Consider the following 55,179-nt stretch of genomic DNA (forward strand, 5'->3'; position numbering starts at 1 on the left):
CGCGCAAAGGTCGCTGTAGTATAGGCCGCCTCGGGCGGCCTTTTTCATGCTTGTCGATCGGCCCCGACCTGCTTAAAAACGCTCCGCGTTGCCGGACGCGTCACACACCTACCGCCGGCGAATTCCCGGGAGAATGAGGAATGCCTCTTTCCATTGCCACATGGAACATCAACTCCGTCCGCTTGCGCATGCCGCTGGTCGAACATTTATTGCAGACGTGGCAGCCGGACATCCTCTGCCTGCAGGAGACCAAGTGCCCGGACGACCAGTTTCCGTCGGCACCGCTGAGGAAGCTCGGCTACCAATACATCGAGATGCACGGGCAGAAGGGCTATCACGGCGTGGCGACCATCTCGCGCCTGCCGCTCCACGAGTTGACGGACCGCCGCGATTATTGCGGTGTCGGCGATGCACGCCACCTCTCCGTCGTCTTCGAAGCCGCCGGCAAGACGATCCGCCTGCACAATTTCTATGTGCCGGCCGGCGGCGACGAGCCGGACCGGACGATCAATCCTAAGTTCGGCCACAAGCTCGACTTCGTCGACGAGATGAAGCTCCTGCATGCCGAGGCCGAAGCGGGCATCTCGTCGATCCTCGTCGGCGATCTCAACATCGCACCGCTCGAGGACGACGTCTGGTCGCACAAGCAGCTCCTGAAGATCGTCAGCCATACGCCGATCGAAACCGAGGGCCTGATCTCGGTGATGACGGGGGGCGCCTGGGTCGACCTGATGCGACAGCACACGCCGCCGCCGGAAAAGCTCTATACCTGGTGGAGCTATCGGGCGAAGGACTGGACGGCTGCCGACCGCGGCCGCCGGCTCGACCATATCTGGTCCTCGGCCGATCTCGCGTCGAAGCTCCTTCACGTCGAGATCCTCAAGGAAGCGCGCGGCTGGGACCGGCCATCCGACCACGTGCCGGTGATCGCGCATTTCGAGCTTTGAGGTCTGCATAAATTGCCCCTCACCCTAAAGTAGCTCTCTCCGTTTGGTGGGGACCAGTTTTGCCGATCGCTCCTGTTTCCAGAAGCATTGATGAGGCGAGATGGTGTCGCGAGTCCCCTTCGCCCCGCTTGCGGGGAGAAGGTCGCGGCAGCGGGATAAGGGGCAAATACCTGCGCTTACGCAAACCGCCCGGCAAGCGCCTCGACACGGCGGATCATCGCCTGCAGGTTCTCGCGGATGCGGGCTTCGACCATCGCCGTCACTTCCGGATACTCTTCCAGCATCCGGCGAAAGAGCGGACGGTTGATGCGGATCACCTCGCTGTCCTCCTCGGCTGTCGCGGTGAACTTTCGCTCGACCATCGATATCAAGGCGAGTTCGGACAAAAGCGCGCCGCGACCGACGGTCTGGATCTGTCGTTGCAGGCCCTCCGCATCCGCCTTGGAGAGCGCGAAGCTGCCGGCTGCGACCGCATAGGCGCAATCGGCCGGCGCCCCCTCGCGGAAGAGCTCGTGTCCCTTGGCGACGCGGCGCCGTTCGGCCCCGAAGGCGATCAATCTCAGCTTGTCCTCGCCGATATCGGCAAAGAGCGAAACGTTGGACAGGAGCGCGATGTCGTCATTGAGCGCCAAGCGGCCAATCTCCGGTTAGTGCATGTGGCCCAAAACGTGCAGCGGTTTTGGGGCAGGAGCATGCACAAAAGCAAATACCTGCTGCATGTTTCCTTAAATCGGAGCCGATTTAAGGAAACATGCAGCAATTCAAAAGTGCTACAGCGACCTTTGTGCGTCTGAAAAGACGCACGGCGCTGTAGAGCGCATCGCATGAATCCGCTTTGATGCGGCTCAGGGAACGATCTTGTAGCCGCCGTTCTCTGTCACCAAAATCTCCGCATTGGAAGGGTCGCGTTCGATTTTCTGGCGCAGCCGGTAGACATGCGTCTCGAGCGTGTGCGTTGTGACTCCGGAATTGTAGCCCCAGACTTCCTCCAGCAGCACGTCACGGGTGACGACCTTCTGGTCGGCGCGGTAAAGATAGCGGATGATCGCCGCTTCCTTCTCGGTCAGGCGAATCTTTTGGCCGTTCTCCATGGTAAGCAGCTTCTGGCTCGGCTTGAAAGTATAGGGGCCGACGCTGAAGGTCGCATCCTCGCTCTGCTCGTGCTGGCGAAGCTGGGCGCGGATGCGAGCAAGCAGCACCGCGAAGCGGAAGGGCTTGGTCACATAGTCGTTGGCACCGGCCTCGAGGCCGAGGATCGTGTCGGAATCGGTGTCGTGGCCGGTCAGCATGATGATCGGCGCCTTGAATCCGCCCTTGCGCAGGAGCTTCACCGCCTCGCGACCGTCCATGTCCGGCAGGCCGACATCCATGATGAGAAGATCCACCTGGCGGGCGCGTGCGGTATGGATACCTTTGCCGGCAGTCGCCTCCTGCAGGAGATCGAACTCCTCATAGAGGGAAAGCTGCTCTATCAACGTCTCACGCAGATCATTGTCGTCGTCGACAAGGAGAATGGTGCGCGTCGCCATGGGATAGTTCCTGTTTGCTTCCTGATTCAAAACTAGCTCAAATGCCGCTGTTGGCAAGCGCGGCTACGGTTTCAAGGCCGTGATCTGCGCAACCGTGCTTATGATCGCCGCGAGTACACGGCAAAGCAAAAATTTGTGAGAATAATGCGCAAGAAAACGTCGGGAGTAAGATCGAAAAAATCCCTGATCATCGTCAGGACCGCCCCGCGCAACCGAACACGCGCGCTTGTCCGATACGACCACAGAACGGAGCAGGCGGCAATCGGACGAGGCGGCGTCACGGCCTTCAAGCGGGAAGGCGACGGCGCCACACCACGCGCTGCGATGAGACTGATCGGCGGCTACGTGCGCCGCGACCGCGTCTCACTGCCGCCGACGCGCCTGCCCTTGCGGACGACGCGCCCGAACATGCTCTGGTGTGATGCGCCGCGGCACGCCTCATACAACCGTCCCGTCAGAGCGCCTTTTGTCGCCGGCCATGAGAGGATGATGCGGGAGGACGGTCTCTACGACGTGTGCCTCGTCATGGACTGGAACATCTCCACCCGGCGGCGCAACGGCGGCTCTGCGATCTTCTTCCACGTCGTTCGCCCGGGCTATCAGCCGACGGAGGGCTGCATTGCCGTCAGCCTGCCGGCGATGCGGCGACTGATCCGGCAGATGCGTCGCGGAACGATCGTCAAGGTGGTGTAATGCATGCCCGTCGACAGCCCGCCCGCCTTCAGTCCGATTCATCCTCATCGAGCATGCGCGGCGTCACGAACTGAACGAGCCGGCCCGTGCCGGGCGCGATCTCCGACCATTTCTCGACGGTGAAATCCATGACGGCGAGCGCGGCCGTCGGGAACTTCTCCCTGAGACGCGCAAGCGCTTCCGCGTCGCCACCTCCGGCAAGGAGAAGCGCGAGCTCCGCCATACCCGGATTGTGCCCGACGAGCAGGAGCTTCTCCACCGACGGCTCCACCTTGCGGATCACGTCGATCATGGCCCTGGCCGAGACCTCGTAGATAGCGACGGCGTCGCGGACGGGAACGCTGTGCGGCAGCGCTTCGGCGACGAGTTCCCACGTCTCCTGCGCACGCCGGGCGGTCGAGACGAGGGCAAGATCGGGGATCAGCTCCTGCCGCGCCATGAAGGCGCCGATTGCCGGAGCCGCCTTCCGGCCGCGGCCGGCAAGCGGGCGGCGATGATCGGCAACGCCGTCCGGCCAAGCGGATTTGGCGTGGCGGAGCAGCAGGAGTCGGCGCGTCGGAGGGCTTGCGTCGTCAGGCATGGGGCGTTCCTCATCTGTCTGCCGGTCGTTCATTCTCGCACCCTCGCGCGCATAAAAAAAGGCCGCCTCAAAGGGCGGCCTCAGATGCCGGAAAGCTCAAAGCCGGCTTATTTCCACTCGCGGATGTCGACGAAGTGCCCGGCGATCGCCGCAGCACCGGCCATCGCCGGCGAGACGAGATGCGTGCGCCCCTTGAAGCCCTGGCGACCTTCGAAGTTGCGGTTCGAGGTGGAGGCGCAGCGCTCGCCCGGCTTCAGCCGGTCGTCGTTCATCGCCAGGCACATCGAGCAGCCGGGCTCGCGCCAATCGAAGCCCGCTTCCTTGAAGATCTTGTCGAGACCTTCGGCCTCCGCCTGTTCCTTCACGAGGCCGGAGCCCGGCACGATCATCGCCGAGACGGTCGGGGCGACCTTGCGGCCCTCGACGACCTTGGCGACGGCGCGCAGATCCTCGATGCGGCCATTGGTGCAGGAGCCAATGAAGACGCGGTCGATGGCGATATCGGTGATCTTCGTACCGGGCTTCAGGCCCATATAGTCGAGCGCACGCCACTTCGAAGTCCGCTTCGTCTCATCCTGAATGTCGTCCGGATTCGGAACGACGCCCTGAACGGAAACGACGTCTTCCGGCGAGGAGCCCCAGGAGACGATCGGCGGCAGGTTGGCAGCGTCGAGCACGACGACGCGGTCGTAATGCGCTCCTTCGTCAGTGTGCAGCGTCTTCCAGTATTCGAGCGCCATGTCCCAGGCCTTGCCCTTCGGCGCCCGCGGCCGGTCCTTGATATAGGCGAAGGTCGTCTCGTCCGGCGCGATCAGGCCGGCGCGCGCGCCGCCTTCGATCGTCATGTTGCAGACGGTCATGCGGCCTTCCATCGAGAGCGAACGGATCGCCTCGCCGGCGAACTCGATGACGTGGCCGGTGCCGCCGGCGGTGCCGATCTCGCCGATGATGGCAAGGATGATGTCCTTGGCGGTGACGCCCGGCGGCAACTGCCCGTCGACGCGCACCAGCATGTTCTTGGCCTTCTTCTGGATCAGCGTCTGCGTCGCCAGAACATGCTCGACCTCGGAGGTGCCGATGCCGTGAGCGAGCGCGCCGAAGGCGCCGTGCGTTGAAGTATGGCTATCGCCGCAGACGATCGTCATACCCGGCAGAGTGAAGCCCTGCTCCGGGCCCACGATGTGGACGATGCCCTGGCGCTTATCGTTTTCGGAATAGTATTCAACGCCAAAATCGGCGGCATTCCTGGCAAGCGCCTCGACCTGGATACGGCTTTCCTCGTTCTTGATACCGAGGTGGCGATCGGGAGAGGTTGGGACGTTGTGATCGACGACGGCGAGCGTCTTTTCCGGCGCGCGGACCTTGCGGCCGGCCATGCGCAGGCCTTCGAAGGCCTGGGGACTCGTCACCTCGTGCACGAGGTGACGGTCGATGTAGAGAAGACAGGTGCCGTCGTCCTGGCTGTGAACCAGATGATCGTCCCAGATCTTGTCGTAAAGGGTACGGGGTGCGCTCATGGCGATATATCCATCGAATAGTCAGAATAGTGGAAAGAGCCGGCGGCAGCGGCCGGCGAACTGATCGAACGATCAGGATGGGCGGCTGGTGAGCGCCCCTGAGACGCGCGCGAAGAAGCGCGCCGGCAGACGCTTGTGGTCCTGCAGCACGACGATCCTCTGTTCGCGACATCCGAATTTGGATTCCATGGCCGGTGCTCATATCAATTTTTTGACAGCTCGGCAATCAGCGAGATGGCGGCGCCGCGTTGCGCGGCCATGGTGAACATGATAAGAAAACCTTATTATCTTCCCCGTGAACGATCCAATGCCGAGAAAACTCGAATCCGATACCATCGGGATGCTGCTCACCGATGTCTCCCGGCTGCTGCGCGGCGCCTTCGATCGCAAGGTCAACGCGATGGAGCTCGGGATCACGCCCGGCGAGGCGCGCGCGCTGATCCAGGTGGCCGTGACCGAAGGGATCAAGCAGGCTGAGATCGCCACCCGGATGGGCATCGAACCGATGACGCTCTCGGCCTATCTCGATCGTCTCGAAGCGCTGGGGCTCGTCGCGCGCGTCCCGGATCCGGCCGACCGCCGCGCCAAGAATGTCATCGTCACCGACAAGGCCGACCCGCTGCTCGCCGAGTTGATGACGGGCCTGCGCGAAATGATGACGGCCTATACCGACGGTCTGGGGGACGAGGGACGGGAACTGTTGCGCAGCAGCCTCCGCATCCTGCGCGACAATCTTCGCCGGCTCGACCCATGCCTTGCCGGCAAGGAGAAGGGGACGGCGGAATGACCCGGCGCATGAGCGAGCGGCGCACGAGCATCATCGGTGCCTTCCTGGTTGCGCTCGGCCCAGTTTCGATGGCGCTCTACACGCCGGCGATGCCGGAACTCGTCCACGCCTTCGCTTCCAGCGAAGCAGCGATCAAGATGACGCTTTCGCTCTATTTCGGCGGCTTTGCCTTCGCCCAGCTCGTCTCGGGCACGCTCTCGGACGTGATCGGCCGGCGACGGGCGACACTCATCTTCATGGCGATCTATCTCGCCGGCAGCCTGATGGCGGCCTTCGCACCTTCCATCGCGATGCTGCTCGCGGGTCGGCTCGTACAGGGAATCGGCGCCTCCGTCGGCATGACGGTGGCGCGCGCCATCGTGCGCGACCAGTTCACCGGCACCACGGCGGCGCGCATCATGAACATGATCGGCATGATGCTGGCGCTCGGGCCGGCGGTCTCGCCGACGCTCGGCGGCATCGCGCTCGGCCTCTTCGGCTGGCAGTCGATCTTCCTGCTGATGGTCGGCTTCGCGCTGATGGCCTGCTTCATCGTTCAGTTCTTCATGATGGAAACGGTGACGCCGGACCGCAGCAAAGGGCGTGTCGGGCCCATCCTCGCGGCCTATGGCGAGCTGCTGGCGGATGGCCGCTTCCTCTCCTCTACCTTGGTGATCGCCGGAGCCGTCGGCGCGCTCTACGCATGGGCGACAATGCTGCCCTTCGTGCTGATCGGGCAAGTCGGCCTGACGCCGACGGACTTCGGCGTCGGCATGCTCATGCAATCGGGTCTGTTCTTCTCCGGCACGGTAACCGTGCGGCTCCTCATGCGCCGCTTCACGCCGCAGGCGCTCGTGCCTGCCGGCCTCGCGTTCATCGGTGCGGCGAGCCTCGCCCTCGCCTTCACCATGCACACGCTCGAGCCGACCTTCCTCCTGGTGATGGCGCCGATCGGCATCTATGCCTTCGGCATCGCCTTCGTCATGCCCTATATGATGACCGCGGCGATGGCACCCTTCCCGCATATAGCCGGCACTGCATCGGCGGTCATGGGTTTCATCCAGATGAGTGCCGGGCTTCTCGGCGGCGCGCTCGCAGCACTCGTCGGCGCACCGGCGCTGGCGCTCGGAACGATTATCCCGGGCTTCGGCCTTGTCTCCATAGCAAGCTATGTCTGGTATCGAAGGACTGTCCGCCGCAATCCGCTGGCGGTGCCGGCCTCATCGGAGGAGCCGCTTCGCGACGCAGCCGAATAGGTCAGAAGGAAGAGAGCCGCGGCGGATCGCGCCGCCGCGGCTCTCTCAGATCCCCCGTAATGTCTCAGCGGTTGCGCGCCGCAAGCGTGCGAAGGCGCAGCGCGTTGAGCTTGATGAAGCCGGCGGCATCCTTCTGGTCGTAGGCGCCCTGGTCGTCCTCGAATGTGACCAGCTTGTCCGAATAGAGCGACTTCGGGCTTTCGCGGCCGATGGCCATGACATTGCCCTTGTAGAGCTTCAGCGTCACTTCGCCTTCGACATGCTCCTGGCTTTTGTCGATCGCCGCCTGCAGCATCTCGCGTTCCGGCGAGAACCAGAAGCCGTAATAAATGAGCTCCGCATAGCGCGGCATCAGCTCGTCCTTGAGGTGAGCGGCGCCGCGGTCGAGCGTGATGCTCTCGATCGCCCGGTGGGCGGCAAGCAGGATCGTGCCGCCGGGGGTCTCGTAGACGCCGCGCGACTTCATGCCGACGAATCGGTTTTCGACGAGGTCGATGCGGCCAATGCCGTTGTCGCGGCCGTATTCGTTGAGCTTGGCGAGCAGCGTTGCCGGCGACATGCGCACGCCGTTGATCGAGACCGCATCGCCGCGCTCGAAGCCGATCTTGACGACGGTCGCCTGGTCGGGAGCGGCTTCCGGCGAAATCGTGCGCATGTGCACATATTCCGGCGCTTCCTGTGCCGGGTCTTCCAGCACCTTGCCTTCGGACGAGGAGTGCAGGAGGTTGGCGTCAACGGAGAAGGGCGCCTCGCCCTTTTTATCCTTGGCGACGGGGATCTGGTGCTTCTCGGCGAATTCGAGCAGTTCCGTGCGGCTCTTGAACGACCAGTCGCGCCAAGGGGCGATGATCTTGATGTCCGGGTTCAGCGCGTAGGCCGAGAGCTCGAAGCGGACCTGGTCGTTGCCCTTGCCGGTCGCACCATGGGCGATCGCGTCGGCGCCCGTCTTCCTGGCGATGTCGATCAGGTGCTTGGAGATCAGCGGACGGGCGATCGAGGTGCCGAGCAAGTAGACGCCTTCATAGACGGCATTGGCGCGAAACATCGGGAAGACGAAGTCACGCACGAATTCCTCGCGGACGTCCTCGATATAGATCTCCTTGATCCCGAGCATCTCGGCCTTCTTGCGGGCCGGCTCCAGCTCTTCGCCCTGGCCGAGGTCGGCGGTGAAGGTCACGACTTCGGCGCCCAGCTCCGTCTGCAGCCATTTGAGGATGATCGAGGTGTCGAGACCGCCGGAATAGGCGAGAACGACCTTTTTCACGTCTTTGTGCGATGTCATGAGTCTGTCCGTCTGCTCTTCAAGGGCGGGCGAGGCCGCCGTGCAAAATCTGCGGCACTTTAGCCAGAACTTGAAGGGATACAAGCGGAACCAGCGGCATTCAGACGAATCTGCTGGCAAAAGCGGGTAAGCTTCGGTATCAGCAAGGATCAGCCGTCTGAGGAATAGCCATGGATTTCGTCCCGAGCTTGCCGACCCTGCTTGCTTTTGCCGCCGCGAGCCTGCTTCTGGCCGCGACGCCCGGACCCGACATGACGCTTTCGATCAGCCGGGCACTGGCACAGGGCAAGAGAGCGGCGCTGTTCGTCGTGCTCGGCACGTCGCTTGGCATCGTCGTCCATACGCTGCTCGTCGCCTTCGGCATCTCGGCCCTTATCACCGCGTCACCGACCGCCTTCACGGTCTTGAAGACCGGTGGCGCCGCCTATCTCTTCTGGCTGGCGGTCCAGGCGATCCGCCATGGATCCAGTCTGTCCGTGGACAGGGTGGAAGAAGCGAAAGGAACGCCGCTTGCCAACGTCTCGACCGGCTTCTGGGTCAACCTCCTGAACCCGAAGGTCGTGATCTTCTTCATGACCTTCCTGCCGCAATTCGTGACCGCGAACGATCCGGCGGTCACCGGCAAGCTCCTGTTCCTCGGCTTCTTCTTCATCGTCATCGGCATGCCGGTGAACACGATGGTGGTGCTGGCCGCCGATTGGCTGGCGGGATGGCTGCAGCGCAACAAGCGTGTGATGCGGGCGATGGACTACAGCTTCGCCGGCGTCTTCTCCGTCTTCGCGGTGAAGATCTTCTTCACGCAGGCGCGGTGAATTCGGCCACCCAAGCTGGTTAGGGCGGCGCGGGATACCGACCCGTACGACGAAGGATCCTTTTTCGTTGACCGCGCGGCATGCGGCGCGCTATCAAGCATTCTCGTGGTGATTTGGCCGGCCGGCTTGCAGCCACGTTAAAGAAATCGCTAAAGGGCCGAGGAGAACGGATTTCCGAGGACCGGTCGCGATGATCTCGCCGCCGGTTTTTTTGTATTTGATCGAGTGGACCCATGCCCATCAAGATTCCCGATACGCTGCCCGCCTTCGAAACGCTCGTCGACGAGGGTGTGCGGGTGATGACCGAGACCGTGGCGATCCGTCAGGATATCCGCCCGCTTCAGATCGGGCTCTTGAACCTCATGCCGAACAAGATCAAGACCGAGATACAGATGGCGCGGCTGATCGGCGCCACGCCACTGCAGGTCGATCTGACGCTGGTCCGCATCAACGGTCACCGGCCGAAGAACACGCCCGAGGAGCATCTGCTCGCCTTCTACGAGACCTGGGAAGAGGTGAAGGGCCGCAAGTTCGACGGCTTCATCATCACCGGCGCCCCGGTCGAGACTCTCGGCTACGAAGAGGTCACCTATTGGGAGGAGTTGAAGCGCGTCTTCGACTGGACGGCGACGAACGTGCATTCGACGATGAACGTCTGCTGGGGGGCGATGGCGGCGATCTATCATTTCCACGGCGTTCCGAAATATCCGCTGAAGGAGAAGGCCTTCGGCGTCTACCGCCACCAGAACCTAAAGCCCTCTTCAGTCTATCTGAACGGCTTTTCCGACGATTTCGCCGTTCCCGTCTCGCGCTGGACCGAGGTGCGCCGCGCCGATATCGATCGGGTGCCGGCGCTCGAGATCTTGATGGAGTCGAAGGAGATGGGCGTCTGTCTGGTGCACGAGAAGAAGGGCAACCGGCTCTACATGTTCAACCACGTGGAATATGATTCGACCTCGTTGTCAGACGAATATTTCCGCGACGTGGATGCCGGCGTGCCGATCAAGCTGCCGCATGACTATTTCCCGCACAACGATGCCACGCTCCCGCCGCAGAACCGCTGGCGCAGCCATGCGCACCTCTTCTTCGGCAACTGGATCAACGAGATTTACCAGACCACTCCTTACGAGCTGGAGAAAATCGGCACGGGGGAGCGCTGAGCCTTTCGCCCCGCTTGCGGGAAGAGGCTGCGGCAACCGGATGGGGCGCTCTGGGTCGTCCTGACCCAAGGCAACGCGCGGCAGAAAAGCATGACTTTCGGATTGCCGCGCGGTGGGAAATGACGCAGGTTGTCCGCCGATTCCACGACGTTCTGACGCGGGACGCGCTGCGGCCCCGCGAGAGGGGAGACGAATGAGCACCGACACGGAAATCTTCGGCCACCTGCCTTCGGGCGAGCCGGTTCATCGCGTGACGCTCAGGGGCGGCGGCCTGACGGCCAAGGTGATCACCTGGGGCTCGGTCATTCAGGAGCTGCGGCTTGAAGGCCATGTGGCCCCGCTGGTGCTTGGCTTCGAGAATTTCGAGAACTATCCCGCCTATTCCTCCTATTTCGGCGCGACACCCGGCCGCAACGCCAATCGCATCGGCGGCGGGCGCTTCATGCTCGACGGCAAGGCCTATCAGCTCGAACTCAACGAGAACGGCGTCACGCATCTGCACGGCGGCAGCGACAACATCGCCAAGCGCAACTGGACGATCATCGGCCGGACCGACGACAGCATCTGGCTCCGGATCACGGATCCCGACGGCCGCGCCGGCTATCCCGGCAATTGCACGGTCACCTGCACCTATGCGCTGAAGCCCGGCGGCATATTGAACGTCGTCTACGAATCGGTGACCGACGCGCCGACGCTCGCCAATGTCTGCCAGCACAGCTACTTCAATCTCGACGGCGACGCCGATGCCTTCGGCCACGATATCATGATCGCCGCCGACTATTATCTGCCGACGGACGAGCGGCTGATTCCGACCGGCGAAATCCGCCCCGTCGAAGGTACCGCCTTCGACCTGACGGAAATGACGCCCATGCGGCGGCAGCTCGAAGGCGACAAGATCGCCTATGACCACAATTTCTGTCTGTCGCCGGATCGTGTGCCGAAGCGTTCCGTGGCGCTGGTGCGCAGCATCAATTCCGGGGTCTCGCTCGAAGTGCTGACGACCGAGCCCGGCGTGCAGCTCTATACCGGCAGCAAGCTCGACGTGCCGGTCCCCGGCCTCGAAGGCCGCCGCTATGGCCCCTTCGCCGGCTTCTGCCTCGAGACCCAGATCTGGCCCGATGCGGTGAACCACGAAGGTTTCCCAAAGGCAGTGCTGAGGCCGGGGGAAACGCTCCGGCAGGAGACGGACTACGTTTTCATGAAGAGTTGACGGGTCGGCGTAGCCGACGGGCCACGTATGCGCGGGATGCCGGCGGACCGGAGAGGTCCAAGCTGCGCCCGCGCAGAAACGGCCTTTATCTCCAGGAAGACCAGAAGCACGAAACTGCGCTGTCGTTAAGGCTTTGATTTTTTAGAAAACTGGAGCGGGCGAAGGGATTCGAACCCTCGACCCCAACCTTGGCAAGGTTGTGCTCTACCCCTGAGCTACACCCGCTCATCAGCCCCAGGCCCGGGGTAGTCGGTGGACCGTGGGTGGCGCCCCGTGTCGCGGCGACGGGCGCTATATGGCCTAGGCATTTTTCAAATGCAACAGGGAAATGACGCGAATGCGAAGAATTTTTTCGGCTGCGCGTCGAAAGCCTGCAAATGCCGGGCCTGCCCATTGGCATGAGGACAAAGGGTGAGCGCCCCGCCCCAATGCCGCTCCGACGCATGGGAATCGCCGCCCTTGAGATTGCGGAACCGGCCGCTTGCCCGTAAAGCAAGCGAAAGTCTTGGATGGCAGAAAGGATGCGCATGAGCAAGGCACAGCCGAAGACCGCGGAGGACCTGTTCCGCTTTCTCGACGAGCTCGGGATCGAACATAAGACAAAGCGGCATGCGCCGGTCTTTACCGTCGCCGAATCGGTGGCGCTGCGCGACGAGATCCCCGGCGGACACACAAAAAACCTGTTCGTGAAAGACAAAAAGGACAATTATTTCCTTCTGACCGTCGAGGAGAATGCGACGGTGGACCTGAAGACGGTCCATCAGACCATCGGCGCCGCGGGGAAGGTCTCCTTCGGCAAGCCCGAAAAGCTGATGGAATATCTGGGGGTGATCCCCGGTGCCGTCACCGCCTTCGGCGCGATCAACGACACCGAGGGCAAGGTGAAGATCATTCTCGACGAGGCGCTGATGCAGTTCGACACGATCAACTGCCATCCGCTATCGAACGACCAGACGACTTCGATCGCGTCGAAGGACATGCTGCGCTTCATGGAGGCGACCGGGCACGCGCCGCTTGTCTTGAAAGTGACGGCCTGACATACGATCTTTGGCGTGAATGCATGCAGTCGGACGGCAGTCCGCAAGGAGAGAAGAATGAGCGGTAGCGACAATCCCTATCAAGGTTCCTTCGGCAGTCAGATGACGGCATCGGCCTCCTTCGGAGGCGAGCCGGCGGCGAAGACCGCGACGCCGGGCGACTTGATCAAGGAGACGACCACCGCCACCTTCGCCCGCGACGTGCTCGAGGCATCGCGTCAGCAGCCGGTGCTGGTCGATTTCTGGGCACCCTGGTGCGGACCCTGCAAGCAATTGACCCCGGTGATCGAGAAGGTCGTCCGGGAGGCCGCCGGCCGCGTGAAGCTCGTCAAAATGAACATCGACGACCACCCGTCGATTGCGGGCCAGCTCGGCATCCAGTCGATCCCGGCCGTCATCGCCTTCGTAGGCGGACGCCCGGTAGACGGCTTCATGGGCGCAGTGCCCGAAAGCCAGATCAAGCAATTCATCGACCGCGTTGCCGGCCCGGCCGTCGACGGCGGCAAGGCGGAGATCGAGGCCGTGCTTGCCGATGCGAAGGCGCTGCTCGACGCAGGCGATGCGCAGAATGCCGCCGGCCTTTACGGCGCCGTTCTGCAGGCCGAACCGGAAAACGCGGCTGCGATTGCGGGCATGGTCGAATGCATGATCGCACTCGGTGAACTTGCCGAGGCGCGCCAGGCGCTTTCGGGCTTGCCCGAGGCACTCGCCAAGGAGGCGAACATCGGCGCCGTTTCGAAAAAGCTCGACCAGATCGAGGAGGCCCGCAAGCTCGGCGATCCTGCCGCTCTCGAGCGCCAGCTCGCGGTCGATCCGGACGATCATGCAGCAAGGCTGAAGCTCGCCAAGATCCGCAATGTCGAAGGTGACAGGGCGGCGGCCGCCGACCATCTCCTGACGATCATGAAGCGCGACCGCAGCTTCGAAGACGACATCGCCCGGCGCGAGCTCTTGTCGTTCTTCGAGGTGTGGGGTCCGAAGGACCCCGCGACGGTTGCCGCCCGCCGCAAGCTTTCGTCGATCCTTTTCTCGTAACTTGCGAGGCCGCGCCCGCATCAATCGCGACGCGCGTTAGCGCGTTGCTTAACCGTCGCTTAACCGCTGCGAACGTCCAGACGGCACGGGCCGAGCGCGATTAACCGTAAATCACCGTTGTTTTATCGCTCCGCCCCGGGCTTTCGCCGATTCCGAGGGCGTCGGGTCTTGTGCATGGCAGCGTTCGACATCATATTTGTCCACAGGCATGCTGGAGCCCCGCAGCGGCGCCTGGGCAGGAAGGACGGAGGTTCGCCGCCCGACACCGTCACTTCAACCGGGGCTTATATGAGGAAACAATGGCTGATCTGAGAAACTACCAAACCCGAATGTCGCCCGCCGGCGCTCAGGCGGGTGCCGTGATCGACGAAGGCCTTCGCGCATACATGCTGAAGGTCTACAACCTGATGGCTCTCGGCCTCGCGATCACCGGCGTGGCAGCTTACGGAACCTATGCGCTTGCCGCCTCTAATCCGGCATTCGCCCAGCTTATCTACGCTTCGCCCCTGAAATGGGTCGTGATGCTGGCGCCGCTGGCGTTGGTGTTCTTCATGAGCTTCCGCATCAATTCCATGAGCGTTTCCGCCGCCCAGACGACCTTCTGGGTCTACGCGGCGCTGATGGGTCTGTCGCTCTCCTCGATCTTCCTGGTCTTCACCGGCCAGAGCATCGTGCAGACGTTCTTCGTGACGGCCGCCTCGTTCGGCGCCCTTTCGCTCTACGGCTACACGACGAAGAAGGACCTGTCGGGCTTCGGCTCGTTCCTGATCATGGGCCTCTTCGGCCTGATCATCGCGTCGATCGTCAACATCTTCCTGGCCTCCTCGGCGCTTGGCTTCGCGATCTCGGCGATCGGTGTTCTCATCTTCGCCGGCCTGACCGCCTACGACACGCAGAAGCTCAAGGAAATGTATTATGAAGGCGATGACGCGCTAGTCGCCGGGCGCAAGGCCATCATGGGCGCACTGACGCTCTACCTCGACTTCATCAACCTGTTCATGTTCCTGCTGCAGTTCCTTGGCAACAAGAACGAGTAGTGCGGACGGATGACGAAAAAAGGCGGCTTCGGCCGCCTTTTTTTTGCCTCGATTCGATCTTGATCGATCCGGCTCGGCATGTAACGAGATGACGAGAAAGAGGACCTTGCCGAGTCGAAGCAAAAAAAGACGAACTCCATGACTTTCACGCTCCGCGACGCCGTCGCCGCCGATCTTCCCGCCATCACCGAGATCTACCGCGAGTCCGTCCTGAACGGTGTCGCGACCTACGAGGTGACGCCGCCTTCCGAGGCCGAGATGGCACTTCGCTTCTCCACCATCACCGGTAACGGCTATCCCTATGTCGTGGCCGTGGACGAGAGGGGTGGGGTCCTCGGCTATGCCTATGCTTCCGCATTCCGCACCCGGACCGCCTACCGGTTCCTCGTGGAGGATTCCATTTATCTCGCGCCGGACGCACGCGGCAAAGGCATCGGCAGGGCGCTCCTCGAAGAGCTGATCCGGCGCTGCACCGCGCTCGGCTTCCGCCAGATGGTGGCGGTGATCGGTGGTGCGCATCCCTCTTCGATCGCGCTCCACCGGGCGCTCGGGTTCGAGCATCAGGGGCTGATGAAGGCAACCGGTTTCAAGCATGGCCGCTGGCTGGACACGGCCATCATGCAGCGGCCGCTCGGCGAGGGAATGGAGACGGATCCCGTTGAGGGCGTCTATCCGGATACGCTTTATAGGGGCTGATTCGGGCCGGTCCATTGGCCACTCAAGCGTACAGGGGCAATTTTCGAAACAGATCGTTGGTTGGTCAGGTATCGACGAGCTTCAGTACCTTGTCGAAGACCTTGAGCACCTGGGCGAGCTCGTGGCCCCGCTTCAATATGGTGCCATGCGCGTTCAGCACGCTATAGGCCCCTTGCTTGGCGGCAAGTTTCGGATTCTTCTCTATCCGGTAGAGAGGGACTTCCCCGGAGCGCTTGAATACCGAGAAGACCGCCCGGTCCTTCAGGTGGTCGATCGCGTAGTCGCGCCATTCGCCCTCGCCGACCATGCGGCCGTAAAGCCTTAGAATTTGGTCGAGCTCACGGCGATGAAACGTGACTGGAGGGGGATTTTTCGCTCTTTTGTATTCATGAAGATCGACGACCACTTCCGAAGTGGTCTGGCCGTGGTGACGCGCTTCGCCTCCCGGCAAATCCGGTTGATCAGTCATCGGCAGTTCGGCCTTCTGATGTGACAGGACTACGACAGTGTGCCTCACGCGGACCGAAAAGCAAGTCGGAAGCTGTTGACGAATGCCAGCAATTTTTGCCGCTGCCGCAATTCAGTCAAATCGCCGCCCCAATTCGCCGCAACACTCCGTCCGCTGCCGGACAGAGTCGTTGCCACCGTATGTCCGGACAGGCGTCATGCTGCGGGAGATTACGAACGCAAGCATGGCCGGTTCGGTCCGGTAACTTCGAACCCTCAGCCCCAGCCCCTCGATGCTGCCGGGCCGAACCACCCCCCACTTCCAATTCCGCGCAGGCGCTGGTGGAAAGCATAGGGCGAAAAGCCGCGGGCTTTCCTCGTCCGCTTAAAGCTTGCCCTGCGGCCCCGCGAGAAGCGTTGCGGCTCCGATGATGGCTCCAGGCGTTTCCTTGTCCTTCATCGATTGCAGCAATACTGCGCAACCACTATTGCCCTGCCCCTCGATCAGCACCGAGGCCGGCAGTGTGAATTGGGCGGGCTTTCCCTCCCACATGCCGATCGTCTGTATGTCGCGCACCGCGTGCCAATAGGCGAGCTCTTTGCCGCTGTTCTCGCCTTTCTCGACCTTCACCACCCTGGCGCGGTCGAAATAGACGACGACGACATTCGCCCGGCCTTCCCCGGCGCCGATCTTGATCGAGATTTCATCGCCGCCGATCGAGGCGTCGACCGGCACCGAGAGACCCTTGCCTTTGGCGCTCATGCCCGCGAGCCGGTTCCTGATCGCCTGCAGGTCGGAGCCATTCGCATGATCGCGCCCGTTAAGGATCACCTGTGGCGTGTAGACGCCATAGCGGCCGAGCATGCGGGCATAGGCATATTGCCGCTCCGTGTTCTCTTTGGATGCAAGCGTGTCGGCCCAGCCGAGATAGTTCCAGTAGTCGACATGGTAGGCGAGCGCGACGACGTCGTCTTCGTCGATGAGTTTCTTCAGCGCCGCATCCGCCGGCGGGCAGGAGGAACAGCCCTGGCTGGTGAAGAGTTCGACGACACCCTTGACCGTCTTGCCGTCGCCCGCTGCGGCCGCACCACAGATCGCACCAAAAAGCCCGACCGTCAGGACGAGACGTCGGATCGTTGGTTTGCAGGCGGATTTCATGGCGTCACTGTTCTTGTTCGTTATGCGGGCGACCTGTCGGAGCGAGAGCTCCTACATACGACGGCCGGCCTTCAACGCAAAGTCACGTTGGAGTGACCATCCGAAGGCTGGGAAAGGCGGTCGCCATGCAGGTGAGAGGCGGCGCGAGCGTGCCTAGAGTCTTCGTTTCCCACATCCGCATCGCAACGGACATGAAGAAGCCGGGGCATCGTGGATGCCCCGGCTTCTTTGTTCAGCAATCGGTAATCAGGCGGCGAGATCGCGCAGAACCGTCTGCAGGATGCCGCCATTGTTGACGTAGGTGACTTCGTCCAGCGTATCGATGCGGCAGATGAGCGGAACCTCCTTCACCGAGCCGTCGCCATAGGTGATCTTGGCCACGCGCTTCTCGCGCGGCTGGACATTGGTGAGGTTCTCGATGGTCACCACCTCGTCACCCTTGAGACCCAGTGACTCCCAGGTCATGCCTTGCTCGAAGACGAAGGGGATGACGCCCATGCCGACGAGGTTCGAGCGATGAATGCGCTCGAAGGACTGGGCGATCACGGCCTTCACGCCGAGCAGGTTGGTGCCCTTGGCGGCCCAGTCGCGCGAGGACCCGTTGCCGTATTCGACGCCGGCGAAGATGACGAGCGGAACGCCCTCTTCCTTGTACATCATGGCCGCGTCGTAGATCGACATCTCTTCCTTGGAAGGATAGTGGATCGTGTAGCCGCCTTCCTTGCCGTTCGGGCCGAGCATGTGGTTGCGGATGCGGATATTGGCAAAGGTGCCGCGCATCATCACCTCATGGTTGCCGCGACGCGTGCCGTACTGGTTGAAGTCGGCGACGGTGACGCCGTGTTCGAGCAGGTAGCTGCCCGCTGGCGAGGCCGCCTTGATCGAGCCGGCCGGGGAAATATGGTCGGTGGTGATCTTGTCGCCGAAGAGGCCGAGGACGCGGGCGTTCTTGATGTCGGAAATGCCGGTGCCCTTCTTGCCCATGCCGACGAAATAGGGCGGGTTCTGGACATAGGTGGAGGCCTCGTCCCAGGCGTAGGTCTGGCCGGCCGGCACCTGAACCGCCTGCCAGTTGGCGTCGCCCTTGAAGACGTCCGCATACTTCGTCGCGTAGAGCTCACGGGTAACGTATTTGAAGATGAAGTCCTGGATCTCCTGCGAGGTCGGCCAAATGTCCTTCAAATAGACCGGCTGGCCGTTCTGATCTTCGCCGATCGGCTCCTTGGTAAGGTCCTTCTGGACGGAACCGGCGAGCGCATAGGCGACGACGAGCGGCGGCGAGGCGAGGTAGTTCGCCTGGACGTCCGGCGAGATGCGGCCTTCGAAGTTGCGGTTGCCGGAGAGAACGCCGGCGACGATCAGGCCCTTGTCGTTGATCGTCTTGGAGATCTCCGTCGGCAGCGGGCCGGAGTTGCCGATGCAGGTCGTGCAGCCGAAGCCGACCAGGTTGAAGCCGAGCTTGTCGAGATCGGTCTGCAGGCCGGACTTTGCCAGGTATTCGGCAACGACCTGCGATCCGGGCGCCAGCGAGGTCTTGACCCAAGGCTTCGTCTTCAGCCCCTTGGCGACGGCGTTGCGGGCGAGAAGGCCAGCCGCGATCAGCACCGACGGGTTCGAGGTGTTGGTGCAGGAGGTGATCGCCGCGATCGCGACATCACCGTGGCCGACATCGAAATCCGTGCCTTCGACGGCATAACGGTTCTGGAGCTGGCCGGGCTTCTTGTAGTCGTTATCGAGTGCGGTCGCGAAGCCGGAAGCGATGTTCTCGAGCGCGATGCGGCCCTCGGGGCGCTTCGGGCCGGCCATCGACGGCACGACGTCGCCGAGGTCGAGTTCCAGCGTGTCGGTGAAGACGAGCTCGGAGCCGTCGCCTTCGCGCCACATCCCTTGAGCCTTGGAATAGGCCTCGACCAGCGCAATGCGGCTCTCTTCCCGGCCGGACATGGTGAGATAGTTGATCGTTTCGGCATCGACCGGGAAGAAGCCGCAGGTGGCGCCGTATTCCGGACCCATATTGCCGATCGTCGCGCGGTCGGCGAGCGTCATATTGTCGAGGCCGGGGCCGAAAAATTCGACGAACTTCGAGACCACGCCCTTCTTGCGCAGCATCTGCACGACGGTGAGCACGAGGTCGGTCGCGGTCACGCCTTCCTTGAGCTTGCCGGTGAGCTTGAAGCCGATGACTTCCGGCAGGAGCATCGAGACCGGCTGGCCGAGCATCGCCGCTTCCGCTTCGATGCCGCCCACGCCCCAACCGAGAACGCCGAGACCGTTGATCATCGTGGTGTGGCTGTCGGTGCCGACGCAGGTGTCCGGATAGGCGGTGATCTCGCCGTCTTCTTCACGGGTCCAGACGGCCTGGCCGAGATATTCGAGGTTGACCTGATGACAGATACCGGTGCCCGGCGGCACGACGCGGAAGTTCTTGAAGGCCTGCTGGCCCCATTTCAGAAAGCGGTAGCGCTCGCCGTTGCGCTGGTATTCGAGCTCGACGTTGCGGGCAAAGGCGGTCGGCGTGCCGAATTCGTCGACGATCACCGAATGGTCGATGACGAGGTCGACCGGAACGAGCGGGTTGATCTTTTCCGGATCGCCGCCGAGCGAAACCATGGCGTCGCGCATCGCCGCGAGGTCGACGACGGCCGGAACGCCGGTGAAGTCCTGCATCAACACGCGCGCCGGACGGTAGGCGATTTCGTTTTCGGCCGTGCCCTTGTCGCTGAGCCAGGCGGCGACGTTTTCGATGTCCTTCTTGGTGACCGAGCGTCCATCCTCATTGCGCAGCAGGTTCTCCAGCAGAACCTTCATCGAATAGGGAAGCTTCGAGATGCCGGCGAGGCCGTTCGCTTCCGCCTTCGGCAGGCTGTAATAGACATAGTCCACGCCGTTGACTGTGAGCGTGGAGCGACAATTGAAGCTGTCTAGGGATTTGGACACTGGATAATACCCCGTTCCGTCTGATCGCCAAAAGCTGACGTACGAACGCCCGAGCGCCTGTGAGGCGCGAAATGGGATGCGGGTGCGGCCATTTCCGCTGTCCGTACGTGGAATGTCATTCCATGTTCGGCGCTTGGATGAAATTCACGCCGACCGCTGGCGTGTTGGGCGCGTTATAGATAATTTCTCCAAATCGTGCCAGACCAACCAAGGTCCAATCGGAACTTTTTTTGCTCTGCGAAAAGACACCTGAAGGGAAGCTGAAAATTCATGCGCCTGCTGGCTGAAGGTTTGAGTGCGCGGCGCGGCGAGGACCTGATTTTCAACGATATTTCCTTTTCGCTTGCGGCCGGCGAGGCCCTCGTGGTGACGGGTCCGAACGGCTCGGGAAAGTCGACCCTTCTGCGCGTTCTGGCGGGTCTTCTCAGAGCCGAATCGGGCAGGCTCTCGATCGAGAACGGACCTTCGGGTTTTGCCCATCCGCACGAGCTCAGCCACTACCTCGGTCATCGCAATGCGATGAAGCGGGAGCTGACGGTCGAAGAAAATCTTTCCTTCTGGCAGCGCTTTTTGGGCGATTCGCCGGGCGGCTCCGGCATCGACCTCTCAGCCGCCGCAGAGGCCGTCGGTCTAGCCGGTATCGCCCAACTGCCCTTCGGCTATCTTTCGGCCGGCCAGCAGCGGCGCATGGCAATGGCGAAGCTGCTTGTCGCCTACCGGCCGATCTGGCTCCTCGATGAGCCGACGGCGGCGCTCGATGTCAGCGCCGACCGGCTCTTTGCCGGGCTGGTCGCCGCCCATCTCGATCACGGCGGCATCGTCATTGCCGCCACCCACCAGCCGCTGGGGATCGCGCAGCCGAAGACATTGCAGATGAAGGGGTTCACGCATTGATCGCCCTCTTCTTCCGGGACCTGAAGCTTTCGGTGCGCGCCGGCGGCGGCGCGATGATCGGCGTGCTGTTTTTCATGACGGTCGTCGCCGTTATTCCGTTCGGCGTTGGGCCGGATCTGAACCTGCTCGCGCGCATCGGCCCGGCCATCCTCTGGATCGGCGCGCTGCTTGCCTCGCTCCTGGGACTCGACCGGCTCTTCCAGGCGGAGCGCGAGGACGGCTCGCTCGATCTCCTGCTAATGCAGGAGACGCCGCTCGTTCTGACGGTCTTCGTCAAATGCGCCGCCCATTGGGCCGCCACCGGCCTGCCGCTGGTGGTAGCCTCCCCCTTTCTCGGTCTCTTCATGAACATGAACGAGCTCGCCATCGGCGCGACCATGCTCACCCTTCTTGCTGGAGCGCCGGCGATCACCTTCATCGGCGCCGTCGGCGCAGCGGTCGCCGTGGCGCTGCCGCGCGGCGGCCTGCTCGTCTCGATCCTCGTGCTGCCGCTCGCGATACCGGTGCTGATCTTCGGCGTCAGCGCGACTTACGCTGCGGTCGAAGATCCCGCCCCCTTTTTGCCGCCTTTCATGATCTTATTGGCGATAACCCTGTTCTTCGCGGTGATCGGACCGGTTGCGGCGGCTGCGGCGCTCAAGCATTCGGCCGATTGACGGCAGGAGGCAAACCGGCCGAACCAACGCAAACTTGATTGGCCACTGCATAATTCCTTAGATCGGCTTCGATCTGAGGATAAGATTATGCAGAAGTCCAAGTGCTGCAGCGACTTTGCGCGTCTAAAGGACGCGCGGCGCTGTAGGTCGATTGCGGAAGGGGTCCTTCCGCGTTAAAGAGCCGTCATGAGCGAAAACAGCCTCGCCATTCGCAAATTCAGCGATCTCGCCAATCCGACCCGGTTTCTGGCGCTCGCTGACCGCATCCTGCCTTGGCTTGCGGCTCTCGCGGCGCTGTTCTTCGCTGCCGGACTGTGGCTCTCCTTCACGACCGAGGGCGATTACCAGCAGGGCGAGACGGTGCGTATCATGTATGTGCATGTGCCTTCCGCCTGGCTGTCGATGATGTGTTATACGGTGATGGCGATTTCGGCGCTCGGGACACTCGTCTGGCGCCATCCGCTCGCCGATGTGTCGGCCAAGTCGGCGGCACCGATCGGCGCCTCCTTCACCTTCCTGGCGCTCGTCACCGGCTCGTTCTGGGGTAAGCCGATGTGGGGCACCTGGTGGGTATGGGACGCGCGGCTGACCTCCGTCTTCGTGCTTTTCCTCATGTATCTGGGGCTGATCGCGCTCAACCGCGCGATGGAGGATCCTGCCCGCTCGGCCCGCGTCTCGGCGGTGCTGATTCTCGTCGGCTTCGTCAACATCCCGATCATCAAATTCTCGGTCGAATGGTGGAACACGCTGCATCAGCCGGCAAGCGTGATGCGCCTCGATGGGCCGACGATCGATCCGGAATTCCTGCGGCCGCTTCTGGTCATGGCGGTTGCCTTCACCCTCCTGTTCTTCACCCTCCATATCGCCGCCATGCGCAACGAGATCTGGCGCCGCCGGGTAACGTCGCTCCGGCGCCAGGCGGCCCGCCATGCCGGCCGGGAGACCTTGGCGCCATGATGAGCCATGCAGCCTATGTCATCGCGAGCTATGCAGTCGCCGCGGTAACCGTTGCGGCGCTCGTCGCCTGGGTTGTCGGTGACGGCCGAGCCCGTCAGCGGGAGCTAAGGGCACTCGAAGCCGCCGGCATTCGCCGCCGTTCGGCGGAGGCGCCGAGCGGAGAAGGCAAATGACGAGCACGCAGGCGCCGCAACCGGACGAGCGCAAGCCCGGCGCTTTGCGCTATCTGCTGGCGGCCCTGCCGCTTTTGATCTTCGCGGCTCTAGCGCTCATCTTCTGGAGCCAGTTGAATTCCGGCAGGGACGTCAGCGAAATCCCCTCGGCGCTGATCGGCACCAAGGCGCCGAAGCTCGATCTGCCACCGCTCGAGGGCGCCGTGACACCGGCCGGTCAGCCTATGCCGGCACTCACCGATGCGGCCGTCAAGGGCAAGCTCACCCTCGTCAACGTCTGGGCCTCCTGGTGCGTGCCCTGCCGTCAGGAGCATCCGATCATCCTTGAATTGTCGAAGGACCCGCGTCTCACCGTCGTCGGCATCAACTACAAGGACCGCAACGACAATGCGCTGAGATTCCTCGGCGAACTCGGCAACCCGTTCTCGGCGATCGGCGTCGATCCGAACGGCAAGGCGGCGATCGACTGGGGCGTCTACGGCATTCCCGAATCCTATCTCGTCGGCGCCGACGGCACGATCCTCTACAAGCGCGTGGGTCCCTTCGACGAGAAGAGCCTCAAAGAAGCACTGATGCCGGCAATCGAGAAGGCGCTTGCGGCGTCGTAGAAGGTTTGCCCCTCATCCGGCCTGCCGGCCACCTTCTCCCGCACGCGGGGCGAAGGTCGCGGCAGCGGATAAAGGGGGCATATTCTCGAGCTATTAGACTCCCGCCTGCCACGCCTTCACCACATCGAGCGGCCAGACGAGCATCAGCACGTTGAGCGTCAAGTTGTCCCGGATGATCCAGCCGGTGAAGAGTTCGAGGACGATCGCGATCGCGACCGTCAGTGCCACGGGCAGACGCGAGGCGATGAGGAAACCTGCCGCCATGGCGAGCGTGTCCATGGTCGAATTCAGGATGCTGTCGCCGAAATAGTCGAGCGAGATCGTCGCGGAACGGTAGCGGTTGATCACCATCGGCGTGTTCTCGGCGATCTCCCAGGCGGATTCGACGACGGTCGCGAGCAGCAGCCGCGCGCTTAAGGGTCTGCCGCGCATGAGAAGATGGCCGAGACCGTAGAAGAGAAAGCCGTGAATGATGTGGGACGGCGTGTACCAGTCGGCGATGTGCTGAGAGTTGCCGCTGGAATTCACCACGCCTTCCCAGAATTTGACGTAGCCGCATTCGCAGATCCACAGCCTTCCCATGAGATGCTGCCCCAGAATCTGAGCGGCAAGCACGGCGAGGCAGGCGATGAGCCAGCTCCAGGCGCGCTGTCTTTGATCGTCGGTTCCGGCGGCGATCGTCACTCGGCGCTATCCTGCTCGAGCGAGTGCTTCATGATCAGCGGCATCTGGGCGAGGGTGAAGAGGATGGTGATCGGCATCGTGCCCCAGACCTTGAAGGCGACCCAGAAGTCGGTGGAGAACGAGCGCCAGACGATTTCATTCAGGACGGCAAGAAACAGGAAGAACACGCCCCAGCGGATCGTGAGCTTTCGCCAGCCGTCGTCGTCGAGCCTGAAGGCGGCGTGAAAGACATAGCCGAGCAGCGATTTGCCGAAGACGAGCCCACCGAGCAGGATCGCTCCGAAGAGCGTGTTGACGATGGTCGGCTTCATTTTGATGAAGGTGTCGTTCTGCAGCCAGAGCGTCAACGCGCCGAAGACGAAGACGACGATGCCGGAGACGAGCGGCATCATCGGTAGCGTGCGCGTCATGATCCAGGAGGCAATGAGCGCCGCCGCCGTCGCCGCCATGAAGAGGCCGGTGGCGATGAAGATTGGCCCGCCGAGCTCGGCAAGCGCGGGAAAGCGGCTTGCAAGCCAATCGCCGCGGGAATTCGCGAAGAAGAAAACCATGAGCGGCCCGAGCTCCAGCAGAAGCTTCAGGAGCGGGCTTACCTCTGTCCGCGGTTTCGTGGCCTCGATTGTCGACATCTGCCGATCCTGTTCCGTCATCTCTTCTGTCGCGCCTCGTGCGGGGCGCGGGCGGAAACCTGCCTCGCCCCTCTTTGCCCGCTCCGTCCGCTCATAACACCAGCATTGCGGCAAAACCATATCAACGCCGCAGCTTCAGTAAAGCTCATGCGTGCGTCACGACGCCCCAAGGCCGGCGATCGCTTCGGCGAAATCCTTCGCCTCAAACGGCTCGAGATCGTCTATGCCCTCGCCGACGCCGATGAAATAGACCGGCAGCTTGTGCTTGGCGGAGATCGCGACGAGGATGCCCCCGCGCGCCGTACCGTCGAGCTTGGTCATAATTAGGCCGCTGACGCCGGCGACATTGCGGAAGATCTCGACCTGCTGCAGCGCATTCTGCCCGGTCGTCGCGTCAAGCGTCTGCAGCACCGTATGCGGCGCGTCCGGATCGAGCTTGCCGAGAACGCGCACGATCTTTTCGAGCTCCGCCATCAGTTTGGCCTTGTTTTGCAGCCGCCCGGCGGTATCGATGATCAGCACGTCGGATTTCTTCTCGCGGGCGAGCTGGAACGCCTCATAGGCGAGGCCGGCCGCATCGGCGCCGAGCTTCGACGCCACGATGTCGGATTTCGTCCGTTCAGCCCAGATCTTCAATTGCTCGATCGCCGCGGCGCGGAAGGTATCGCCCGCCGCCAGCATCACCTTCAGGCCGGCTCCGGAGAGCTTGGCGGCGAGCTTGCCGATCGTCGTGGTCTTGCCCGTGCCGTTGACGCCAACGACGAGGATAACGTGCGGTTTATGGCTGAGATCAAGCTCAAGCGGTTTGGCGACCGGTGCCAACACCTTGGTGATCTCGCCGGCCATGATGCGCGAGACGTCCTCGCCCGTGACGTCCTTGCCGTAGCGCTCGGAGGAGAGCGTATCGGTGATGCGCATTGCCGTTTCGACGCCGAGGTCAGCCTGGATCAACAGGTCCTCGAGATCCTGCAGCGTCGCCTCGTCGAGCTTCTTCTTGGTGAACAGGCTGGCGATCTGGCCGGTGAGTTGCGAGGAGGTGCGCGAAAGGCCGCGGCGAAGCCGCTGGTACCAGTTGAGCTTCGCCTGCGGGCCGGATGCCTCTTCCTTCGGGCGCCGGTCGGCGGCCGCGAAGCCCTTGGGGAGGTTGGCTGCGGGAGTGGCTGCGAGGTCACCCGGCGTCTCTGCTCCATCTGCCCTGCCGGGCATCTCCCCCACAAGGGGGGAGAGAATTGGGGCGCTCTCTTTGCCCGTTTCGACGCTTTCGGCCGCGCCGACATCGGCGCGTGCTTCAGGGCCTTCGTGTGTGGCCTCGGTCTCCGGTGCGGCTAGCTTGGGAGCGTCTTGCGTGATTGCATCTGGCGAGGCGGCGCGCTCCTCCGCGCCCGCCTTTGCGTCTCCGGCAGCGGTCCAGTTCTCCTCTGCGATTGCCTCGGTGTCCCCCTGTTCTCCCCCCCTGTGGGGGAGATGTCCCGAAGGGACAGAAGGGGGTGGCGGCGCCTCACCGACAAGCGCGGAGTGCTCGGAAGCGGCCTCCCCCCCCTCTGCCCTGCCCGGCATCTCCCCCACAGGGGGGGAGATCGGAAGCGGCGCGCTCTCGTCCTCAACCGCAGCGTTTTCACCTGCGGCGGGACCGGTGCTTTCCGCGGCCTCGTCGCTCTTGGCTTCGACCTCTAGTGCGCTGGGTTCGGGCGAGACAGCACGATCGTCGTCGCTGACCTTTGCCTCCTCGATGGCTGTCCGGTTGTCCTCAGCGGCCGCCGCGGTCTCCCCCTGCTCTCCCCCCTCGTGGGGGAGATGTCCCGCAGGGACAGAGGGGGGTATTGCTACATCCGCCGCCGCACCCGAAGTCTCCTGCGGCGGCACGGGCTTCTCCTCGACGGCGTCCTTGCCGAAGGAGAAGATCTTCTTGATGAAACCAATCGCCATGGGAATGTCCGGTGTCAGGCCGCAGCCATGTGTTTTCTTTGCATCGTCAGATGCTTGCCATTGTGGCCGGTGATTTCGACCGCAATAAGCGATCGCGGCTCGAGACCGGCCGCATCGACGAGCGTGAAGTTTTCGGTGTGCGCCAGCCCGTTCATCTCGACGAGAACCGTCTGCTCGCTTCCGACCATGTGGTCGAGATGGGCCGCGTAGAGCGTCGCTCCCTTGGCGCGCAGGCGCGCGGCACGTTCCTTGACGAGCGCGCGATCGAGCTGCGGCATGCGCGCCGCCGGCGTGCCGGGGCGCGGGCTATAGGGGAAAACGTGCAGATGGGCGATGCCGCAATCCTCGGCAAGGCGCACGGCGTTGTCGAACATCGCCTCCGTCTCCGTCGGAAAGCCGGCGATCATGTCGGCGCCGAGGCTGATCTCGGGCCTCAGACGCCGAACCTCGTCGCAGAAGGCGCGGGCCTCAGTGCTCGAATGCCGCCGCTTCATCCGCTTCAGAATCAGGTCGTCGCCATGCTGCAGAGACAAGTGCAGATGCGGCATGAACCGCGGCTCGTCGGCGATCAGGTCGAGGAGATGCCTGTCCGCCTCGATGCTGTCGATCGACGAGAGCCTCAGACGCAGGATTTCCGGTACATGCTTCAGAAGCGTTTTCGCGAGGAGACCGAGGGTCGGCGTTCCGGGCAGGTCGGCGCCGTAGCTCGTCGCATCGACGCCGGTCAGCACGATCTCGCGATAGCCGCTTTCCACCAGCCGGCGCGCCTGCTCGACGACGGCCCCCATCGGCACCGAGCGGGAATTACCGCGGCCATAGGGGATGATGCAGAAGGTGCAGCGGTGGTCGCAGCCGTTCTGCACCTGGATAAAGGCGCGCACATGTCCGTCGATGTGCTTCACCATCTGCGGCGCGGTGGCGCGCACGCTGATGATGTCGTTGACGCGGAGCTTCTCCTCCGCCGAGACGCCGAAATCCGGCAGCGAGCGATAGGAAGCGCTTTTCAGCTTCTCCTCGTTGCCGAGCACGGCATCAACCTCCGCCATCTCGGCGAAGATCTCCTTCTCGGTCTGGGCGGCGCAGCCGGTGACGATGATGCGGGCATGCGGATTGTCGCGGCGCGCGCGACGGATCGCCTGGCGCGCCTGCCGCACGGCCTCGGCGGTGACGGCGCAGGTATTGACGAGGATGGCATTGTTCAGCCCCGCCTTCTCGGCTTCCGCCCGCATCACTTCCGATTCATAGGTGTTGAGGCGACAGCCGAAGGTTATGACCTCGACGCCGCTCAAAGCGCCCGCGCCCCGTTTTGGCTGTTTGTCGCATCGTCGCGCTCGAAGGCGCCGGTGGCCGGATCGAGTCTGCCCGACCATTCCCACTCGGCCGGCCCCGTCATGATCACGTGATCGTCGCTCTCGCGCCATTCGATCGTAAGCGGCCCGCCGGGAACGTTCACCGTTACCGTCCGCTTCGTGCGGCCGGTACGGGCGCCGCTGACGGCGGCGGCACAGGCGGCCGAGCCACAGGCAAGCGTCAGGCCGGCGCCGCGTTCCCAGGTCCTCAAGTCCATCTCCTCGCGCGAGCGGACGCGCGCGATCGAGATATTGGCGCGCTCGGGGAAAATCGGATGGTTTTCGAGCAGCGGGCCGAAACGGTCGAGCTCGTAGCTCCAGACGTCGTTTTCCACCCAGAAGATCGCATGCGGATTGCCCATCGAGGCGACCGATGGCGAGTGCAGCACCGGATCGTCGATCGGACCGATCTGCAGCTCGATGCGGCTCGTATCGTGAAATTCCTCCGCGAGCGGAATTTCCTTCCAGCCGAAACGAGGGGTGCCCATGTCGACCGAAATCGTGCCGTCGTCGTGCTCCTTGGCTTCGAGCAGACCCGCGACGGTGTGGAAGAGGAAGGCTTTCTTGCCGGTCTCGGCGGCGAGCGCCTGGACGACGCAACGGGTGCCGTTGCCGCAGGCCTGGGCCATCGATCCGTCGGAATTGATGATGTCGATCCAGGCGTCGGTGCCGGCCGCCTTCGGATCGTGGATCGCCATGATCTGGTCGAACTCGGTCGCCGGATCGGTGTTGAGCGCGATCGCGGCCGCGGGCGTGACGCGGTCCTTGCGGCCGCGCATGTCGACCACCAGGATCTTGTTCCCAAGCCCGTTCATCCTGGCAAATTGCACCTGGTCGGCCATGTTGCGATTGTCCAAATCCGGCCTCCAACCCGGGAGGCGCCTCTCATTCGGGCTGTATATGGCGGAAAAGCCCGGAAATTACCAGTGCCGGCGTCATTCCTCCGACGAGACGGGAACGTCGAAGACCTCCCCCGGGCGCAGCGCCCTGAAGCGGGTTCGTTCGATGCCAGCCTTGTCGAGTGCGGCTTCGAGCGCCCGGAGCGGCTCATCGATCCCCTCATTGGTCAGCCGGAACGTGCCCCAATGGTGTCCGGCGACGTATTCGGCGCCGCAGGCGACCATGCCCATCACCGCCTCTTCCGGGTTCTGGTGCTGTGATGCCATGAACCAGCGCGGCTCGTAGCAGCCGAATGGCAGGTTGGCGAGACGGAAGCACCCATGCTTTTCGCGCGCCGCGCGATAGTTGATGCCCTCGTGAAAGCCCGTATCCCCGACATGGTAGATCTTGCCGGCCGGCGTCTCGATGACAAAGGCGGCCCAGAGCGCCATGCGCCGGTCTCGCGAACGGCGAGCCGACCAGTGATGGCAGGGCTCCGCATGGATGACGACGCCATCTCCGAGATCGATCCGGTCGCCCCAGTCGACGGAGGATATCTCCCCATCCGGCGCGGCGCGGCGGATGATCGTATCGTTGCCGAGCGGGGTTACGACATGCGGCGCATGCTCGCCGTTCAAAGCGGCCAGTGTTTCGAGGTCGAGATGGTCGTAGTGGTTGTGGGTGACGAGCACGATGTCGATCGGCGGCAGGTCGTCCATCCGGATGCCGGGCGCGTTGCGGCGATGGGGACCGGCGAAGGCGAAGGGGCTCGCGCGATGCGACCAAACGGGATCGGTGAGGATGTTCAGGCCGGCGACCTGGATCAGAAGCGTCGCGTGACCGACCATGGTGACACGCAGGCGATCGCCGTCGACATTCAGATCGGGCCGCGCCGGCGGGAATGTGCTGTCGTAACGGCTCGGCCATCGCGCCTGGCCGCCGCCGAACTGCCAACGCAAGAGGTCGACGAAGCCGCGCGGAGCGGCGCCACCCGGATTGAAAAAGCGAACACCGTCGAAATGGTCCGAAACGGGACCGCTGTAATAGGGATTGCCACCTTTCCTCATCGCTGCCTCGGCTGCAGGGATTCTAAAAGTTGAGCCGCGGGATGCGGGCGGAAACCGCGCACACTTTTCCTCATCCCGCGCTAGCGCAAGAGATAAGCGTTTTACCGCCCGATCACAGAGCCCAGGCAAGGCTTGTTAAGAATTTCTTGAAGATGACAACTCGATTGCTACGATGCGCCGATGCTCGTGCGATTCGATAAACAGGAACGCCTCTACAAGGCCATCAAGCTCGTCCGTCCCGTTCATCTCAACGTCAACAGGACGCTGGAGAAGATGCTCGACGGCGTTGGAATCACGGTCGCCGAACGGGCCGTACTGGAACTTATCTGCGACGAGCCGCTGACGGTGCCGGAAGCCGCCAGACGGCTGTCGATGAAGCGGCAGTTCGTGCAGCGCGTCGCCGCGGGCTTGATGGCGAAGGGCTTGGTCGAGAAACAGCCCAATCCCGAACACCGCCGCGCCTATTTCTGCAACCCTACCACCACCGGCAGAGATTTGTTCAATGCCGTCCATCAGCGCGAGCTCGATGTGCTGCACGCTGTTCTCGGCGACATCAACCAGACCGAGGTGGTCGTGGCGCTCAGAGTGATGACGCGGATCGATGCCGCTTTCGAAACGCTCGCCCGTCAGGCGGAGGCGGAGCATGATCGGAGCGGTTCCGCGCTCCATCCTTGACTTTTGGTCCGCTTTCCTGTTTATCGCGGCGAAATTCCTTCGCAAGTGATAACTTCGAAGCCGCCGACCGGGCCCCGCAAAGGTATAAAGAGAGCCCGGAGGTCACCATCCGACAGCGCGTTGCGCCCTCGGGTGGTTTTTGGCTTTGCGCCTTGTTTTCCGCGCGAGGGAACCCACGTTTCCGGGTGATCATGGTCAACCGGAAACCAGAAGGAAGAGAGAATGTTCGAGAGCCTCCAGGACCGTCTTGGTTCCATATTGAATGGACTGACCGGCCGCGGCGCCCTGTCGGAAGCTGACGTTTCCGCGGCGCTTCGCGAGGTTCGCCGTGCGCTGCTCGAAGCGGACGTCGCGCTCGACGTGGTGCGTTCCTTCACGGAAAAGGTCCGCGAGAAGGCTGTCGGCGCCGAAATCCTGAAATCGATCAAGCCCGGCCAAATGGTGGTCAAGATCGTCCATGACGAGCTTGTCGCCATGCTCGGCTCCGAAGGCGTGACGATCGACCTCAATGCGCCGGCTCCCGTCGTTATCATGATGGTCGGCCTGCAGGGCTCGGGCAAGACGACGACGACCGGCAAGATCGCCAAGCGGCTGACGGGGAGGGACAAGAAGAAGGTCCTGATGGCCTCGCTCGACACCCGTCGTCCGGCCGCGCAGGAGCAGTTGCGGCAGTTGGGCGTCCAAACCGGCGTCGATACGCTGCCGATCATCGCCGGCCAGTCGCCGACCGATATTGCCGCGCGCGCCGTCCAGGCGGCGAAGCTCGGCGGCCACGACGTCGTCATCCTCGACACCGCCGGCCGCACCCACATCGACGAGCCGCTGATGATCGAGATGGCGGAGATCAAGCGGAAGTCCAATCCGCATGAGATCCTGCTCGTCGCCGACGCGCTGACCGGCCAGGACGCCGTCAATCTCGCTCGCAACTTCGATGAACGCGTCGGCATCACCGGCCTGGTCTTGACCCGCATGGACGGCGACGGCCGTGGCGGTGCGGCGCTCTCCATGCGCGCAGTCACCGGCAAGCCCATCAAGCTCATCGGCGTCGGCGAGAAGATGGACGAGCTCGAGGAGTTCCATCCCCGCCGTGTTGCCGACCGCATCCTCGGCATGGGCGACATCGTCTCGCTCGTCGAGAAGGCGGCGGAGAATATCGACGCCGAGAAGGCTGCCGCCATGGCCGCCAAGATGGCCAAGGGCAAGTTCGACCTGAACGACCTCGCCGATCAGCTTCGGCAGATGCAGAAGATGGGCGGTATGGGCGGCATCATGGGGCTGATGCCCGGTATGGCCGGCATGAAGGACAAGATGAGCGCCGCCGGCCTCGACGATTCGCTCTTCAAACGCCAGCTCGCGATCATTTCGTCGATGACCAAGGCCGAGCGTGCCAATCCGGATATTCTCAAGCATTCGCGCAAGAAGCGCATCGCCGCTGGTTCCGGCACCGATGCCTCCGACATCAACAAGCTTCTGAAAATGCACCGCCAGATGGCGGACATGATGAAGATGATGGGCGGCAAGGGCAAAGGCGGCATGATGAAGCAGATGATGGGCGGCCTTGCCAACAAGATGGGCCTCGGGGGCCTTGGCGGCGGCATGCCGGATCTCTCTAAGATGGACCCGAAGCAGCTCGAGGCCTTGCAGAAGCAGGCGGAAGCCGCCGGCCTCGGCAAGCCGGGCGCCGGCCTTCCCGGCCTCGGTGGAGGCGGTGGTTTGCCAGGTTTGGGCGGTGCCAAGCTGCCGGGCCTCGGCGGGTTCCCGGGTCTTCCGGGTCTCCCGAAGAAGAAGTGAGGATCGCCACGAATGCTTGATCCCGAGATCAAAGAGGAATTGGCGAGCTATCGGCAGTCGATCGACAATATCGATGCCGCGCTCGTCCACATGCTGGCCGAACGCTTCCGCTGCACCAAGGCGGTCGGCGTTCTCAAAGCCAAGCACCAGTTGCCGCCGGCCGACCCGGCGCGCGAAGAATACCAGATCGAACGCCTTCGCCGTTTGGCAAAGGATGCCAATCTGGATCCGGATTTCGCCGAGAAGTTCCTGAACTTCATCATCAAGGAAGTCATCCGGCATCATGAAGCCATTGCCGCCGATCGCTCGCAGCCCGCGGGCGGCGTCGGCACCACCCGTTCCGCTTGAACGAAGCGGTCAAGAAAGCCTGCAAGGAGTAAATTGAAATGGCACTGAAAATTCGTCTCGCCCGCGGCGGTTCCAAGAAGCGCCCCTATTACCAGATCGTCGTTGCCGATGCGCGCTCTCCGCGTGACGGCCGCTTCCTCGAAAAGCTCGGCTCCTGGAACCCGATGCTCGCCAAGGACGATGCAAAGCGCGTCGAGCTCGACGCCGAACGCGTCCAGCATTGGATCGCCCAGGGCGCGCAGCCGACCGACCGTGTCCTGCGCTTCCTCGACCAGGCCGGCCTTGCCAAGCGCCCGGCCCGCAACAACCCGAGCAAGGCGCAGCCGGGCAAGAAGGCACAGGAGCGTGCCGCCGAAGCCAAGCAGCGCGCCGAAGAGGCAGCCGCTGCGGAAGCTGCCGCGGAATAATATCGCCGTCTGGAGCGGGATGAGGAAAAGTCTGCGCGGTTTTCCGCCCGCATCCCGCTCTAATTCTTGGTCTTGTGGCAAACGGGTGGCATTTCCATGCCGCCCGTTTTGCTTTATGTGCAGCTTCAAAGAATTGGAGCGGGATCGGAGCGGCAAGACACGTCCGCTCGCACCCGGATGTCTGAAATGACGAAACTCGAGAACCCTGTCCTGATGGCGACGATCGGCGCGGCGCAAGGGCTGCGCGGTGAGGTCCGGGTGAAGTCCTATACAGACGACCCGACGGCGCTCGGCGACTATGGCAACCTGCACAGCGAGGATGGCCGCGTCTTCGAAGTTCTGGAGATCCGCGAGGCCAAGAACGTCGTCATCGTGCGTTTCCGCGGCATCAATGACCGCACGGCGGCCGAGGCGCTCAATGGCCTCGAACTCTTCATCGAGCGTGACAACCTGCCCGACGAGGACCTCGACGAGGACGAGTTCTTCTATGCCGACCTTGAAGGGCTGGAGGCCATCGACGGCACGGGCAAAAGCTACGGCTCCGTAACCGGCGTTTTCGACTTCGGTGCCGGCGATCTCCTGGAACTCAAAGGACCGGGCCGACGGCCGGTCCTAATCCCGTTCACCGAATGGTCCGTGCTCGAAATCGATCTCGAGGCCGGCAAGCTCGTCGTCGATCCCATCGCCGCCGGACTCGTTGACGACAAGGACGACGGCGCCGGCAAGCCGTTTCCGACGAAGCGCAAGTGAGCTTTGCCAAATGTCCTTTCGCGCAACGGTCCTGACGCTTTATCCGGAGATGTTTCCGGGGCACCTCGGTGTCTCGCTCGCCGGCAAGGCACTGGAGCGTGGGCAATGGTCGATCGAAGCCGTCCAGATTCGCGATTTCGCCGAGGACAAGCACCGCACGGTCGACGACACGCCGGCGGGCGGCGGCGCCGGAATGGTCTTGAAGCCGGACGTTCTCGCCCGCGCCATCGATCATGCTTCGGCGAATGACGACCGGCCGCGTCTCTTGATGAGCCCCCGCGGTCGGCCCCTGACGCAGGCCCGCGTGCGCGAGCTTGCGGCCGGACCTGGCGTCGTCGTCGTTTGCGGTCGCTTCGAGGGCGTGGACCAGCGGGTCATCGACACGCGCAATCTCGAGGAAGTCTCGATCGGAGACTACATTCTCTCCGGCGGCGAGCCGGCAGCGCTGGTCCTGCTCGACGCGGTGGTGCGGGTCCTTCCGGGTGTGATGGGCAATGAACTTTCCGGCGTCCACGAGAGCTTCGAAGATGGTTTGCTCGAGCACCCGCACTACACACGGCCGCAGGTCTTCGAGGGCCTTGAAATTCCGGCAGTCCTCACCTCCGGCAATCACGGCGCCATCGCCAAATGGCGCGAGGCGGAGGCCCGCCGACTTACGGCCGAGCGCCGGCCGGATCTTCTGGAGCGTGATGCGAAAAACCGGTCTTCGGAAAAATCACGCGCAGATCAAAACCTGGAGCGCAATCCCGCTCAGCCGGTGAAGAAGTAGTAGGCGGCAAGCAACAGGCCGACCGCGACCACCAGCGCGCGCACGACCGCTTGCGAAACCCGCCGCGCCGTCCACACCCCCATATAGCCGCCGAGTGCCGCGCCCGGCACCATGATGGCGGCGTGCAGCCAGGAGACGACGCCGCCTGCGGCGAAGACGAGGATGGCGATCGCGGCGATGACGATCGAGATGAAGTTCTTGAGCGCATTCAGGCGGTGATAGCCGCCACCGGTAGCAAGGCCGAGCACGGCCAGCATCATGATGCCCATGCCGGCGCCGAAGAAGCCGCCATAGACGGAGGTCGCCATCTGGCTTGCGACGCCGAGCGGGCCGATCCGGTGCTCGTCGCTACGCGCCTTCGGCTTCAACAGGGGACCGGCCGCGAAGATCGCGGTGGCCGCGATCAGGAGCCATGGCACCATCTGACGGAAGGACGGATTGGAGAGCGACAGCAGAATGAGCGCGCCGGCAAGGCCCCCGACCGCGGAAATCGCACCGAGCACGATGGCGTTCCGCCGGTCGGCGCGGATCTCCTTGGCATAGGCGAGCGTCGAGGTGATGTAGCCGGGCAGCTGGATGATCGACGAGGTGGCGTTGGCGACGATCGGCGGCAGGCCGCCAAGGGTCATGGCGCCGAAGGTCAAGAAGGTGCCCCCGCCGGCAATGGCGTTGACGACGCCGGAGAGGAATCCGGAAACAAAAAGCAAAAGGGCCTGGACGATCGTCATGGCTTCCCCCGAACCGTGTCGCTCGGGGATAGCGGCTGGAGCAATCGACCGCAAGCGTCGTTCTCGCTTCAAGAAATTTCAGCCAATTCTGATAGAATGTTCTCCGGCAGCGAGCGATCGGGCGAGAAAAACCGCTTTCGGGGATGACAAGGCCGGCCGTTTGGTGTAAGTGCCGCCCCGGTTCGGGTTCTTTTTCCCGTCGACCGTCAACAAAGAATGGCGAATCCGCTCCTGCCGTCAACCGGCAAAGCCTCAAGGCAAAGTCCCACGGGCCGATCGAGAGCGCTCTGGCTGTTTCAGAAGAATGCAAAGGTTAGACCTATGAACATCATTCAGCAGCTTGAGGCCGAACAGGCCGCCAAGATCGCCGCCAAGCGCACCCTTCCCGATTTCTCCCCGGGCGACACGGTCCGCGTCAACGTCCGCGTTGTTGAAGGCAACCGTACCCGCGTCCAGGCCTATGAAGGCGTCTGCATCGCCCGCTCCGGCGGCGGCCTCAACGAGAGCTTCACCGTTCGCAAGATCTCCTACGGCGAAGGCGTCGAGCGCGTATTCCCGGTCTACTCTCCGCTTGTCGAGAGCGTCGAAGTGGTTCGCCGCGGTAAGGTTCGCCGTGCCAAGCTCTACTACCTGCGCGATCGCCGCGGCAAGTCGGCTCGTATCGTCGAGAACACCGGCACCCGCGCTCGCAAGCTGAACGAAGCCGAGCGTCAGGCGGTTGCCGACGAGAAGGCACGCATCGAGGCTGAGAAGGTCGCAGCCGCCCAGGCTCTGGCGGCCGAAAAGGCAGCAGCCGAAGCCGCCGAGGCAAAGGCAGCGGAAGAGGCAAAGGCAGCGGAAGCGGCCGCAGAATAAGATTTCAATTCCTCGGAATTGCAGAGAGGCGGCCCTTCGGGTCGCCTTTCTTTTTTTAGACTATCTGCTTGTCTTCTCGCGAGAATTCGTGACATTTTCTGTCGCCACAAATTTCGGGAGTTCCTCCAATGACAATCCGTCGCCACGTGCTCGCGGGCATCGTCGCAGCCCTCGCCGTTCCATTCGCATTCTCTGCGCCCGTTCTCGCGAGCGACCTTCCGGACCTCGGCGGCAAGACGGTCGTCGTCGTGACCGAGAACGCCTATCCGCCGCTGCAATTCGTCGACCCCAAGACCGGCCAGGCCGTCGGCTGGGAGTATGACGCGATGAACGAGATCGCCAAGCGGCTGAACTTCAAGGTCGAATACCAGAACACCAGTTGGGACGCGATGATCCAGGCGGTCTCCGACGGCCAGTACCAGATCGGCATGACCGGCATCACCATCAAGGAAGACCGCAAGGAGAAGGTCGACTTCTCCGATCCCTATATGCGCTCGCAGCAGTTCATGCTGGTGCGCGGGGACGAAACGCGCTTCAAGGACGCCAAGAGCTTTGCCGCTATCGAGGATGCCCTGATCGGCGCCCAACCCGGTACCTCGCCCTTCTATACGGCCGTCTACGAGATTCTCGACGGCAACGAGCAGAACCCGCGCATCAAGCTGTTCGAAACCTTCGGCGCGACGGTGCAGGCGCTCAAAGCCGGCGACGTCGACCTCGTGCTTACCGACAGCGTCGCCGCAAAGGGCTATGTCGATTCCTCCGGCGGCGCGCTCAAGGTCGTCGGCGAGCCGCTCGGCACCGAGGATTTCGGTTTCATCTTCCCGAAGGGCTCCGACCTCGTCGCTCCGATCAATACCGCGATCAAGGCGCTGAAGGAGGACGGCACCTTCGACGCGCTGAACAAGAAGTGGTTCCTCGACTACAAGATGGGCGGCTGATCGCCTATCATGGCACCCGTTCAATCATCCGGAACATCCGAGAAGGGCGACTATCCCTGGTGGCTGGTCGCCCTTCTCTTGATCGCCGTGGCACTCGCCGCGGTGATCGTCACCAACAACATCTTCGCACAGGTCTTCACTGTCGTCTTGAAGGGCCTCGGCGTCACCGTCTTCGTGACGCTGGTGGGCTTCGCGCTCGCAACCGTGCTCGGCCTCGCCGTCGCATTGATGGCGCTCTCCGAACACGTGGCGCTGCGCCAGATCGCCCGCTTCTATACCGAAGTCATCCGCGGCGTGCCGATCCTCGTGCTCCTCTTCTATATCGCCTTCGTCGGCGCGCCGGCGCTGGTGGTTGTCGCCAATTTCGCCGCGGCGCCCTTGATCTCGGCCGGCTGGATGGAGCCGTTCATCGTCCGCGACGTGTCGCTCATGTGGCGGGCGATCATGGCGCTGATGATCGGTTATTCGGCCTTCATCGCCGAAGTCTTCCGCGCCGGCATCCAGTCCGTCGACAAGGGACAGGTGGAGGCGGCGAAAGCGCTCGGGCTTTCGCGCTACCAGCGCTTTCGCCTCGTCGTCTTTCCGCAGGCGATCCGCGTCATCCTGCCGCCGCTCGGCAACGACTTCGTCGCCATGGTCAAGGATTCTTCGCTCGTGTCGGTTCTCGGCGTCGCGGACATCACCCAGATGGGCAAGATCTATGCCTCCGGTTCCTTCCGCTTCTTCGAAACCTATTCCATCGTCGCCTATGTCTATCTCATCTTGACGATCGGCCTGTCGCTTGCGATCCGGGCGCTCGAGCGGCGGCTGAGACGAACGGAAGCGCGATAGCTCAGCATCCTTCGAGAAGCCCTTCCTACAGGGGAAATGGGCCTCGATGCCGCGTCGGCACCGTTCTCGTCCCGAACGCCGAAAGGACCGACCTCAGCCCTCGAGCTCCTCGCGCAGCATCTCGAGCTCCAGCCATTCCTCTTCCATCCGCGCGAGCGCTTCTCTCAGCTTCTCGAGCTCGGCAGCGAGCTTGGCGAAGCCGTCCGGATCGCGGGAAAAAAGATTGGGATCGTGCATCCTCTCTTCGCGGCTGGCGATCTCGGCTTCGGTCTTGGCGATCTCCTTCGGCAGGTTCTCGAGCGCGAATTTCTGCTTGTAGGAAAGCTTGCCCTTCGCCTTCTGAGGCTCGGCGGCTTCAACGGGCGTGCCGCTCGGCTTAGCCTTCTCTGCCCTTTCGACCCGTCGCTTTTCCTCGATTGCGCCCCGGCGCTGCGCCATCATGTCGGAATAGCCGCCGGCATATTCGATCCAGCGGCCGTCCGGCGCCTCTGGATTGGCCGGCGCGATGGTCGAGGTCACCGTGCGGTCGAGGAAGTCGCGGTCGTGGCTGACGAGGATCACCGTCCCGGCGAAGCCGGCGACGATCTCCTGCAAGAGATCGAGCGTCTCGATATCGAGGTCGTTGGTCGGCTCGTCGAGAATGAGGAGATTGGTCGGGCGCGCGAGGATGCGGGCAAGCATCAGCCGGGCGCGCTCGCCGCCGGAAAGTTCGCTGATCGGCGTGCGGGCCTGTTCCGGCTGAAAGAGGAACTCCTTCATGTAGCCGGTGACGTGACGCTGCTCCCCATTGACGAGGAGCGTCTCACCACGCCCGTCGGTCAGGTAATGGGCGAGCGTCTCGTCCAGGTTAAGCTCGTCCCGCCTCTGGTCGAGGGTGGCGATCTCGAGATTGGTGCCCAGTTTGATGGTGCCCGCGTCCGGTTCGATCTGCCCGGTCAAAAGCTTGAGCAGTGTCGTCTTGCCGGCGCCGTTCGGCCCGACGAGACCGATCCGATCGCCGCGATGGACGCGGATCGAGAAGGGCGCGACGATCGTCCGTTCGCCATAGGACTTGGTGATTTTCTCCGCTTCGATGACAAGCTTGCCCGACTCCTTGGCGTCCGACACCGTCGCCTGAATGGTGCCTTGGGGGCCTCTGTGACCACGGTAGCGCGCCCGCATGTCGTTGAGCTCGCCGAGCCGGCGCATGTTGCGCTTGCGCCGTGCGGTGACCCCATAGCGCAGCCAGTGCTCCTCGCGTTCGATCGCCTTGCCGAGCTTGTGCTGCTCCAGTTCCTCCGCCTCGAGCACCTCGTCGCGCCAGGCTTCGAAATGACCAAAGCCACGGTCGAGCCGGCGCGACTGCCCTCGGTCGAGCCAGACGGTCGCAGTCGAGACTTTCTCGAGGAAGCGCCGGTCGTGGGAAATCAGCACGAGCGCCGAGCGGCTGCGCACGAGTTCGTCTTCTAGCCATTCGATCGTCGGCAGGTCGAGATGGTTGGTCGGCTCGTCGAGAAGCAGGATGTCCGGCTCCGGCGCCAGCACGCGGGCAAGGGCCGCGCGCCGCGCCTCGCCGCCGGAGAGACGCTTCGGATCCTCCTCGCCTGTCAGTCCCAGGTGCTGCAGGAGGTAGGCGACACGGTAGGGATCGTCACCCGGGCCGAGCCCCGCCTCGGCATAGGCCTGGACCGTATTGAAACCGTCGAAATCCGGAGCCTGGTGCAGGTAGCGGATCGTCGCCGACGGGTGGCGGAAAACCTCGCCCGATTGCGCCTCGGCGAGCCCGGCGGCGATCTTCATCAGCGTCGATTTGCCCGAGCCGTTGCGGCCGACGAGGCAGATGCGGTCGCCGGGCTCGACCTGAAGGCTCGCGCCGGCGAGAAGCGGCGTGCCGCCGAAGGTCAGGAAAATATCGTCAAGCTTCAGGATGGGGGGCGCCAAGGCGTCAGGCTCCGGAAAGATCATAGGGACGGGCAAGCACGACCGCCCGGCCGAATTTCAAGGAAAGGCGGACCGGACCTTCCGCGACATTGGAAATCGTCCGGGAGGACCCAAATGGCAACTTAAAATCGTCGAGAAGATAGCGGGCGCCCTCGATCGACAGGCCCTCGAGTTCGGTGAAGCCGAGGATCGAGAACAGGCTGCCCTGCGGCAGGTCGATCTCTTGCGTGCCCGGTGTAAGCGGATAGGCCTCCTCCTCGCCGGAGGTCATGAACGCCGCGTGTCCTTCCTCCGCAAGCGCCGCGAGCCGCAGGAGGTGCAGGAAAGCATGGTCGCTGCGCGTACCGCCGAGCGCACCTGCGAAGATCAGCGAGGTTGCGCCGCGCGAAAGCGCCGCCTCGACTGCCATCTCGCCGTCGGTGGCGTTCTTGGCGGCCGGGTACTTCTCGCGCGGAACCTCGGCGAAATCCGAAAAGAGCGCCTCCTCGGTCGAGTCGAAATCGCCCACCCAGAGCTCGGGCACGACGCCGAGCATCTTCGCGTGGCGCATGCCGCCGTCGGCCGCGATGAAGCGGCTGCCGGAAAGTTGCGCCGCCAGGCGCTCTGTGAGCGTCAGGGCGCCGCCGAGAAGGATGGTAAAGTTCGAACGGGTCATGGCAGAAGCCCATAGCGCAAAGCGGCTCCCAAGGGAAAGGGCCGTGCGGTCCTTTCCGGCACGGTTACGGCATCTCGCCAACGCGACCGCTTAGGATCAGGTTCCCGACGCGCTATCGGGCAAGAGCATGCCGGCATAGATGCCGGGCGTCGAATCCGCAATCTCCACCGCACCGACGGCGCGCGCATAGAAATCGACCGGGCCGGCGCCGCCAATGATCGCATAGGCGTAGCCGGCGGCGCGCATGGAGCGCAGGCTTTCGATGAGCAGCGCTTCGCCGATGCCTCGCCCGCGCATTGCCTCGTCCACGCCCGTTGGTCCGAAGAAGCCGAGGGCCGTCACGTCTTGGCAGGCAAAGCCCGCGAGCTGTCCCTGATATAGCGCAATGTGGATACTGGTCGGCGTCGACGAAAATGCCGCTTCCGCCTCGCCTGCCCAGCCGGCACCGAACCGCTCCTCGATCCACGAAACGACGATCCGGCGCTCGGGCGCCATGGCACGACGAATGCTGATGTCGGAGCCGAGCCGCGACGCGCCGATTTCGGGCAGGGCATAGAGGCGAACGAGCATATCCGGCATGAAATGACCTCGATTGGCGAACAAAACGCCGCCGCCGTTGTTTGAATCTCGGAAACTCAGATAGCGCAGGCGGCTCGCAGCGCCAATGCTCCACCGAAACTCCGCTTGCCTTGGCTGCCGCTGAAAGCTAAATCTTTGCTGCTCTAACGGGGTGCCTGCGGTCCGAATACGACTAATGGCTGAGAGGCTTCGAGCCAACCCGCGGAACCTGATCCGGTTCATACCGGCGGAGGGATTAGAAGCGATCGGACCGATACGCCCTTTTCCCGTGCAGCATCAACAATAGGGGGAGAGGTGCCCTTCATGTCCAGTTCACTCTACAGCAAAGCCCTTAGCCGGCTTGCAATCGCCGCAGCGGCTCTCGCCGCGTTTTCCGCGCACGCGCTCGCCGCGGAAAAGACGCTGACGATCTACACCTATGAGAGCTTCATCACGGAATGGGGACCGGGCGCCAAGGTCGCCGAGGCCTTCGAGAAGGAGTGCGACTGCAAGGTCGACTATGTCGGCGTCGCCGACGGCGTAGAACTCCTGACGCGGCTGAAGCTCGAAGGCGAAGGATCGAAGGCCGACATCGTGCTCGGCCTCGACACCAACCTCGTCGCCGAGGCCAAGGCAACCGGCCTCTTCGCCCCGCACGGCGTCGACACCGCCGCTCTGAAAGTACCCGGCGGCTTTTCCGACGACACCTTCGTCCCCTATGACTACGGCCATTTCGCCGTGATCTACGACACCGAGACGATGAAGAACCCGCCCAAAAGTCTGAAGGAGTTGGTCGAGGGCGATCCTTCGCAGAAGATCGTCATCGAGGATCCGCGCACCTCGACGCCCGGCCTCGGCCTGCTGCTCTGGGTGAAATCAGTTTACGGTGACAAGGCCGGCGAGGCCTGGGAAAAGCTCAAGGAGCGCGTTCTGACTGTCACCCCCGGCTGGTCGGAAGCCTACGGCCTCTTCACCAAAGGCGAGGCACCGATGGTGCTTTCCTACACGACCTCGCCTGCCTACCACATGGTGGCTGAGAACACCGACCGCTACCAGGCCGCCTCCTTCGCCGAGGGCCATTACATCCAGATCGAAGTGGCCGGCATGACGCAGAAAACGAAAGACCCGGAGCTTGCGCGGAAGTTTCTCGCTTTCATGACGGGCCCCGAATTCCAGTCGATCATCCCGACGACCAACTGGATGCTGCCGGTGGGAGCGACCAAGGAGCCGCTGCCGGACGCTTTCGGCAAGCTCGTCAATCCGGAAAAGACTTTCCTGCTGCCCTCGGAAGAGGTCGCCGCCAGCCGCAAGGCGTGGATCGACGAATGGCTGGCGGCGATGAGCAAGAACTGAGGCCCGCTTGTTCGGCGCCACCGAGAACAGGATGACGACCGCCGCCGGGGCCTTGAGCCTCGGCGGCATTCTGCTTTTCGTCGGCCTCGCCGCTATCGCGCTGCTTGCTCAGTCCCGCGGCGGCGATGCCGGTCCGCTGTTCGACGCCTATCTCTGGCGGGTGACGCGCTTCACCCTGCTGCAGGCAAGCCTCTCGACGCTCATCTCCATCCTCTTCGCAATCCCCGTCGCCCGCGCACTCGCCCGGCAGGCCTCTTTCCCCGGGCGTATCTGGGTGCTGCGGCTGATGGCCTTGCCGCTCGGCCTGCCCGCCCTCGTTGCCGCACTTGGCCTGATCGAAGTATGGGGCCGTCAGGGGCTTCTGAACACGGCGCTCGCGGCAGCCGGGCTGGCGCAGCCGATCAGCGTCTATGGGCTCTTCGGCATTCTCACTGCCCACGTCTTCTTCAACATGCCGCTCGCCGCACGGCTGATGCTCACAGGCATCGAGCGCATCCCTGCCGAATACTGGCGAACCTCACCCAATCTCGGCATGGGCCCGCTCGCCACCTTCCGCTTCATCGAATGGCCGGCGATCCGTGGCCTGCTTCCCGGTATCGCCGGCCTCATCTTCATGCTCTGCGCCACCAGCTTCACGCTCGTGCTGACGCTCGGCGGCGGGCCGGCCGCAAGCACGATCGAGGTGGCGATCTACCAGGCGCTCCGCTTCGATTTCGACCCGCCGCGGGCGATCGCCCTTTCCGGGCTCCAGGTCGCGCTCACCGGCGCTTTGCTTATCCTGCTGAAATTCGTTGCGCCGCCGCCCGAGGAGGGAGAGACGACCGGCAGGGCAATCCGGCGCTTCGACGGCGCAAGCGGGCTGTCGCGACTTTTCGACCGGATCTGGCTTGCGCTTGCCATAGCCTTCGTCGGCGTGCCCCTTGCGGCGATCGCCTATTCCGGCGCGAAGGCGGATTTGCTCCGTCTCGTTCGCGAGCCGGCATTCCACCATGCGCTTGCCATGAGCACGATGATCGCCCTCCTTTCCGCAACGGTCTCGGTCGTGATGACGGCACTGATGATCCGCGCGGAGCGCCTCGCGCTCGCGCCGCGGCGCCCGCGAACGGCAGCGCGCCTCTTTGCCGGCGCAATCGACGCCAGCACCTCCTTCATCCTGCTGGTCCCGCCCGTCGTGCTCGGCGCCGGATGGTTCCTGCTGCTCACGCCCCTCGGCGATGTCGCCCGTTTCGCACCAGCGGTCGTCATCGCCATCAACGCGCTGATGGCGCTCCCCTTCGTCTACCGCGTGCTTGCCCCCGCCATGGCGACGCATGCCGTACGCACCGAGCGTCTGGCCGCAAGCCTCGGCATCGGCGGTTTTCATCGCCTGCGATGGATCGATTGGCCGGCGCTCAGAAGGCCTCTTCTCATGGCCTTCTCCTTTGCCATGGCGCTCTCACTCGGCGATCTCGGCGCTGTCGCCCTGTTCGGCTCCGAGGAGATGGTGACACTGCCGTTCCTGCTCTACAGCCGTATGGCAAGCTACCGCACCGCTGACGCCGCCGGACTTGCCTTGATGCTCGGGCTCGTCTGCCTGATCTTGACCGTGCTCGGCACCGCCGGCGAGGAGAAACCGTCCGAAGGACGAAGCGCATGAGTTCTACGGCCCTCTCCCTGAAAGGCGTGGAGGTGCGCTTCGAAACGGCGACACTCCTCTTCGACTGCGAGGTTCCAGCGGGACGAATAGTCGCGGTCGCCGGCGCCTCCGGTTCGGGCAAGTCGACGCTCTTCAACGTCATCGCCGGTTTCGAGCAACCGGAGCGCGGCGACGTCCGCATCCTCGGTGAAGACATGGCCGGCCGCCTGCCGGGGGAGCGGCCCGTATCCGTCATCTTCCAGGAGCACAATCTCTTCGCCCATCTCGACGTCGCCGCCAATGTCGGCCTCGGAATCAGCCCGGCGCTGCGGCTTGGTCCCGCCGAGCGCGCGCAGGTTGAAGCTGCGCTGGCGCGAGTGGGCCTCGCCGGCTTCGGCGGACGCCTGCCGCCGACGCTGTCGGGCGGCGAACGCCAGAGGGTGGCGCTCGCACGAGCGATGGTTCGGCACCGCCCGCTTTTGCTGCTCGACGAACCCTTCGCGGCCCTCGATCCCGGCATGCGCAGCGAAATGCGCAACCTCATCGGCGATCTTCACGAGGAGGAAGGCAACACCATTTTGATGATCACGCATCATCCTGACGACGTGAAGATGCTCGCCGACAGCGTGCTTTTTCTCGACCAGGGTCGTATCGTCGCCCATGACGACATCGCTCATTTCCTCGAGCGGCGCGACTTGGCGGCCATCAACCGGTTTCTCGGTAACGAGTAGGCGATCCGAAAAGCTTCATGTTCGTTGCGGCTTTGCACTCGCTCGCCGCCCCCTCATGCTGCTGCGCCGGCCTTCCGTTTTGACCGAGAGAAGGAACAAGTGGCGGACTCTGCAGTCCGCTGGCGGAAAGAGTCGGGGTGAGAGGCAAAGAGCCGCATTCGACGGTGTAATTAAATTGCCGTTCGCCACAATTTGACCGTCCAGCTATGCGACGCGCGGAGACTGCGAACGGGTGCGTGGCAATATTCGCGCACCCGTTGCCGCGATATCACGGGGCAACTATTTCTGCTGGGGCCGGCTATGCAGGCAGTGCTGAAATCGGATACAGCAAAGTCCTGGCCGGAACACCCGCGCCGGTGCGGTATCCGGCTGAAAAAGTAGGATTTTTTGACGCTTGCGAGGATGGCTTTTTAGCCGCAGGTCGCGCCGGCGGATGGGAACGGGCTGAGGCATGGTTAGGCAGGCAGTCATGAGCGGCTGGTTTCCGACGCGGCGCGGCGGCGCGCACGCACGAGCACTGGTTGTAGTGGCAGCCGCTACGCTCCTCTCCGCCTGTCAGTCGGTAATCGAGCAGACCTATGAGCCGACCGTCTCGCCATCCGCCAGCCCGCAGATCGTCGAAGAGGTGCAGAAGAACGACCCGCGCGCCCAGCTCGGCGCGCGCGAGCACCCTCGCATCGTCGCAAGCTACGGCGGCGAATACCGCGACGCCAAGACCGAACGGCTGGTGGCCCGCATCACCGGCGCCCTGACGGCGGTGTCGGAGAACCCGCAGCAGTCCTATCGCATCACCATCCTGAATTCTCCGGCGATCAACGCCTTCGCACTTCCCGGCGGCTATCTCTACGTCACGCGTGGGCTGCTCGCGCTCGCCAACGACGCCTCGGAAGTGGCGGCCGTGCTCTCGCACGAGATGGCGCACGTCACTGCCAACCACGGCATCCAGCGCCAGCAGCGCGAGGAAGCCGAGGTGATAGCAAGCCGCGTCGTCTCCGAAGTGCTCTCCTCCGATCTCGCTGGCAAGCAGGCGCTTGCCCGCGGCAAGCTCAGACTCGCCGCCTTCTCGCGCAATCAGGAACTGCAAGCCGATGTCATCGGGGTCCGCATGCTCGGCGAAGCCGGCTATGATCCCTATGCCGCCGCCCGCTTCCTCGATTCCATGGCCGCCTATAGCCGCTTCAGCGCGGTCGATCCGGAGGCGGACCAGAGCCTCGACTTCCTTTCGAGCCACCCCAACGCGCCGCAGCGCGTCGATCTCGCGCGCCGGCATGCTCGCGCTTTTGGCGTCGAAGGCGCGAGCGGCGATCGTGGGCGCGATTATTACCTCGCCGGCATCGACGGGCTTCTCTACGGGGACAGCCCGGAGGAAGGCTATGTCCGTGGCCAGACCTTCCTGCACGGCCAGCTCGGCATCCGCTTCGACGTGCCCGCCGGTTTCCAGATCGACAACAAGGCCGAGGCCGTGCTGGCCACGGGTCCCGGCGAAGTGGCGATCCGCTTCGACGGCATCGCCGACAATGGCCGGCGGCGCCTGACCGATTATATTGCCAGCGGCTGGGTGACAGGCCTGCAGCCCGACACGATCCGGCCCATCAGCGTCAATGGCCTCGAGGCCGCAACCGCGCGGGCCTCGGCCGACCGCTGGGACTTCGACGTCACGGTGATCCGGATCGGCGACCGCATCTACCGCTTCCTGACGGCGGTTCCCAAGGGCTCGACCGCGCTCGAGGCGACGGCAAACCAGTTGCGCACCTCCTTCCGCCGCATGACGGGCGCCGAGGTCCAGTCGCTGAAACCGCTGCGCGTCCGCGTCGTCACGGTGAGACCCGGCGATACGATCGCGACGCTCGCAGCGCGGATGATGGGAACGGATCGGAAGCTCGACCTCTTCCGGTTGATCAACGCGATGCAGATCACCTCCACCGTCAGACCCGGCGACAAGGTGAAGATCATTTCCGAGTGAAGTCCGAGACCGACCATGAACTGATCGGCCGGCGCGCGGAAACCCATTTGCCTGTTCGCGCTGTCCCGCTACTGATCCGGCTTCAGAGAATCTCGTCGAGCGCCGCGATGAGTCTCGCGCATTCCTCGTCGGTGCCAACGGTGATGCGCAGGAAATCCGAGATACGCTGCTTGGCGAAGTGGCGGACGATGACCGCGCGTTCACGCAGTTTTGCCGCCAGCGCCTGCCCCGCATGCTCCGGGTGACGGGCAAAGACGAAGTTCGCCTGCGAGGGCAGCACCTCGAAGCCGCGTGTCTTGAGGTCATTCGTCAAATTCGCGCGCGTTGCGATGATCTTGCCGCGCGTCGCCTCGAACCATGCCTCGTCCTCGATCGCGGCGATCGCTCCGGCTTGAGCGGCGCGCCCGAGCGGGTAGGAGTTGAAGCTGTCCTTGACCCGTTCGAGCGCCTCGATCAGCGGCCGCTGGCCGATCGCGAAGCCCACTCTGAGGCCGGCGAGCGCGCGCGACTTGGAGAAAGTCTGCACCACGAGCAGGTTCTCGTATTTCGGCACGAGGACGGTCGCGGACTCGCCGCCGAAGTCGATATAGGCTTCGTCGATCACCACCGGCTGATCCGGGTGTTCCGCCACCAGCCTCTCGATCTCGGCAAGCGGCAGGCCGATGCCGGTCGGTGCGTTCGGATTCGGCAGGATGACCGCGCCGCAGCGACGGCGATAATCCGCGATATCGATGCGGAAGGCGGCATTGAGCGGCACCTCGACCGCATCGATGCCGAAGAGGCCCGCATAGGTCGGATAGAAGCTATAGGAAATGTCCGGATAGATGAGCGGTTCGTCGTGCTTCAGAAGTGCTGCGAAGGCATGCGCCAGCACCTCGTCGGAGCCGTTGCCGACGAAGACCTCCCCGGCCGAGACGCCGTAACGCACGGCGATCGCCTGTCGAAGGCCGAGCGCGACCGGGTCCGGGTAGAGTCGGAGATCGGCGCTTGCCGCCGCGCGGATCGCCTGGAGCGCCTTTTCCGAGGGACCATAGGGGCTCTCATTGGTGTTCAGCTTGACGAGATTCGCCATGCGCGGCTGCTCGCCCGGAACATAGGGCTTCAACGTGGAAACGATCGGCGACCAGTACTTGCTCACATCTAACTCCTGCGATTGGCGATGAAGCGTGCGGCTTCCGCGAGGATGGTCGAACGGGCGCCATAGGGTTCAAGCAGGTCTTCGGCTTCGACCACCAGTTTCTCGAGCTCGCGCTCGGCCCAGGATTGGCCGTGGAGCGCAACGAGCGTGCCTTTGCCGCGGGCGGCATCCTTGCCGGTGGCCTTGCCCATCGCTTCGGCATCGGCCGTGAGATCGAGCAGGTCGTCCGCAAGCTGGAAGGCGAGGCCGATCTTTTCGCCGAAGGCGCGCATTCGCCGGCGATCCTCGGCACCGGCGCCTGCGATGATGGCGCCTGCCTCGCAGGCGAAGCGGATGAGGGCGCCGGTCTTCATCGCCTGCAGCATGACGATGCCTTTCTCGTCGGGGGCGTTCTTCTCGGCGGCAAGGTCGAGCGCCTGCCCGCCGGCCATGCCGCCATGCCCTGCGGCGCGCGCAAGCGCCAGCACGAGTTCCGTCTTCTGGCGGTCGGAAAGCGCCGTCTCCGGGGCGGCGATGATGTCGAAGGCGAAGGTCAGCAGGCTATCGCCCGCCAGGATCGCCGTTGCCTCGTCGAAGGCGATGTGTACCGTCGGCTTTCCGCGCCGGACGTCGTCATCATCCATTGCCGGCAGGTCGTCGTGGACGAGCGAATAACAATGCACGCATTCGAGCGCCGCGCCGATGCGCAAGCCGGCTTCCGCGCCGCCGCCGAGGAGGGCCGCGCTTTCGGCGACGAGGAAAGGACGCAGCCGCTTGCCGCCATTGAGCACGCCGTGGCGCATGGCGCCGAGCAGGTTTTCCGGGCGGGCGATCTCATCCGCGAAAACGGCCGGCCCCAGAAGCTTCGTAAGCAGCGCCTCGACCGCGGCCGCATTGGCCTTGAGGCGCGCCGAAAAGGATGAAGTCTCGTCTTTCATAGAGCGCTCTTTGGCACGGGGAGAGGCGGCTTTCAACGGCCATTGGCGTCGCAGCACGTGAAGCTTTGTCTTGGATGACGACTTCGCCGCCTTGCCTTTTGCCAGAAAGGCCGTTCATCTTTCCTCCACCATGGAATATGAGGGGGTGGATGGACAAAGAGGTGGACAGTCAGCGCGTGGACATCGTTTCGGAAGAACGCGAGGAGGCAGAAGTGAGCCGCTGGTCCGCCGTGCGTAAGACATGGCGGGCACGGCGCCGGCGCATCGTCTTCATTGCTCTTTCCGTCTTGCTGCTGCCATACGCGCTGATCGTCCTCTATCTCCTCGAATTCATTCATCCGATCTCGACATTGATGCTGCGTGATCTCATTCTCCTGCGCGGCTATGACCGGCAATGGGTGGAGTTCGACGATATCGCCCCGGTGCTCGTCCAGTCGGTGATGATGTCGGAAGACGGCCAGTTCTGCTCGCATGGCGGCGTCGACTGGAACCAGATGCGCGGCGTCGTCCAAAATGCGCTCGACGGCGAGCAGACGCGCGGCGCAAGCACGATCCCGATGCAGACGGTCAAGAACCTGTTTCTCTGGAACGGCCGCTCCTTCGTCCGCAAGGCGTTGGAACTGCCGCTTGCGATTGCAGCCGATTTCGTCTGGAGCAAGAGGCGGATGATGGAAATCTACCTGAACGTCGCCGAATGGGGCGACGGCATCTACGGTATCGAGGCCGCCGCGCGGCATCATTTCGGCGTTTCAGCCGCGAAGCTTTCGCGCCGTCAGGCGGCGCTGCTTGCCGTGGCGCTGCCGAACCCAATCGACCGCAATGCCGGCAAGCCGGGGCGGGGTCTGAGACGCCTCGCCTCCGTGATCGAGCGTCGCGCCAGCCGCTCCGGCGGTTACATCACGTGCCTTTATGATTGAGATGAAGGCAATTCATTGGTCTTGCGGACGCTGATGTGGCAAGGCTCTCTCCCGATCACTCAGGAGAAACAGCGACATGGCCAAGCTCGTTCTTTATGTCGGCAACAAGAACTATTCGTCCTGGTCGCTTCGGCCATGGCTGGCGCTTGAAGGCTGCGGCATTCCTTTCGAGGACGTCGTCATTCCTTTCGACTTCCCCGCAGGAAATCCGAGATTCCGCGAAATCTCGCCCACGGGCCGCGTGCCGGTGCTCCATCATGGCGAGACGCGCGTATGGGAATCGCTAGCGATCATCGAATATGTGGCAGAGCTCTTCCCGGAGGCCGGCCTCTGGCCCGAAGACCGCGAGGAGCGTGCCCGTGCGCGCAGCTATTCGATGGAGATGCTCTCCGGTTTTCGGGCGCTGCGAGGCGCCTGCCCGATGAACATTCGACGGCCACGCAAGGGGATCCCGCTGCCGGACGGCGTCGCGGACGATGTTGCGCGGATAGAGGCGATCTGGCGGGAGGCGATCACCCACTCCGGCGGGCCGTTCCTCTTTGGCCGGTTCACCGCTGCCGACGCAATGTTCGCGCCAGTCGTCAACCGTTTCGACGTCTACGAACTCGTGACCGATCCGGTAACGCTCGCCTATATGGATGCCGTCAAGGCGCACCCGGCCTTCCGCAAATGGGAAGAGGCTGCAAGGGCCGAACCCTGGATCGTGCCGGAGGACGAAGCCTGAACGACAGCACGGTTCCGCCCGCGCCGATTCGAAAATTTCTGTGGGGGACTGGTCAAACGCTGGTTGGCCATGTATAAGCGCGCGAAATTCCGAGATCGACATCTGTTTGACCCGGCCATTTCGGCTGCTGAACAGTGTTTTGCCCGATAAGTGGAGAATGAAATGGCTGTACCGAAAAGAAAAACGAGCCCGTCCAAGCGTGGCATGCGCCGTTCCGCTGACGCCCTCAAGGCTCCGACCTACATCGAAGACAAGAACTCCGGCGAACTGCGCCGCCCGCACCACATCGACCTGAAGACCGGCATGTATCGCGGCCGTCAGGTTCTGACGCCGAAGGAAAGCGCATAAGCGCTTAGCTTTTGCGGATGAAGTTTGAAGGGTCGGCTCTGCCGGCCCTTTTTCTTTGCCAGTGAGATTGGGCTGAATGGATTTGCCGGCGCGAGCGGTCGCCCCTCATCCGCCTGCCGCCGCAAGCGGGGCGAAGGGGATCGCGGCGCGGTCTTCGTCCCCTCTTCCCGCCTGCGGACAGAGGGCTAGGGGTGAGGGGCAGCCGCCCCGCAAATCGGCTCGGTTCTTGAAAGCTTCGCCGGCAATTTCAGCCCAAGTTGTCGAGCTTCGTCTGCAGCGCCCGAAGCTGTTCCTTGAGCTCGTCTATATCCTTCGCCTCGGCCTTCTTGGTTTCCTTGGCCGGCGGGGCGGCGGCCATAAAGGGCGAGAACATCTGCATCGCCTGATGGAACATCTCAGTATTGCGCCGGACCTGTTCCTCGACGAGTTGCAGCGGCACCTGCAGGTTCTTGCCGAGCGGCGTGTCGCCGAAAGCCTTGGTGATCTGCTCGCGCATCTGCGCCTGCTGCTCGGTGAAGGCTTGCATCGAGTGTTCGAGATAGCTCGGCACAACCATCTGCATCTGGTCGCCGTAGAAGGAGATCAGTTGCCGTAGGAAGGAAATCGGCAGGAGCGTGTTGCCGGTCTTCGACTCCTGCTCGAAGATGATCTGCGTCAGCACGGAATGGGTGATGTCCTCGCCGGACTTGGCGTCCTGGACGACGAAGTCCTCCCCCCGCTTTACCATGACGGCCAGGTCGTCGAGGGTCACATAGGTGCTCGTACCGGTGTTGTAGAGACGCCGGTTCGCATATTTCTTGATAACGATCTGGCCATCATTCTTCGCCATCAGGGTCTCCTCTACCCATCGTCCCGTCTTTATTGTGTTTTTTAAGAGTATCCGCAAAAGAGCGGCGCTGACAATCTCTTTGTGCAATGCGGCGACGCAGGTGCGAACCTCGAAGCCGGCGCCATCGTGAAGCTTTTGCTGCAGAGCATATAGGCGTTTGACTTGCGCTCCTGGCTTTGCCAGTCTGCTCGTATCAGGCAAAGCAAATATGAGGAAACGTCCCATGAGCAATCCCTCTATCGTGATCGCCAGCGCCGCCCGCACCGCCGTCGGTTCCTTCAACGGCGCCTTCGCCAATACACCGGCGCACGAACTGGGCGCGGCCGCCATCAAGGCGGTGCTTGAACGGGCGGGCGTCGAAGCGGGAGAGGTGGACGAGGTCATCCTCGGCCAGGTGCTGCCGGCAGGCGAGGGGCAGAACCCGGCGCGCCAGGCGGCGATGAAAGCCGGTATCCCGCAGGAAAAGACGGCCTGGGGCATGAACCAGCTTTGTGGTTCGGGTCTGCGCGCCGTCGCCCTCGGCATGCAGCAGATCGCGACCGGCGATGCGAACATCATCGTTGCCGGCGGCATGGAGTCCATGTCGATGGCGCCGCATTGCGCGCACTTACGCGCCGGCGTGAAGATGGGCGATTACAAGATGATCGACACGATGATCAAGGACGGCCTGACGGACGCCTTCTATGGCTACCACATGGGCACCACCGCCGAGAACGTCGCGCGCAAATGGCAGCTCACCCGCGAGGAGCAGGACGATTTCGCGCTTCGCTCGCAGAACAAGGCGGAAGCGGCCCAGAAGGCCGGCAGGTTCGCCGACGAAATCGTTCCTTTCATCGTCAAGACCCGCAAGGGCGACGTGACCGTCGATCAGGACGAATATATCCGCCATGGCGCCACTCTCGATTCCATGGCGAAGCTCCGTCCAGCCTTCGACAAGGAGGGAACGGTGACCGCCGGCAATGCCTCGGGCATCAATGACGGTGCCGCCGCAACGCTTCTGATGACGGAGGCGGAGGCCGCCCGGCGCGGCATTCAGCCGCTTGCGCGTATCGTCTCCTGGGCGACGGCCGGCGTCGACCCGCAGATCATGGGTACCGGGCCGATCCCGGCCTCCCGAAAGGCGCTCGAAAAGGCCGGATGGTCCGTCGGCGACGTGGAGCTCGTGGAGGCGAACGAGGCCTTTGCGGCGCAGGCCTGTGCCGTCAACAAGGACCTCGGCTGGGATCCTGCTATCGTCAACGTCAATGGCGGCGCGATCGCGATCGGCCATCCGATCGGCGCCTCCGGCGCGCGCGTTCTCAACACGCTCCTCTTCGAGATGAAGCGACGCGGCGTCTCCAAGGGGCTTGCGACGCTGTGCATCGGCGGCGGCATGGGTGTCGCCATGTGCGTGGAGCGCCTGTAACCGGCCGTCCGGTATGCGGGCATTCTCCGAGATTCGATATGCGTGAGTGGCCCGGTTTCTCCGAGCCGCATGGGAATGCTTTTGCAATTTTGCGTTAACCGAGTGGGAGGCGAGCATGAGCAGAGTAGCATTGGTTACGGGCGGGTCGCGCGGCATCGGCGCTGCAATTTGCGTCGCGCTGAAGGCGGCGGGCTACAAAGTGGCCGCGAACTATGCCGGCAACGACGAGAAGGCGCAGGCCTTCAAGCAGGAGACCGGCATTCCGGTCTATAAGTGGGACGTCTCCAACTATCAGGCCTGCGTCGATGGCATCGCCAAGGTGGAGGCCGACCTCGGGCCGGTTGACATCCTCGTCAACAATGCCGGCATCACCCGCGATGCGATGTTCCACAAGATGACGCCGGAGCAGTGGGGTGAAGTCGTCAGCACCAATCTGACGGGGCTTTTCAACATGACGCATCCCGTCTGGTCGGGCATGCGCGACCGCGGCTTTGGCCGCATCATCAACATCTCGTCGATCAACGGTCAGAAGGGGCAGATGGGCCAGGCGAATTATTCCGCCGCCAAGGCCGGCGATCTCGGCTTCACCAAGGCGCTCGCCCAGGAGGGAGCCGCGAAAGGGATTACAGTCAATGCGATCTGCCCCGGCTATATCGGTACCGAGATGGTGCGCGCCGTGCCGGAAAAGGTGCTGAACGAGCGGATCATTCCCCAGATTCCGGTTGGTCGTCTCGGCGAACCGGAGGAAGTCGCGCGCTGCGTCGTCTTCCTTGCCTCCGATGATGCCGGCTTCATCACCGGCTCGACGATTTCGGCAAACGGCGGCCAGTATTTCGCCTGATCGGCGGCCGTTTCATTCATCGCGGCGCCCCTCGGGGCGCCGCATTTCGTTTCGGCAACTGTGACGCCTGTTTCGCGCCGCCTCACCTACTAGATATTGTGTCGATCCAAAACGAAAAATCCGACTTGACCACCGGCTCCCATTTGGCGGCACCGCTGGATGCTCATACCGCAAACGATTCCTATTTCCCGATACATCGACTCCGAAGACGAATCCGGGTCAGAATTTTCCAAAGTTTCCAGACTCTTGGATTCGGAATCCTTTTTCGCGATTCCACTTCGGAATTGGCAAAACGGGTCACGAAACGTCCGCGAAAGGGTTACCTCTTCGGCAGATTCAGCATTTGGTACGACTCTGGATAACCCATCCTATATATAGTCGTGAACATACAGTGAATCGTTACGAGTCTTCGATTCGTCGCCGATTCGTTCCGTCGCTGTTCTAAAAGCTCATTTGGGGGCTAGAATCGGAGCCGCTAAATATGGTGGTCGTCGCTTTTAATTGTCGGCTCCCCTTGCGTTTGGCCCGGCGGGTGGGCATCTGTTCCCCGCCGGCGTGTAACACGTCGGCTCGTTGAGACTGCCCGGGATCGATGACCTTGTCCTTTCAATCCATGATCCTGAGCGGCCGCGGCGTGACCGCGGTGCTCGGGCCTACCAATACCGGCAAGACACACTACGCGATGGAGCGCATGATCGCTCATGACAGCGGCGTCATCGGACTGCCGCTGAGATTGCTCGCGCGCGAAGTCTATACGCGTCTCGTCGAGAAGGTCGGCCACCACAATGTCGCGCTGATCACCGGCGAGGAGAAGATCACGCCGCATCGCGCCCGTTACTCCGTCTGCACCGTCGAAGCGATGCCGCGCGAGACGACCGCTTCCTTCGTGGCGATCGACGAGGTGCAGCTTGCCGGCGATCTGGAGCGCGGCCACATCTTCACCGACAGGCTCATGCATCTGCGCGGGCGTGGCGAGACGCTGCTGCTCGGCGCCGCGACGATGCGGCCCATCCTCGAGCACCTCCTGCCCGGCATCACCGTCGTTGAGCGGCCGCGCATGTCGCAGCTTCTCTATGCCGGCTCCAAGAAGATCACTCGCCTGCCCAACCGGTCCGCGATCGTCGCCTTTTCGGCGGACGAGGTCTATGCGATTGCCGAGCTCATCCGCCGCCAGCGCGGCGGCGCCGCGGTCGTGCTCGGCGCGCTGTCACCGCGCACCCGCAATGCCCAGGTTGCACTCTACCAGGAGGG

56 protein-coding genes, 1 tRNA gene and 2 riboswitches (1 of these 59 running past the window's edge) are annotated in these 55,179 nt (G+C 63.3%); of the genes, 35 read left to right on the top strand and 22 right to left on the bottom strand.

Annotation, left to right across the window (positions count from 1 at the left end):
- The first annotated feature begins 140 nt into the window (after positions 1–140).
- Complete coding sequence (locus tag AYK65_RS16140; protein ID WP_026615419.1) at positions 141–947, top strand: exodeoxyribonuclease III; 807 nt, start codon at positions 141–143, stop codon at positions 945–947.
- 176 nt (positions 948–1,123) lie between these two features.
- Here the strand turns inward: AYK65_RS16140 and AYK65_RS16145 are convergent, their stop codons facing one another.
- Positions 1,124–1,579, bottom strand: coding sequence for a cyclic nucleotide-binding domain-containing protein (locus AYK65_RS16145; protein WP_026615418.1), 456 nt, complete (start codon positions 1,577–1,579; stop codon positions 1,124–1,126).
- A gap of 213 nt (positions 1,580–1,792) precedes the next feature.
- Positions 1,793–2,476, bottom strand: a complete 684-nt coding sequence (locus tag AYK65_RS16150) for a response regulator transcription factor (RefSeq protein WP_026620120.1) — start codon at positions 2,474–2,476, stop codon at positions 1,793–1,795.
- Positions 2,477–2,620: 144 nt separating this feature from the next.
- Here AYK65_RS16150 and AYK65_RS16155 point away from each other — a divergent pair, with 144 nt between their 5' ends.
- Positions 2,621–3,169: a L,D-transpeptidase family protein gene (locus AYK65_RS16155; protein WP_026615416.1), complete on the top strand. Its 549-nt coding sequence runs from the start codon at positions 2,621–2,623 to the stop codon at positions 3,167–3,169.
- A gap of 28 nt (positions 3,170–3,197) precedes the next feature.
- On the opposite strand, the gene AYK65_RS16160 is transcribed toward AYK65_RS16155, so the two are convergent.
- Positions 3,198–3,749, bottom strand: coding sequence for a SixA phosphatase family protein (locus AYK65_RS16160; RefSeq protein ID WP_081158987.1), 552 nt, complete (start codon positions 3,747–3,749; stop codon positions 3,198–3,200).
- 107 nt (positions 3,750–3,856) lie between these two features.
- A complete protein-coding gene (gene leuC / locus AYK65_RS16165) occupies positions 3,857–5,266 on the bottom strand; it encodes a 3-isopropylmalate dehydratase large subunit (RefSeq protein ID WP_046120554.1) in 1,410 nt (469 codons plus the stop codon).
- Between the two features lie 307 nt (positions 5,267–5,573).
- Here leuC and AYK65_RS16170 point away from each other — a divergent pair, with 307 nt between their 5' ends.
- Entirely contained in the window at positions 5,574–6,053 is a 480-nt protein-coding gene (locus tag AYK65_RS16170; RefSeq protein ID WP_026620124.1) for a MarR family winged helix-turn-helix transcriptional regulator, read from the top strand.
- On the top strand, positions 6,050–7,288 hold the full coding sequence (locus AYK65_RS16175) for a multidrug effflux MFS transporter (protein ID WP_081158988.1): 1,239 nt from the start codon (positions 6,050–6,052) through the stop codon (positions 7,286–7,288). The genes AYK65_RS16170 and AYK65_RS16175 overlap by 4 nt, the downstream gene beginning before the upstream one ends.
- 64 nt (positions 7,289–7,352) lie before the next feature.
- Here the strand turns inward: AYK65_RS16175 and AYK65_RS16180 are convergent, their stop codons facing one another.
- On the bottom strand, positions 7,353–8,570 hold the full coding sequence (locus AYK65_RS16180) for an argininosuccinate synthase (protein ID WP_046120556.1): 1,218 nt from the start codon (positions 8,568–8,570) through the stop codon (positions 7,353–7,355).
- A gap of 170 nt (positions 8,571–8,740) precedes the next feature.
- Between AYK65_RS16180 and AYK65_RS16185 the strand changes: the two genes are divergently transcribed.
- From AYK65_RS16185 to AYK65_RS16195, 3 genes are all read left to right on the top strand, one after another.
- Positions 8,741–9,382 (top strand): LysE family translocator, encoded by a 642-nt coding sequence (locus tag AYK65_RS16185; protein ID WP_046120557.1) that lies wholly within the window; start codon positions 8,741–8,743, stop codon positions 9,380–9,382.
- A 95-nt stretch (positions 9,383–9,477) separates the two neighbouring features.
- Positions 9,478–9,555, top strand: a riboswitch (SAM riboswitch).
- Positions 9,556–9,615: 60 nt separating this feature from the next.
- Entirely contained in the window at positions 9,616–10,542 is a 927-nt protein-coding gene (metA, locus tag AYK65_RS16190) for a homoserine O-acetyltransferase MetA (protein WP_026615409.1), read from the top strand.
- Between the two features lie 193 nt (positions 10,543–10,735).
- Positions 10,736–11,752, top strand: coding sequence for an aldose epimerase family protein (locus AYK65_RS16195; RefSeq protein ID WP_081158990.1), 1,017 nt, complete (start codon positions 10,736–10,738; stop codon positions 11,750–11,752).
- A gap of 150 nt (positions 11,753–11,902) precedes the next feature.
- On the opposite strand, the gene AYK65_RS16200 is transcribed toward AYK65_RS16195, so the two are convergent.
- Positions 11,903–11,977 (bottom strand) — tRNA-Gly (locus AYK65_RS16200).
- 302 nt (positions 11,978–12,279) lie between these two features.
- Between AYK65_RS16200 and AYK65_RS16205 the strand changes: the two genes are divergently transcribed.
- The 4 genes from AYK65_RS16205 (at position 12,280) to AYK65_RS16220 (ending at position 15,557) form a co-directional block, all read left to right on the top strand.
- Positions 12,280–12,789, top strand: a complete 510-nt coding sequence (locus AYK65_RS16205) for a prolyl-tRNA synthetase associated domain-containing protein (protein WP_081159087.1) — start codon at positions 12,280–12,282, stop codon at positions 12,787–12,789.
- A gap of 57 nt (positions 12,790–12,846) precedes the next feature.
- Positions 12,847–13,824 (top strand): thioredoxin, encoded by a 978-nt coding sequence (gene trxA / locus AYK65_RS16210; RefSeq protein WP_081158991.1) that lies wholly within the window; start codon positions 12,847–12,849, stop codon positions 13,822–13,824.
- 299 nt (positions 13,825–14,123) lie between these two features.
- Positions 14,124–14,861 carry a Bax inhibitor-1/YccA family protein gene (locus AYK65_RS16215; protein WP_026615405.1) on the top strand — a complete coding sequence of 246 codons (738 nt, stop codon included), beginning with the start codon at positions 14,124–14,126 and terminating at the stop codon, positions 14,859–14,861.
- A 138-nt stretch (positions 14,862–14,999) separates the two neighbouring features.
- A complete protein-coding gene (locus AYK65_RS16220; RefSeq protein ID WP_081158993.1) occupies positions 15,000–15,557 on the top strand; it encodes a GNAT family N-acetyltransferase in 558 nt (185 codons plus the stop codon).
- A 64-nt stretch (positions 15,558–15,621) separates the two neighbouring features.
- Here the strand turns inward: AYK65_RS16220 and AYK65_RS16225 are convergent, their stop codons facing one another.
- The 3 genes from AYK65_RS16225 to acnA form a co-directional block, all read right to left on the bottom strand.
- Entirely contained in the window at positions 15,622–16,026 is a 405-nt protein-coding gene (locus tag AYK65_RS16225) for a DUF2794 domain-containing protein (protein WP_034885537.1), read from the bottom strand.
- Between the two features lie 363 nt (positions 16,027–16,389).
- Positions 16,390–17,163: a DUF1223 domain-containing protein gene (locus AYK65_RS16230; protein ID WP_026615402.1), complete on the bottom strand. Its 774-nt coding sequence runs from the start codon at positions 17,161–17,163 to the stop codon at positions 16,390–16,392.
- Between the two features lie 246 nt (positions 17,164–17,409).
- Positions 17,410–20,100: an aconitate hydratase AcnA gene (acnA, locus tag AYK65_RS16235; RefSeq protein ID WP_046120560.1), complete on the bottom strand. Its 2,691-nt coding sequence runs from the start codon at positions 20,098–20,100 to the stop codon at positions 17,410–17,412.
- A gap of 270 nt (positions 20,101–20,370) precedes the next feature.
- Here acnA and ccmA point away from each other — a divergent pair, with 270 nt between their 5' ends.
- From ccmA to AYK65_RS16260, 5 genes are all read left to right on the top strand, one after another.
- Positions 20,371–20,994 carry a heme ABC exporter ATP-binding protein CcmA gene (gene ccmA / locus AYK65_RS16240; protein ID WP_026615400.1) on the top strand — a complete coding sequence of 208 codons (624 nt, stop codon included), beginning with the start codon at positions 20,371–20,373 and terminating at the stop codon, positions 20,992–20,994.
- The gene (gene ccmB, locus AYK65_RS16245) at positions 20,991–21,650 is read left to right on the top strand and encodes a heme exporter protein CcmB (RefSeq protein ID WP_026615399.1); all 660 of its coding nucleotides are present in this window, start codon (positions 20,991–20,993) and stop codon (positions 21,648–21,650) included. The genes ccmA and ccmB overlap by 4 nt, the downstream gene beginning before the upstream one ends.
- Positions 21,651–21,836: 186 nt before the next feature.
- The gene (locus AYK65_RS16250; protein ID WP_081158994.1) at positions 21,837–22,607 is read left to right on the top strand and encodes a heme ABC transporter permease; all 771 of its coding nucleotides are present in this window, start codon (positions 21,837–21,839) and stop codon (positions 22,605–22,607) included.
- Complete coding sequence (ccmD, locus tag AYK65_RS16255; protein WP_026615397.1) at positions 22,604–22,780, top strand: heme exporter protein CcmD; 177 nt, start codon at positions 22,604–22,606, stop codon at positions 22,778–22,780. The genes AYK65_RS16250 and ccmD overlap by 4 nt, the downstream gene beginning before the upstream one ends.
- Positions 22,777–23,388 (top strand): DsbE family thiol:disulfide interchange protein, encoded by a 612-nt coding sequence (locus AYK65_RS16260; protein WP_081158996.1) that lies wholly within the window; start codon positions 22,777–22,779, stop codon positions 23,386–23,388. Before ccmD ends, AYK65_RS16260 begins: the two co-directional genes overlap by 4 nt.
- A gap of 93 nt (positions 23,389–23,481) precedes the next feature.
- On the opposite strand, the gene AYK65_RS16265 is transcribed toward AYK65_RS16260, so the two are convergent.
- The 6 genes from AYK65_RS16265 to AYK65_RS16290 form a co-directional block, all read right to left on the bottom strand.
- Positions 23,482–24,072, bottom strand: coding sequence for a DUF2585 domain-containing protein (locus AYK65_RS16265; protein WP_046120563.1), 591 nt, complete (start codon positions 24,070–24,072; stop codon positions 23,482–23,484).
- Positions 24,069–24,701, bottom strand: a complete 633-nt coding sequence (locus tag AYK65_RS16270) for a septation protein A (protein WP_026620143.1) — start codon at positions 24,699–24,701, stop codon at positions 24,069–24,071. Before AYK65_RS16270 ends, AYK65_RS16265 begins: the two co-directional genes overlap by 4 nt.
- A gap of 156 nt (positions 24,702–24,857) precedes the next feature.
- Positions 24,858–26,627, bottom strand: a complete 1,770-nt coding sequence (gene ftsY, locus AYK65_RS16275) for a signal recognition particle-docking protein FtsY (protein ID WP_081158997.1) — start codon at positions 26,625–26,627, stop codon at positions 24,858–24,860.
- Between the two features lie 14 nt (positions 26,628–26,641).
- A complete protein-coding gene (gene mtaB, locus AYK65_RS16280) occupies positions 26,642–27,916 on the bottom strand; it encodes a tRNA (N(6)-L-threonylcarbamoyladenosine(37)-C(2))-methylthiotransferase MtaB (RefSeq protein WP_081158999.1) in 1,275 nt (424 codons plus the stop codon).
- Complete coding sequence (gene dapF, locus AYK65_RS16285; RefSeq protein ID WP_046120689.1) at positions 27,913–28,818, bottom strand: diaminopimelate epimerase; 906 nt, start codon at positions 28,816–28,818, stop codon at positions 27,913–27,915. The genes mtaB and dapF overlap by 4 nt, the downstream gene beginning before the upstream one ends.
- A gap of 93 nt (positions 28,819–28,911) precedes the next feature.
- Positions 28,912–29,922, bottom strand: coding sequence for an MBL fold metallo-hydrolase (locus AYK65_RS16290; RefSeq protein WP_026615390.1), 1,011 nt, complete (start codon positions 29,920–29,922; stop codon positions 28,912–28,914).
- 180 nt (positions 29,923–30,102) lie between these two features.
- On the opposite strand from AYK65_RS16290, the gene AYK65_RS16295 reads away from it, so the two are divergent.
- The 6 genes from AYK65_RS16295 to trmD all read left to right on the top strand — a co-directional run bounded on the left by AYK65_RS16295 (position 30,103) and on the right by trmD (position 34,662).
- Positions 30,103–30,597 carry a MarR family winged helix-turn-helix transcriptional regulator gene (locus AYK65_RS16295; RefSeq protein WP_026615389.1) on the top strand — a complete coding sequence of 165 codons (495 nt, stop codon included), beginning with the start codon at positions 30,103–30,105 and terminating at the stop codon, positions 30,595–30,597.
- A gap of 222 nt (positions 30,598–30,819) precedes the next feature.
- Positions 30,820–32,388 (top strand): signal recognition particle protein, encoded by a 1,569-nt coding sequence (ffh, locus tag AYK65_RS16300; RefSeq protein ID WP_046120566.1) that lies wholly within the window; start codon positions 30,820–30,822, stop codon positions 32,386–32,388.
- A 12-nt stretch (positions 32,389–32,400) separates the two neighbouring features.
- Positions 32,401–32,736, top strand: coding sequence for a chorismate mutase (locus AYK65_RS16305; protein ID WP_081159000.1), 336 nt, complete (start codon positions 32,401–32,403; stop codon positions 32,734–32,736).
- A gap of 38 nt (positions 32,737–32,774) precedes the next feature.
- Positions 32,775–33,143, top strand: a complete 369-nt coding sequence (gene rpsP / locus AYK65_RS16310) for a 30S ribosomal protein S16 (protein WP_026615386.1) — start codon at positions 32,775–32,777, stop codon at positions 33,141–33,143.
- Between the two features lie 186 nt (positions 33,144–33,329).
- Positions 33,330–33,893, top strand: coding sequence for a ribosome maturation factor RimM (rimM, locus tag AYK65_RS16315; protein ID WP_026615385.1), 564 nt, complete (start codon positions 33,330–33,332; stop codon positions 33,891–33,893).
- 10 nt (positions 33,894–33,903) lie between these two features.
- On the top strand, positions 33,904–34,662 hold the full coding sequence (gene trmD, locus AYK65_RS16320) for a tRNA (guanosine(37)-N1)-methyltransferase TrmD (protein WP_081159002.1): 759 nt from the start codon (positions 33,904–33,906) through the stop codon (positions 34,660–34,662).
- Here the strand turns inward: trmD and AYK65_RS16325 are convergent.
- Positions 34,644–35,390 carry a sulfite exporter TauE/SafE family protein gene (locus AYK65_RS16325; protein ID WP_026615383.1) on the bottom strand — a complete coding sequence of 249 codons (747 nt, stop codon included), beginning with the start codon at positions 35,388–35,390 and terminating at the stop codon, positions 34,644–34,646. The genes trmD and AYK65_RS16325 overlap by 19 nt on opposite strands.
- Before the next feature lie 321 nt (positions 35,391–35,711).
- On the opposite strand from AYK65_RS16325, the gene rplS reads away from it, so the two are divergent.
- From rplS to AYK65_RS16340, 3 genes are all read left to right on the top strand, one after another.
- Positions 35,712–36,245, top strand: coding sequence for a 50S ribosomal protein L19 (rplS, locus tag AYK65_RS16330; protein WP_026615382.1), 534 nt, complete (start codon positions 35,712–35,714; stop codon positions 36,243–36,245).
- Between the two features lie 128 nt (positions 36,246–36,373).
- A complete protein-coding gene (locus AYK65_RS16335) occupies positions 36,374–37,183 on the top strand; it encodes a basic amino acid ABC transporter substrate-binding protein (protein ID WP_026615381.1) in 810 nt (269 codons plus the stop codon).
- 9 nt (positions 37,184–37,192) lie between these two features.
- The gene (locus tag AYK65_RS16340; protein WP_026615380.1) at positions 37,193–38,014 is read left to right on the top strand and encodes an amino acid ABC transporter permease; all 822 of its coding nucleotides are present in this window, start codon (positions 37,193–37,195) and stop codon (positions 38,012–38,014) included.
- 93 nt (positions 38,015–38,107) lie between these two features.
- On the opposite strand, the gene AYK65_RS16345 is transcribed toward AYK65_RS16340, so the two are convergent.
- From AYK65_RS16345 to AYK65_RS16355, 3 genes are all read right to left on the bottom strand, one after another.
- Positions 38,108–39,934, bottom strand: a complete 1,827-nt coding sequence (locus AYK65_RS16345; RefSeq protein WP_026615379.1) for an ABC-F family ATP-binding cassette domain-containing protein — start codon at positions 39,932–39,934, stop codon at positions 38,108–38,110.
- Positions 39,935–39,938: 4 nt separating this feature from the next.
- Complete coding sequence (locus AYK65_RS16350) at positions 39,939–40,589, bottom strand: thiamine diphosphokinase (protein ID WP_026615378.1); 651 nt, start codon at positions 40,587–40,589, stop codon at positions 39,939–39,941.
- Positions 40,590–40,685: 96 nt separating this feature from the next.
- A complete protein-coding gene (locus AYK65_RS16355; protein ID WP_081159004.1) occupies positions 40,686–41,168 on the bottom strand; it encodes a GNAT family N-acetyltransferase in 483 nt (160 codons plus the stop codon).
- A 137-nt stretch (positions 41,169–41,305) separates the two neighbouring features.
- A riboswitch (TPP riboswitch) is annotated at positions 41,306–41,420 on the top strand.
- A 51-nt stretch (positions 41,421–41,471) separates the two neighbouring features.
- Between AYK65_RS16355 and thiB the strand changes: the two genes are divergently transcribed.
- The 4 genes from thiB to AYK65_RS16375 all read left to right on the top strand — a co-directional run bounded on the left by thiB (position 41,472) and on the right by AYK65_RS16375 (position 46,809).
- Positions 41,472–42,500: a thiamine ABC transporter substrate binding subunit gene (gene thiB / locus AYK65_RS16360; RefSeq protein ID WP_046120569.1), complete on the top strand. Its 1,029-nt coding sequence runs from the start codon at positions 41,472–41,474 to the stop codon at positions 42,498–42,500.
- A gap of 31 nt (positions 42,501–42,531) precedes the next feature.
- Positions 42,532–44,136 carry a thiamine/thiamine pyrophosphate ABC transporter permease ThiP gene (gene thiP, locus AYK65_RS16365; RefSeq protein ID WP_081159088.1) on the top strand — a complete coding sequence of 535 codons (1,605 nt, stop codon included), beginning with the start codon at positions 42,532–42,534 and terminating at the stop codon, positions 44,134–44,136.
- Positions 44,133–44,846 carry a thiamine ABC transporter ATP-binding protein gene (locus AYK65_RS16370; RefSeq protein ID WP_081159006.1) on the top strand — a complete coding sequence of 238 codons (714 nt, stop codon included), beginning with the start codon at positions 44,133–44,135 and terminating at the stop codon, positions 44,844–44,846. The genes thiP and AYK65_RS16370 overlap by 4 nt, the downstream gene beginning before the upstream one ends.
- A gap of 469 nt (positions 44,847–45,315) precedes the next feature.
- Entirely contained in the window at positions 45,316–46,809 is a 1,494-nt protein-coding gene (locus AYK65_RS16375) for a M48 family metalloprotease (RefSeq protein WP_244559986.1), read from the top strand.
- A gap of 82 nt (positions 46,810–46,891) precedes the next feature.
- Here AYK65_RS16375 and hisC read toward each other — a convergent pair whose 3' ends face one another.
- Together hisC and AYK65_RS16385 are read right to left on the bottom strand one after the other, a co-directional pair.
- On the bottom strand, positions 46,892–47,947 hold the full coding sequence (gene hisC, locus AYK65_RS16380) for a histidinol-phosphate transaminase (protein ID WP_046120571.1): 1,056 nt from the start codon (positions 47,945–47,947) through the stop codon (positions 46,892–46,894).
- Between the two features lie 2 nt (positions 47,948–47,949).
- Entirely contained in the window at positions 47,950–48,864 is a 915-nt protein-coding gene (locus AYK65_RS16385) for a polyprenyl synthetase family protein (protein WP_046120572.1), read from the bottom strand.
- Positions 48,865–49,013: 149 nt separating this feature from the next.
- Between AYK65_RS16385 and mtgA the strand changes: the two genes are divergently transcribed.
- The 3 genes from mtgA to rpmF all read left to right on the top strand — a co-directional run bounded on the left by mtgA (position 49,014) and on the right by rpmF (position 50,853).
- On the top strand, positions 49,014–49,781 hold the full coding sequence (gene mtgA, locus AYK65_RS16390) for a monofunctional biosynthetic peptidoglycan transglycosylase (RefSeq protein ID WP_167549687.1): 768 nt from the start codon (positions 49,014–49,016) through the stop codon (positions 49,779–49,781).
- 76 nt (positions 49,782–49,857) lie between these two features.
- Positions 49,858–50,505 carry a glutathione S-transferase family protein gene (locus AYK65_RS16395; RefSeq protein WP_026615369.1) on the top strand — a complete coding sequence of 216 codons (648 nt, stop codon included), beginning with the start codon at positions 49,858–49,860 and terminating at the stop codon, positions 50,503–50,505.
- A 162-nt stretch (positions 50,506–50,667) separates the two neighbouring features.
- Positions 50,668–50,853, top strand: a complete 186-nt coding sequence (gene rpmF / locus AYK65_RS16400; protein ID WP_012067326.1) for a 50S ribosomal protein L32 — start codon at positions 50,668–50,670, stop codon at positions 50,851–50,853.
- A gap of 247 nt (positions 50,854–51,100) precedes the next feature.
- Here rpmF and phaR read toward each other — a convergent pair whose 3' ends face one another.
- Positions 51,101–51,682 (bottom strand): polyhydroxyalkanoate synthesis repressor PhaR, encoded by a 582-nt coding sequence (phaR, locus tag AYK65_RS16405; protein WP_026615368.1) that lies wholly within the window; start codon positions 51,680–51,682, stop codon positions 51,101–51,103.
- Between the two features lie 223 nt (positions 51,683–51,905).
- On the opposite strand from phaR, the gene AYK65_RS16410 reads away from it, so the two are divergent.
- The 3 genes from AYK65_RS16410 to AYK65_RS16420 form a co-directional block, all read left to right on the top strand.
- Positions 51,906–53,087 (top strand): acetyl-CoA C-acetyltransferase, encoded by a 1,182-nt coding sequence (locus AYK65_RS16410; protein WP_026615367.1) that lies wholly within the window; start codon positions 51,906–51,908, stop codon positions 53,085–53,087.
- A 115-nt stretch (positions 53,088–53,202) separates the two neighbouring features.
- Positions 53,203–53,928: a beta-ketoacyl-ACP reductase gene (gene phbB, locus AYK65_RS16415; RefSeq protein ID WP_026615366.1), complete on the top strand. Its 726-nt coding sequence runs from the start codon at positions 53,203–53,205 to the stop codon at positions 53,926–53,928.
- Between the two features lie 613 nt (positions 53,929–54,541).
- A protein-coding gene (locus AYK65_RS16420; protein ID WP_081159090.1) for a helicase-related protein crosses the window boundary here: on the top strand, positions 54,542–55,179 show its 5' end (the start). It continues 2,371 nt past the right edge of the window; only the first 638 of its 3,009 coding nucleotides appear in the window; the start codon lies at positions 54,542–54,544; its stop codon lies off the right edge, out of view.

It is taken from the genome of Ensifer aridi (assembly GCF_002078505.1).
Classification (GTDB): domain Bacteria; phylum Pseudomonadota; class Alphaproteobacteria; order Rhizobiales; family Rhizobiaceae; genus Sinorhizobium; species Sinorhizobium aridi.

Bases quoted from the DNA above. Each gene is read 5' to 3' on its own strand.
- AYK65_RS16295 (WP_026615389.1), top strand. From the start codon at position 30,103: ATGCTCGTGCGATTCGATAAACAGGAACGCCTCTACAAGGCCATCAAG.
- AYK65_RS16155 (WP_026615416.1), top strand. From the start codon at position 2,621: ATGCGCAAGAAAACGTCGGGAGTAAGATCGAAAAAATCCCTGATCATC.
- AYK65_RS16370 (WP_081159006.1), top strand. From the start codon at position 44,133: ATGAGTTCTACGGCCCTCTCCCTGAAAGGCGTGGAGGTGCGCTTCGAA.
- AYK65_RS16250 (WP_081158994.1), top strand. From the start codon at position 21,837: ATGAGCGAAAACAGCCTCGCCATTCGCAAATTCAGCGATCTCGCCAAT.
- AYK65_RS16150 (WP_026620120.1), bottom strand. From the start codon at position 2,476: ATGGCGACGCGCACCATTCTCCTTGTCGACGACGACAATGATCTGCGT.
- AYK65_RS16305 (WP_081159000.1), top strand. From the start codon at position 32,401: ATGCTTGATCCCGAGATCAAAGAGGAATTGGCGAGCTATCGGCAGTCG.
- AYK65_RS16160 (WP_081158987.1), bottom strand. From the start codon at position 3,749: ATGCCTGACGACGCAAGCCCTCCGACGCGCCGACTCCTGCTGCTCCGC.
- AYK65_RS16290 (WP_026615390.1), bottom strand. From the start codon at position 29,922: ATGAGGAAAGGTGGCAATCCCTATTACAGCGGTCCCGTTTCGGACCAT.
- AYK65_RS16325 (WP_026615383.1), bottom strand. From the start codon at position 35,390: ATGACGATCGTCCAGGCCCTTTTGCTTTTTGTTTCCGGATTCCTCTCC.
- metA (WP_026615409.1), top strand. From the start codon at position 9,616: ATGCCCATCAAGATTCCCGATACGCTGCCCGCCTTCGAAACGCTCGTC.
- rimM (WP_026615385.1), top strand. From the start codon at position 33,330: ATGACGAAACTCGAGAACCCTGTCCTGATGGCGACGATCGGCGCGGCG.
- AYK65_RS16195 (WP_081158990.1), top strand. From the start codon at position 10,736: ATGAGCACCGACACGGAAATCTTCGGCCACCTGCCTTCGGGCGAGCCG.
- rpmF (WP_012067326.1), top strand. From the start codon at position 50,668: ATGGCTGTACCGAAAAGAAAAACGAGCCCGTCCAAGCGTGGCATGCGC.
- AYK65_RS16335 (WP_026615381.1), top strand. From the start codon at position 36,374: ATGACAATCCGTCGCCACGTGCTCGCGGGCATCGTCGCAGCCCTCGCC.
- thiP (WP_081159088.1), top strand. From the start codon at position 42,532: ATGACGACCGCCGCCGGGGCCTTGAGCCTCGGCGGCATTCTGCTTTTC.
- ftsY (WP_081158997.1), bottom strand. From the start codon at position 26,627: ATGGCGATTGGTTTCATCAAGAAGATCTTCTCCTTCGGCAAGGACGCC.
- rplS (WP_026615382.1), top strand. From the start codon at position 35,712: ATGAACATCATTCAGCAGCTTGAGGCCGAACAGGCCGCCAAGATCGCC.
- leuC (WP_046120554.1), bottom strand. From the start codon at position 5,266: ATGAGCGCACCCCGTACCCTTTACGACAAGATCTGGGACGATCATCTG.
- AYK65_RS16395 (WP_026615369.1), top strand. From the start codon at position 49,858: ATGGCCAAGCTCGTTCTTTATGTCGGCAACAAGAACTATTCGTCCTGG.
- ccmA (WP_026615400.1), top strand. From the start codon at position 20,371: ATGCGCCTGCTGGCTGAAGGTTTGAGTGCGCGGCGCGGCGAGGACCTG.
- AYK65_RS16215 (WP_026615405.1), top strand. From the start codon at position 14,124: ATGGCTGATCTGAGAAACTACCAAACCCGAATGTCGCCCGCCGGCGCT.
- ffh (WP_046120566.1), top strand. From the start codon at position 30,820: ATGTTCGAGAGCCTCCAGGACCGTCTTGGTTCCATATTGAATGGACTG.
- AYK65_RS16180 (WP_046120556.1), bottom strand. From the start codon at position 8,570: ATGACATCGCACAAAGACGTGAAAAAGGTCGTTCTCGCCTATTCCGGC.
- AYK65_RS16230 (WP_026615402.1), bottom strand. From the start codon at position 17,163: ATGAAATCCGCCTGCAAACCAACGATCCGACGTCTCGTCCTGACGGTC.
- AYK65_RS16205 (WP_081159087.1), top strand. From the start codon at position 12,280: ATGAGCAAGGCACAGCCGAAGACCGCGGAGGACCTGTTCCGCTTTCTC.
- AYK65_RS16185 (WP_046120557.1), top strand. From the start codon at position 8,741: ATGGATTTCGTCCCGAGCTTGCCGACCCTGCTTGCTTTTGCCGCCGCG.
- dapF (WP_046120689.1), bottom strand. From the start codon at position 28,818: ATGGCCGACCAGGTGCAATTTGCCAGGATGAACGGGCTTGGGAACAAG.
- AYK65_RS16340 (WP_026615380.1), top strand. From the start codon at position 37,193: ATGGCACCCGTTCAATCATCCGGAACATCCGAGAAGGGCGACTATCCC.
- AYK65_RS16170 (WP_026620124.1), top strand. From the start codon at position 5,574: ATGCCGAGAAAACTCGAATCCGATACCATCGGGATGCTGCTCACCGAT.
- phaR (WP_026615368.1), bottom strand. From the start codon at position 51,682: ATGGCGAAGAATGATGGCCAGATCGTTATCAAGAAATATGCGAACCGG.
- AYK65_RS16355 (WP_081159004.1), bottom strand. From the start codon at position 41,168: ATGCCGGATATGCTCGTTCGCCTCTATGCCCTGCCCGAAATCGGCGCG.
- thiB (WP_046120569.1), top strand. From the start codon at position 41,472: ATGTCCAGTTCACTCTACAGCAAAGCCCTTAGCCGGCTTGCAATCGCC.
- phbB (WP_026615366.1), top strand. From the start codon at position 53,203: ATGAGCAGAGTAGCATTGGTTACGGGCGGGTCGCGCGGCATCGGCGCT.
- ccmD (WP_026615397.1), top strand. From the start codon at position 22,604: ATGATGAGCCATGCAGCCTATGTCATCGCGAGCTATGCAGTCGCCGCG.
- AYK65_RS16410 (WP_026615367.1), top strand. From the start codon at position 51,906: ATGAGCAATCCCTCTATCGTGATCGCCAGCGCCGCCCGCACCGCCGTC.
- AYK65_RS16225 (WP_034885537.1), bottom strand. From the start codon at position 16,026: ATGACTGATCAACCGGATTTGCCGGGAGGCGAAGCGCGTCACCACGGC.
- AYK65_RS16175 (WP_081158988.1), top strand. From the start codon at position 6,050: ATGACCCGGCGCATGAGCGAGCGGCGCACGAGCATCATCGGTGCCTTC.
- mtgA (WP_167549687.1), top strand. From the start codon at position 49,014: ATGGACAAAGAGGTGGACAGTCAGCGCGTGGACATCGTTTCGGAAGAA.
- AYK65_RS16260 (WP_081158996.1), top strand. From the start codon at position 22,777: ATGACGAGCACGCAGGCGCCGCAACCGGACGAGCGCAAGCCCGGCGCT.
- AYK65_RS16350 (WP_026615378.1), bottom strand. From the start codon at position 40,589: ATGACCCGTTCGAACTTTACCATCCTTCTCGGCGGCGCCCTGACGCTC.
- rpsP (WP_026615386.1), top strand. From the start codon at position 32,775: ATGGCACTGAAAATTCGTCTCGCCCGCGGCGGTTCCAAGAAGCGCCCC.
- AYK65_RS16270 (WP_026620143.1), bottom strand. From the start codon at position 24,701: ATGTCGACAATCGAGGCCACGAAACCGCGGACAGAGGTAAGCCCGCTC.
- AYK65_RS16140 (WP_026615419.1), top strand. From the start codon at position 141: ATGCCTCTTTCCATTGCCACATGGAACATCAACTCCGTCCGCTTGCGC.
- AYK65_RS16375 (WP_244559986.1), top strand. From the start codon at position 45,316: ATGAGCGGCTGGTTTCCGACGCGGCGCGGCGGCGCGCACGCACGAGCA.
- AYK65_RS16385 (WP_046120572.1), bottom strand. From the start codon at position 48,864: ATGAAAGACGAGACTTCATCCTTTTCGGCGCGCCTCAAGGCCAATGCG.
- AYK65_RS16220 (WP_081158993.1), top strand. From the start codon at position 15,000: ATGACTTTCACGCTCCGCGACGCCGTCGCCGCCGATCTTCCCGCCATC.
- trxA (WP_081158991.1), top strand. From the start codon at position 12,847: ATGAGCGGTAGCGACAATCCCTATCAAGGTTCCTTCGGCAGTCAGATG.
- trmD (WP_081159002.1), top strand. From the start codon at position 33,904: ATGTCCTTTCGCGCAACGGTCCTGACGCTTTATCCGGAGATGTTTCCG.